Annotated in this window: 57 protein-coding genes, 3 tRNA genes, 1 other RNA gene and 1 other annotated feature (1 of these 62 running past the window's edge); of the genes, 12 read left to right on the top strand and 49 right to left on the bottom strand. The window is 52.6% G+C overall.

Annotated elements, in window-relative coordinates:
• Positions 1-92 precede the first annotated feature (92 nt).
• The 3 genes from ffs to FD30_RS05030 form a co-directional block, all read right to left on the bottom strand.
• Positions 93-179: signal recognition particle sRNA small type (ffs, locus tag FD30_RS11430), an RNA gene on the bottom strand.
• 22 nt (positions 180-201) lie between these two features.
• Positions 202-753, bottom strand: coding sequence for a tRNA adenosine(34) deaminase TadA (gene tadA, locus FD30_RS05025; RefSeq protein ID WP_056944141.1), 552 nt, complete (start codon positions 751-753; stop codon positions 202-204).
• Positions 754-768: 15 nt separating this feature from the next.
• Entirely contained in the window at positions 769-1,383 is a 615-nt protein-coding gene (locus FD30_RS05030; RefSeq protein WP_056944142.1) for a class I SAM-dependent methyltransferase, read from the bottom strand.
• 200 nt (positions 1,384-1,583) lie between these two features.
• Here FD30_RS05030 and nrdH point away from each other — a divergent pair, with 200 nt between their 5' ends.
• From nrdH to FD30_RS05055, 5 genes are all read left to right on the top strand, one after another.
• A complete protein-coding gene (gene nrdH, locus FD30_RS05035; protein ID WP_024747618.1) occupies positions 1,584-1,811 on the top strand; it encodes a glutaredoxin-like protein NrdH in 228 nt (75 codons plus the stop codon).
• A gap of 110 nt (positions 1,812-1,921) precedes the next feature.
• Positions 1,922-4,087 carry a class 1b ribonucleoside-diphosphate reductase subunit alpha gene (gene nrdE, locus FD30_RS05040; protein ID WP_056944174.1) on the top strand — a complete coding sequence of 722 codons (2,166 nt, stop codon included), beginning with the start codon at positions 1,922-1,924 and terminating at the stop codon, positions 4,085-4,087.
• Between the two features lie 33 nt (positions 4,088-4,120).
• Positions 4,121-5,131 (top strand): class 1b ribonucleoside-diphosphate reductase subunit beta, encoded by a 1,011-nt coding sequence (gene nrdF, locus FD30_RS05045; RefSeq protein ID WP_371862374.1) that lies wholly within the window; start codon positions 4,121-4,123, stop codon positions 5,129-5,131.
• A 170-nt stretch (positions 5,132-5,301) separates the two neighbouring features.
• On the top strand, positions 5,302-5,571 hold the full coding sequence (locus FD30_RS05050; protein ID WP_056944143.1) for a hypothetical protein: 270 nt from the start codon (positions 5,302-5,304) through the stop codon (positions 5,569-5,571).
• Positions 5,572-5,664: 93 nt separating this feature from the next.
• Positions 5,665-6,243: an LOG family protein gene (locus FD30_RS05055; RefSeq protein ID WP_056944144.1), complete on the top strand. Its 579-nt coding sequence runs from the start codon at positions 5,665-5,667 to the stop codon at positions 6,241-6,243.
• A gap of 440 nt (positions 6,244-6,683) precedes the next feature.
• Here the strand turns inward: FD30_RS05055 and mprF are convergent, their stop codons facing one another.
• From mprF to FD30_RS05150, 20 genes are all read right to left on the bottom strand, one after another.
• The gene (gene mprF / locus FD30_RS05060) at positions 6,684-9,332 is read right to left on the bottom strand and encodes a bifunctional lysylphosphatidylglycerol flippase/synthetase MprF (RefSeq protein ID WP_056944145.1); all 2,649 of its coding nucleotides are present in this window, start codon (positions 9,330-9,332) and stop codon (positions 6,684-6,686) included.
• Between the two features lie 270 nt (positions 9,333-9,602).
• Positions 9,603-9,968, bottom strand: coding sequence for a 50S ribosomal protein L7/L12 (rplL, locus tag FD30_RS05065; RefSeq protein WP_024747613.1), 366 nt, complete (start codon positions 9,966-9,968; stop codon positions 9,603-9,605).
• Between the two features lie 57 nt (positions 9,969-10,025).
• Positions 10,026-10,532, bottom strand: a complete 507-nt coding sequence (rplJ, locus tag FD30_RS05070; RefSeq protein ID WP_024747612.1) for a 50S ribosomal protein L10 — start codon at positions 10,530-10,532, stop codon at positions 10,026-10,028.
• A 24-nt stretch (positions 10,533-10,556) separates the two neighbouring features.
• Positions 10,557-10,682, bottom strand: a sequence feature (ribosomal protein L10 leader region).
• A 72-nt stretch (positions 10,683-10,754) separates the two neighbouring features.
• Complete coding sequence (gene rplA / locus FD30_RS05075) at positions 10,755-11,459, bottom strand: 50S ribosomal protein L1 (protein ID WP_024747611.1); 705 nt, start codon at positions 11,457-11,459, stop codon at positions 10,755-10,757.
• Between the two features lie 98 nt (positions 11,460-11,557).
• Positions 11,558-11,983 (bottom strand): 50S ribosomal protein L11, encoded by a 426-nt coding sequence (rplK, locus tag FD30_RS05080; RefSeq protein ID WP_011667358.1) that lies wholly within the window; start codon positions 11,981-11,983, stop codon positions 11,558-11,560.
• Positions 11,984-12,129: 146 nt separating this feature from the next.
• The gene (locus FD30_RS05085) at positions 12,130-12,564 is read right to left on the bottom strand and encodes a hypothetical protein (RefSeq protein WP_056944146.1); all 435 of its coding nucleotides are present in this window, start codon (positions 12,562-12,564) and stop codon (positions 12,130-12,132) included.
• A complete protein-coding gene (locus FD30_RS05090; protein WP_024747609.1) occupies positions 12,561-12,764 on the bottom strand; it encodes a helix-turn-helix transcriptional regulator in 204 nt (67 codons plus the stop codon). Before FD30_RS05090 ends, FD30_RS05085 begins: the two co-directional genes overlap by 4 nt.
• A gap of 166 nt (positions 12,765-12,930) precedes the next feature.
• On the bottom strand, positions 12,931-13,479 hold the full coding sequence (gene nusG / locus FD30_RS05095; RefSeq protein WP_024747608.1) for a transcription termination/antitermination protein NusG: 549 nt from the start codon (positions 13,477-13,479) through the stop codon (positions 12,931-12,933).
• Positions 13,480-13,601: 122 nt separating this feature from the next.
• Positions 13,602-13,778: a preprotein translocase subunit SecE gene (gene secE / locus FD30_RS05100; protein ID WP_024747607.1), complete on the bottom strand. Its 177-nt coding sequence runs from the start codon at positions 13,776-13,778 to the stop codon at positions 13,602-13,604.
• Between the two features lie 41 nt (positions 13,779-13,819).
• Entirely contained in the window at positions 13,820-13,969 is a 150-nt protein-coding gene (gene rpmG / locus FD30_RS11435; protein WP_081721520.1) for a 50S ribosomal protein L33, read from the bottom strand.
• Positions 13,970-14,042: 73 nt separating this feature from the next.
• Positions 14,043-14,606, bottom strand: a complete 564-nt coding sequence (locus FD30_RS05105) for a sigma-70 family RNA polymerase sigma factor (protein WP_056944147.1) — start codon at positions 14,604-14,606, stop codon at positions 14,043-14,045.
• 74 nt (positions 14,607-14,680) lie between these two features.
• Positions 14,681-15,247 (bottom strand): NYN domain-containing protein, encoded by a 567-nt coding sequence (locus tag FD30_RS05110; protein WP_056944148.1) that lies wholly within the window; start codon positions 15,245-15,247, stop codon positions 14,681-14,683.
• Between the two features lie 26 nt (positions 15,248-15,273).
• Positions 15,274-16,032, bottom strand: coding sequence for a 23S rRNA (guanosine(2251)-2'-O)-methyltransferase RlmB (gene rlmB / locus FD30_RS05115; protein WP_024747604.1), 759 nt, complete (start codon positions 16,030-16,032; stop codon positions 15,274-15,276).
• The gene (locus tag FD30_RS05120; protein ID WP_056944149.1) at positions 16,032-16,442 is read right to left on the bottom strand and encodes a Mini-ribonuclease 3; all 411 of its coding nucleotides are present in this window, start codon (positions 16,440-16,442) and stop codon (positions 16,032-16,034) included. Before FD30_RS05120 ends, rlmB begins: the two co-directional genes overlap by 1 nt.
• Positions 16,442-17,854, bottom strand: a complete 1,413-nt coding sequence (gene cysS / locus FD30_RS05125; protein WP_056944150.1) for a cysteine--tRNA ligase — start codon at positions 17,852-17,854, stop codon at positions 16,442-16,444. The genes FD30_RS05120 and cysS overlap by 1 nt, the downstream gene beginning before the upstream one ends.
• A 176-nt stretch (positions 17,855-18,030) precedes the next feature.
• A complete protein-coding gene (locus FD30_RS05130) occupies positions 18,031-18,249 on the bottom strand; it encodes a hypothetical protein (protein WP_056944151.1) in 219 nt (72 codons plus the stop codon).
• A gap of 200 nt (positions 18,250-18,449) precedes the next feature.
• Positions 18,450-19,940 carry a glutamate--tRNA ligase gene (gene gltX / locus FD30_RS05135; protein ID WP_056944152.1) on the bottom strand — a complete coding sequence of 497 codons (1,491 nt, stop codon included), beginning with the start codon at positions 19,938-19,940 and terminating at the stop codon, positions 18,450-18,452.
• A gap of 534 nt (positions 19,941-20,474) precedes the next feature.
• Entirely contained in the window at positions 20,475-21,623 is a 1,149-nt protein-coding gene (locus FD30_RS05140) for a PIN/TRAM domain-containing protein (RefSeq protein WP_024747599.1), read from the bottom strand.
• A gap of 35 nt (positions 21,624-21,658) precedes the next feature.
• Positions 21,659-23,032: a DNA repair protein RadA gene (gene radA / locus FD30_RS05145; protein WP_024747598.1), complete on the bottom strand. Its 1,374-nt coding sequence runs from the start codon at positions 23,030-23,032 to the stop codon at positions 21,659-21,661.
• Between the two features lie 93 nt (positions 23,033-23,125).
• A complete protein-coding gene (locus FD30_RS05150) occupies positions 23,126-23,668 on the bottom strand; it encodes a dCTP deaminase/dUTPase family protein (RefSeq protein ID WP_024747597.1) in 543 nt (180 codons plus the stop codon).
• A 169-nt stretch (positions 23,669-23,837) separates the two neighbouring features.
• Between FD30_RS05150 and FD30_RS05155 the strand changes: the two genes are divergently transcribed.
• Together FD30_RS05155 and rpiA are read left to right on the top strand one after the other, a co-directional pair.
• On the top strand, positions 23,838-24,170 hold the full coding sequence (locus FD30_RS05155) for a hypothetical protein (protein ID WP_056944153.1): 333 nt from the start codon (positions 23,838-23,840) through the stop codon (positions 24,168-24,170).
• Positions 24,171-24,370: 200 nt separating this feature from the next.
• Complete coding sequence (gene rpiA, locus FD30_RS05160; RefSeq protein WP_024747595.1) at positions 24,371-25,057, top strand: ribose-5-phosphate isomerase RpiA; 687 nt, start codon at positions 24,371-24,373, stop codon at positions 25,055-25,057.
• 370 nt (positions 25,058-25,427) lie between these two features.
• On the opposite strand, the gene FD30_RS05165 is transcribed toward rpiA, so the two are convergent.
• Positions 25,428-26,351 (bottom strand): hypothetical protein, encoded by a 924-nt coding sequence (locus FD30_RS05165; protein ID WP_056944154.1) that lies wholly within the window; start codon positions 26,349-26,351, stop codon positions 25,428-25,430.
• A 273-nt stretch (positions 26,352-26,624) separates the two neighbouring features.
• Between FD30_RS05165 and FD30_RS05170 the strand changes: the two genes are divergently transcribed.
• Positions 26,625-27,959, top strand: coding sequence for a C1 family peptidase (locus tag FD30_RS05170; RefSeq protein WP_056944155.1), 1,335 nt, complete (start codon positions 26,625-26,627; stop codon positions 27,957-27,959).
• Between the two features lie 62 nt (positions 27,960-28,021).
• On the opposite strand, the gene FD30_RS05175 is transcribed toward FD30_RS05170, so the two are convergent.
• The 3 genes from FD30_RS05175 to FD30_RS05185 form a co-directional block, all read right to left on the bottom strand.
• The gene (locus FD30_RS05175) at positions 28,022-29,251 is read right to left on the bottom strand and encodes a serine hydrolase domain-containing protein (RefSeq protein WP_056944175.1); all 1,230 of its coding nucleotides are present in this window, start codon (positions 29,249-29,251) and stop codon (positions 28,022-28,024) included.
• Between the two features lie 115 nt (positions 29,252-29,366).
• A complete protein-coding gene (locus tag FD30_RS05180) occupies positions 29,367-30,038 on the bottom strand; it encodes a 2,3-bisphosphoglycerate-dependent phosphoglycerate mutase (RefSeq protein ID WP_056944156.1) in 672 nt (223 codons plus the stop codon).
• A gap of 186 nt (positions 30,039-30,224) precedes the next feature.
• Positions 30,225-31,172: an AEC family transporter gene (locus tag FD30_RS05185; RefSeq protein ID WP_056944157.1), complete on the bottom strand. Its 948-nt coding sequence runs from the start codon at positions 31,170-31,172 to the stop codon at positions 30,225-30,227.
• A 368-nt stretch (positions 31,173-31,540) separates the two neighbouring features.
• Here FD30_RS05185 and FD30_RS05190 point away from each other — a divergent pair, with 368 nt between their 5' ends.
• The 3 genes from FD30_RS05190 to FD30_RS05200 all read left to right on the top strand — a co-directional run bounded on the left by FD30_RS05190 (position 31,541) and on the right by FD30_RS05200 (position 34,494).
• Complete coding sequence (locus tag FD30_RS05190) at positions 31,541-32,638, top strand: LCP family glycopolymer transferase (RefSeq protein WP_056944158.1); 1,098 nt, start codon at positions 31,541-31,543, stop codon at positions 32,636-32,638.
• Between the two features lie 187 nt (positions 32,639-32,825).
• Positions 32,826-33,749, top strand: a complete 924-nt coding sequence (locus FD30_RS05195; protein WP_056944159.1) for a metal ABC transporter solute-binding protein — start codon at positions 32,826-32,828, stop codon at positions 33,747-33,749.
• An 88-nt stretch (positions 33,750-33,837) separates the two neighbouring features.
• The gene (locus tag FD30_RS05200) at positions 33,838-34,494 is read left to right on the top strand and encodes an EAL domain-containing protein (RefSeq protein ID WP_024747586.1); all 657 of its coding nucleotides are present in this window, start codon (positions 33,838-33,840) and stop codon (positions 34,492-34,494) included.
• Positions 34,495-34,560: 66 nt separating this feature from the next.
• On the opposite strand, the gene FD30_RS05205 is transcribed toward FD30_RS05200, so the two are convergent.
• The 13 genes from FD30_RS05205 to FD30_RS05265 all read right to left on the bottom strand — a co-directional run bounded on the left by FD30_RS05205 (position 34,561) and on the right by FD30_RS05265 (position 47,095).
• Positions 34,561-37,221: a BspA family leucine-rich repeat surface protein gene (locus tag FD30_RS05205; RefSeq protein WP_056944160.1), complete on the bottom strand. Its 2,661-nt coding sequence runs from the start codon at positions 37,219-37,221 to the stop codon at positions 34,561-34,563.
• 293 nt (positions 37,222-37,514) lie between these two features.
• On the bottom strand, positions 37,515-38,336 hold the full coding sequence (locus FD30_RS05210) for a PTS system mannose/fructose/sorbose family transporter subunit IID (RefSeq protein WP_056944161.1): 822 nt from the start codon (positions 38,334-38,336) through the stop codon (positions 37,515-37,517).
• Between the two features lie 12 nt (positions 38,337-38,348).
• On the bottom strand, positions 38,349-39,155 hold the full coding sequence (locus FD30_RS05215; protein WP_225426487.1) for a mannose/fructose/sorbose family PTS transporter subunit IIC: 807 nt from the start codon (positions 39,153-39,155) through the stop codon (positions 38,349-38,351).
• 77 nt (positions 39,156-39,232) lie between these two features.
• Entirely contained in the window at positions 39,233-39,742 is a 510-nt protein-coding gene (locus FD30_RS05220) for a PTS sugar transporter subunit IIB (RefSeq protein ID WP_056944162.1), read from the bottom strand.
• Positions 39,739-40,158, bottom strand: a complete 420-nt coding sequence (locus tag FD30_RS05225) for a PTS sugar transporter subunit IIA (RefSeq protein WP_024747582.1) — start codon at positions 40,156-40,158, stop codon at positions 39,739-39,741. The genes FD30_RS05220 and FD30_RS05225 overlap by 4 nt, the downstream gene beginning before the upstream one ends.
• Positions 40,159-40,234: 76 nt before the next feature.
• Positions 40,235-40,855, bottom strand: coding sequence for an HAD family hydrolase (locus tag FD30_RS05230; RefSeq protein WP_056944163.1), 621 nt, complete (start codon positions 40,853-40,855; stop codon positions 40,235-40,237).
• 92 nt (positions 40,856-40,947) lie between these two features.
• A complete protein-coding gene (locus FD30_RS05235) occupies positions 40,948-42,372 on the bottom strand; it encodes an MATE family efflux transporter (protein ID WP_056944164.1) in 1,425 nt (474 codons plus the stop codon).
• 325 nt (positions 42,373-42,697) lie between these two features.
• Positions 42,698-42,782: transfer RNA gene (locus FD30_RS05240), tRNA-Leu, on the bottom strand.
• 79 nt (positions 42,783-42,861) lie between these two features.
• Positions 42,862-43,746 (bottom strand): homoserine kinase, encoded by an 885-nt coding sequence (gene thrB / locus FD30_RS05245; RefSeq protein ID WP_056944165.1) that lies wholly within the window; start codon positions 43,744-43,746, stop codon positions 42,862-42,864.
• A 16-nt stretch (positions 43,747-43,762) separates the two neighbouring features.
• Positions 43,763-44,245 carry a SprT family protein gene (locus FD30_RS05250; protein ID WP_024747578.1) on the bottom strand — a complete coding sequence of 161 codons (483 nt, stop codon included), beginning with the start codon at positions 44,243-44,245 and terminating at the stop codon, positions 43,763-43,765.
• Positions 44,246-44,313: 68 nt separating this feature from the next.
• On the bottom strand, positions 44,314-44,748 hold the full coding sequence (locus FD30_RS05255; protein WP_024747577.1) for a hypothetical protein: 435 nt from the start codon (positions 44,746-44,748) through the stop codon (positions 44,314-44,316).
• Positions 44,749-44,766: 18 nt separating this feature from the next.
• On the bottom strand, positions 44,767-45,600 hold the full coding sequence (gene nadE, locus FD30_RS05260; RefSeq protein ID WP_056944166.1) for an ammonia-dependent NAD(+) synthetase: 834 nt from the start codon (positions 45,598-45,600) through the stop codon (positions 44,767-44,769).
• A 28-nt stretch (positions 45,601-45,628) separates the two neighbouring features.
• The gene (locus FD30_RS05265) at positions 45,629-47,095 is read right to left on the bottom strand and encodes a nicotinate phosphoribosyltransferase (RefSeq protein WP_056944167.1); all 1,467 of its coding nucleotides are present in this window, start codon (positions 47,093-47,095) and stop codon (positions 45,629-45,631) included.
• A 159-nt stretch (positions 47,096-47,254) separates the two neighbouring features.
• Between FD30_RS05265 and FD30_RS05270 the strand changes: the two genes are divergently transcribed.
• Positions 47,255-47,983: a WecB/TagA/CpsF family glycosyltransferase gene (locus tag FD30_RS05270; protein ID WP_056944168.1), complete on the top strand. Its 729-nt coding sequence runs from the start codon at positions 47,255-47,257 to the stop codon at positions 47,981-47,983.
• 109 nt (positions 47,984-48,092) lie between these two features.
• Here the strand turns inward: FD30_RS05270 and FD30_RS05275 are convergent, their stop codons facing one another.
• The 9 genes from FD30_RS05275 to FD30_RS05315 all read right to left on the bottom strand — a co-directional run.
• On the bottom strand, positions 48,093-48,794 hold the full coding sequence (locus FD30_RS05275) for a GntR family transcriptional regulator (protein ID WP_024747573.1): 702 nt from the start codon (positions 48,792-48,794) through the stop codon (positions 48,093-48,095).
• 36 nt (positions 48,795-48,830) lie between these two features.
• The gene (nagA, locus tag FD30_RS05280; protein ID WP_056944169.1) at positions 48,831-49,973 is read right to left on the bottom strand and encodes an N-acetylglucosamine-6-phosphate deacetylase; all 1,143 of its coding nucleotides are present in this window, start codon (positions 49,971-49,973) and stop codon (positions 48,831-48,833) included.
• Positions 49,974-50,048: 75 nt separating this feature from the next.
• Complete coding sequence (gene proC / locus FD30_RS05285) at positions 50,049-50,849, bottom strand: pyrroline-5-carboxylate reductase (protein WP_056944170.1); 801 nt, start codon at positions 50,847-50,849, stop codon at positions 50,049-50,051.
• Position 50,850: 1 nt separating this feature from the next.
• Positions 50,851-52,815 (bottom strand): S9 family peptidase, encoded by a 1,965-nt coding sequence (locus FD30_RS05290; RefSeq protein WP_056944171.1) that lies wholly within the window; start codon positions 52,813-52,815, stop codon positions 50,851-50,853.
• A gap of 175 nt (positions 52,816-52,990) precedes the next feature.
• Positions 52,991-53,062 (bottom strand) — tRNA-Gln (locus FD30_RS05295).
• A 7-nt stretch (positions 53,063-53,069) separates the two neighbouring features.
• Positions 53,070-53,152, bottom strand: a tRNA-Tyr gene (locus tag FD30_RS05300).
• An 81-nt stretch (positions 53,153-53,233) separates the two neighbouring features.
• A complete protein-coding gene (locus FD30_RS05305; RefSeq protein WP_056944172.1) occupies positions 53,234-54,049 on the bottom strand; it encodes a metallophosphoesterase in 816 nt (271 codons plus the stop codon).
• Positions 54,050-54,126: 77 nt separating this feature from the next.
• On the bottom strand, positions 54,127-55,605 hold the full coding sequence (locus tag FD30_RS05310) for a peptide MFS transporter (RefSeq protein ID WP_056944173.1): 1,479 nt from the start codon (positions 55,603-55,605) through the stop codon (positions 54,127-54,129).
• 1,790 nt (positions 55,606-57,395) lie between these two features.
• Positions 57,396-57,671, bottom strand: partial view of a PTS sugar transporter subunit IIB gene (locus FD30_RS05315; RefSeq protein WP_024747567.1) — the 3' portion only. Its footprint extends 45 nt past the window's final position; 276 of the gene's 321 nt are visible here — the last part of the coding sequence; its start codon lies beyond the right edge, outside the window; it ends in the stop codon at positions 57,396-57,398.

Consider the following 57,671-nt stretch of genomic DNA (forward strand, 5'->3'; position numbering starts at 1 on the left):
GTTTTTGTTTCGCACGCTTTAGCGCGCTCAACTGGGCCTAAAGGCAATACTAAAAAAACTCCCGGTCAGCGACCAGGAGTGCTCATTATCTCATAAACTTGAAGCACAAAGCGAATCAGACTTAGTGCTGCTTCCTTCCGGACCTGACACGATTCGTAAGCCCGCCCTTGCTTCAAGGCCTTAACGGCAAGTACTAGTGTATCATGATTTTTCTGGACTGTCTAGCGTCTTATCAGTCGCGGCTTTCTGTGCCGCGCGCCGGGCCTTCTTGGCCGCCTTCGCGCGTTGCCGAGCCGCCTTGAAGAATGACACTAACCGTTCGCCGGACTCCTTCGCTAGCAAGCCCTCGTAGACCTTGACCTTGTGGTTCAGTCGATCATCCGTCAGCGTCTCATACAGACTATCGACGGCCCCCGCCTTGGGATCCCGGGCACCATAGTACACCACCGGAATCCGTGAATTAATGATGGCTCCACTGCACATCAAGCAGGGTTCAATCGTGACGTACATTTCACAGTCTTCCAGACGCCAACTCCGTAACGTGGCGCAGGCTTCTTCAATGGCCCGAATCTCGGCGTGTAACGTGGCGTCGTTGGCGTGTTCCCGGAGGTTATGCCCCCGCCCGATGATCTGCCCGTCGTGGACGATGACCGCCCCAATGGGAACTTCGCCAATCAGGCCGGCCTGGTCGGCTTCAAAGAGCGCCTCTTGCATATAGTGGCGTTGCGTATCCGAATAAGTTAACTGCCGCATTCAACCGCCCCTTTTCTATGATGATGCGTTCTGTCGGCTCTCCAGGATATAGTAGCCCTTGTCCTTCTTCAGGATCTGACAATTGCCGAACGTGGCCGTCATGGTCTTCTTAGCCGATGGCGCTCCCTGCTTCTTCTGCAAAACCACCGTCAGGGTCCCGCCAGGTAAGAGGTGCTGTGCTGCTTCGGTCAACATGCTGGTCACCACGGCCTTGCCCGCCCGAACGGGAGGATTGGTCAGGATGGCCGCGTACCGTTGGGTGCCCAACGCTGCGTAACGGTCAGATTCAACAATGGTCACGTTAGTAATCTGATTAGCCGTTGCATTTTGTTGCGCTAACGACAGCGCAAGTTCATTCACATCCGCCATGGTCACTTGCCGATCCGGCCACCGCTTAGCCAAGGCCAGGCCGATGGGACCGTATCCGCAGCCCAGGTCCAACCACGGGCCCGCCGGCGTTTGGTCCGCTTCAAACGCGTTCAATAACGCGCAGGAACCATAGTCGACCCGGCTCTTTGAAAAGACCCCGTTGTCGGTGGTAAACAACAATTCGTTACCTAAGAGGGTGAACGGCCAATGACGTTCTTCGTGTACAACATCTGGATTTTGTGTATAATAGTGATTAGTCATTTTCGAGACCACCTTTTAGGTTTATTTTACCGTAGAAGTTTGGTCCGTGCCAAATAAAATAATTAAGTCGCGTGAAGCACTATATTTAGTGGTTATTGTATATCCCAACCACCAAATATGGTGCTTTTTTCGATTGCGTTTTTTTAAATCTGGTGTACACTAAACACATTGATAACCAAATGTAAGAGGATGTGCGTAACATGAAAGTAACGGTTTATTCTAAAAATAACTGCATGCAATGCAAGATGACAAAGCGTTTCTTAACCGAACACAATGTGGCGTTTGAAGAACGCAATATTAACCAGAATCCGGAATATGTCACTTATCTAAAAGAACAAGGATTTCAGTCCCTTCCGGTCGTTGAAGCTGCTGGGCACAAGGCCTTTTTTGGGTTTCGTCCAGATCAATTGCAACAAATCGCGGGTTAACTGAAGTTCGACAAACCCGTCTTGGCGACGCCGTGTTTGTTCACGGGGCCGTTTTTTTAGTGGTCAGTTGACCGATCAGTCCATTCTAAGAGAAAGAAGCGAGTATGCGCATGAGCCTAAAAGATTTACAAGACGTCACGTATTATGATTTAAACAACGAGATCAACATCCCCGTTGATGGTCAGATTCCTTTGAATAAAGACCAAGAAGCCCTCGAAGCCTTCCTACGAGAAAACGTCCGGCCTAACACCAAGACCTTCGCGTCCTTACGGGAACGGTTCGACTACTTGATCCAAGAAGATTACGTCGAAGCTCAGGTCATCACCCAGTACCCGTTCTCCTTTATCGAAGACCTCTACGCCTACCTAAAGGCCCAAAACTTCCACTTCAAGTCCTTCATGGCTGCTTATAAGTTCTACGCGCAATACGCGATGAAGACCAACGACAACGCCTATTACCTGGAGAACTTCATCGACCGGGTCGCCATGAACGCCCTGGACTTTGCGGAAGGCGACCAGCAACTGGCCCACGATCTCGCCGATGAGATCATCCACCAACGCTACCAACCCGCAACCCCCAGCTTCCTTAGTGCCGGTCGGGCCCGGCGTGGTGAACTGGTCTCCTGCTTCTTGATCCAATCCACCGACGACATGAACACGATCGGCCGGACCATCAATTCCGCCTTGCAACTGTCCCGTATCGGTGGCGGGGTCGGCATCAACCTCTCGAACCTGCGTGAGGCCGGCGCACCCATCAAGCATATCGCGGGGGCCGCTTCCGGCGTTGTCCCCGTCATGAAGCTGCTAGAAGACAGCTTCTCCTACTCCAACCAACTGGGACAACGTCAAGGGGCCGGGGTAGTCTACCTCAGCGTCTTCCATCCCGATATCATCGCATTTCTAGGGGCTAAGAAGGAAAACGCCGACGAGAAGATTCGGTTGAAGACCCTGTCCCTAGGGGTCACCGTTCCGGATAAGTTCTACCAGCTCTGTGAAGCGGACGCGGACATGTACCTGTTTAGCCCTTACGACGTGGAACGCCTCTACGGCAAGCCTTTCTCCTACGTGGACATCACGGCGGAATACGACAAGTTGGTCGCCAACCCCGAGGTTCACAAAAAGCAGATCAAGGCTCGGGAACTGGAAACTGAGATTGGGAAACTGCAACAGGAGTCCGGCTACCCTTACATCGTAAACGTCGACACGGCCAACCGCGAGAACCCCATCCAGGGACGAATCGTGATGAGCAACCTGTGTTCCGAAATCATGCAGGTTCAGACGCCGACGACCTACAATAACCGACAAGAAGCCGAAAAATTAGGCACCGACATTTCTTGTAACCTAGGCTCGACCAACATCGTTAACCTAATGGCTTCCCCCGACTTCGGTCACTCCGTGGAGACCATGGTCCGGGCGTTGACCTTCGTGACCGATCACTCCGATATCGACGTGGTCCCCTCGATCCAACACGGTAACCACTTGGCCCACACCATTGGTCTAGGTGCCATGGGGTTGCACAGCTACTTTGCTAAGAACCACATGATGTACGGGTCTAAGGACAGTATCGCCTTCACCAGCGTCTACTTCATGCTGTTAAACTACTGGACGTTAAAGGCCTCTAACCAGATTGCCAAGGAACGCCACGAGACGTTCCACAACTTCGAGAACAGCAAGTACGCCGATGGGTCCTACTTCGACCGATACACCCAAAAGGACTGGCGGCCGACTTCCCAGAAGGTCCAAGCCCTCTTCGGCAACATCTGGTTACCATCCCCAGATGACTGGGCCCAACTCAAGGCCGACGTAATGCGTGACGGTCTGTACCACCAGAACCGGATGGCCGTTGCCCCCAACGGATCGATCTCCTACATCAACGACACCACGGCCAGCTTGCACCCAATCATCAACCGGATTGAGGAGCGCCAGGAAAAGAAGATTGGGAAGATCTACTACCCCGCACCTTACCTCAGCAACGACACCATGCCGTACTACAAGTCTGCTTACGACACCGACATGCGGCGGGTCATCGACGTCTACGCTGCGGCCCAACAGCACGTGGACCAAGGGATGAGCCTAACCTTATTCATGCGTTCGACGATTCCGGCGGGCCTCTACGAATGGAAGAACGGGCGCACGGATAAGATGACCACCCGGGATCTGAGTATCCTGCGGAATTACGCCCACCGTAAGAGCATCAAGTCCATCTACTACGTCCGGACCTTTACCGACGATAACAGCGAAGTGGGCGCCAACCAATGTGAAAGCTGTGTCATCTAGGACACTTTAACGCATGACAAGGGAGTGCTGAATATGGCAACAATGAACAGCGATGGCAATTACCAAGCCATCAACTGGAATCAAGTTTCTGACGAAATCGATAAGGCGACCTGGGAAAAGCTGACCGAGCAATTCTGGTTGGACACCCGGATTCCCGTTTCCAACGACTTAGACGATTGGCGGACCCTAGATACCGACCATAAATGGGTGGTCGGCCACGTCTTCGGGGGATTGACCCTACTGGACACCCTCCAGTCCCAAGACGGCATGGCCGCGTTACGGCGGGACGTCAAGACCCAACACGAAACGGCCGTCCTCAACAACATTCAATTCATGGAATCCGTCCACGCTAAGAGCTACTCGACCATCTTCTCGACGCTCAACACGCCGGACGAAATCGACGAGATCTTTAAGTGGAGTGACTCCGAAGAATTCTTACAGAACAAGACCAAGCGGATCTACACTCTGTACCACGATGACGAGCATCCCCTGAAGAAGAAGATCTCCAGTGTCTTTCTGGAAACCTTCCTGTTCTACAGTGGCTTCTTCACCCCACTGTATTACCTGGGGCACAACAAGCTCGCCAACGTGGCCGAAATCATCAAGCTGATTCTGCGGGATGAATCCGTCCACGGCACCTACATCGGCTACAAGTTCCAGCTGGGAATGAAGGAACTCGGTGAAAACGAGCAGCAGGAACTTAAAGACTGGATGTACGACTTCCTGTACAACCTCTACGACAACGAAGAGAAGTACACCCACTTGATGTACGACCAAGTGGGCTGGACCGATGAAGTCCTGACGTTCATCCGCTACAACGCCAACAAGGCTTTGATGAACTTGGGGCAGGACCCCCTGTTCCCCGACACCGCTGAGGACGTTAACCCCATCGTGATGAACGGGATCTCGACGTCAACGGCCAACCACGACTTCTTCTCACAGGTCGGTAACGGCTACCTGTTAGGAAACGTGGAAGCCATGAACGACAGTGATTACCAGATTGGCGAACCCGCTGACCCGGAAGATCCGAACCACGACAAGTAAATTCAAAGTGATTTTAAGACGACGCCTATTTTGGGATAGGCGTCGTTTTTTGTTCCCAATCTACGCTGTTTTTGCACCGGCCAAGTCCTTGATTCCCCATAACCGTTCAGGACCTGTTACGCTAACCTTAACTAAAAAGAGCACTCAATTTTCAGAAAGGAGATCATTCCATGCCAACCCTTCTATGGACCGGGGACACCGCCCTGTGGCTCTTAATGGTCACGTTACTCTGCGCGCCCCTCATTACCCGAATTTACCAAAATCGCCGCGTTGCTGGTATCCTGAATAACGTCTGGGTCAATCAAACCTGGATTATCGTTGGTACGCCATTATTGGTACACGTTGCCCTGGGGTGGCCCCTAGAATCCAGTGTGTTTTGGCTTCTCAGTATTCTGCTCATCAGTGGCCTATCCTCTTGGCTGTGGACCTCAACCCGCTGATTTTGTGACCCAGAATGGATGCCAAGTTCAGTGTTAGGGGGCTCTTGCTTGCGGTATAATGGGACCATCTTATGCTTTTCAGGGGGTTCTACTATGCCAACGATCAAAAATGTCTGTGTCTTCTGCGGGTCCAACCACGGCTTAGACCCGGCCTTTAAACAACAAACCGTGGCGCTAGGCCAGTACCTAGCGGCCCATCACCATCCCGTGGTCTACGGTGGCGGGAAGGAAGGGTTGATGGGCACTATCGCCGAATCGACCATGGACGCCGGCGGTGAAGTCATCGGCATCATCCCCACCTTCCTCCAAGAGATGGGCCTTGCTAAGATGGACGTCACACGTCTGATTCAAACCAGCACGATGGACGAACGTAAGGACGAAATGCTGCGTCAAGCCGACGCCTTTATCGTTCTTCCCGGGGGCTTCGGTACCTTCGAAGAGTTCACGACCATGCTGTCCTGGAGCCAACTCAACGTCCATCAGAAACCCATCGCGTTGTTCAATATCAACCACTACTTCGACGATCTGGTGGCCATGATGCAAAAATCCTGTGACGAAGGCTTCGCGCCTCAGGCCAATATGGACCTGTTCCTAGCCGCCGATAATATTCCGGACATGTTTGCGGGATTCGCAGCCTTCAAACACCAGTTGCCTTACAAGTACACCAACTAATTAAAGCCCTAGTTTAAGGAGAGTGGACCAAACGGCGATTAACCAAGGGACAGGCTGTGGCAATCCCCCGCCTTACCAGTTGGTCCTGAAGAGGCTGGAACGTGGTGGGCACGACCTGGAGCCCTGAAAGCCCCAGGTCTTCAAGCTCGGCCTTTGGGTAAGCCAGCTAAAAACGCTGACTAACCCAAACGACACCACTGAGCCTCTCCAGGCCCAACCTCACGGCTAAATTGAGTGTATTGAGTGTACCCAAGACAGTGTTTTCCACTGCCTGAAATTAGAAATATCGCGTGTGGGACCGTTAAAACCAAACGATACAACCAGCCTTATTGGGCCCCAGGACCTATGTTCAATCTTCAGTGCCAGATAGGCCACTGTCCTTCAAAAAAACTCTGTAAAACTGTCTTGGTTTTACAGAGCTTTTTGTTTTTCATGCTAATTTATTGTCGGTTCTGCCAGTTAACTTCGTCGACCAACAGCCGACTGAGCCATTTGGGTTCTAACTTGCCCTTGACCGCCGCCCCCGGCCGGTTGATGACCTGCATCAGTTGCAACATGGTGAAGATCAACGACTCACGCCGGCGGTAAGCCAGGTACTTCGGCTGCCATTCCGTGACGTACTTTTCCTTATACGCCCGGAGCCCCTGGAAGCTATAGAAGGTTGACCCGTACTGGTAGATCAAGTGGGCCAGCCGTTCTTCGATAAAGCTGAACTCCGAGACCCCTACGTTCGCTAAGGGTGCCATCCCTAGGTTAAAGCTAGTATACCCCTGTTGCTGGCAAGTCTGGAACAAGTAGACGAACAAGCCGTCCATCATCCCCGAAGGTGCCGCCTGACTACTTCGCATCAGATCGATCGACGTCATCTGGTGGTTTCCCGTCGGCATCAGGTTCGCGAAGGCCACCATCTGCCCTTCCGCGTCCGTCATCACCGCAATGGGCGCTTCGTCCAGGTACTCCCGGTCAAAGAAGCCCATCGAGAAGCTCTTTTCGGTCTCGTCTCCCAACCAGGAATCTGAGATTGCTTGTAAGTCGCGATACTGCTGGTCACTCAACGGCGGCTGAAGAATCTCGAAATGGTAGTTCTCCCGATTAAACTTATTGACCAGGGCCCGTTCACCACGCCGCGCCTTACCGGCCAGCGTGAACTGTGTGAGGTCCACGTGCCCTTCCTCACCGACTTTGATGAAGTCGAAGCCCATCTCATGTAGCCGGAGGGTCAACTCTTCACTAATCTCATAGAAGACCAGTCGTAATCCCGCCTGATCTGCGGTCCGCATAAACTCCTGCAAAGCCGGCAACAAGTCCGCCTGCTGGCCGATGGGTTCCCCCATGACTAAGAGCTTATCAGCCTTTTGGCGGAACAAGAAGAGTAGACGGTCTTCGCCATCGACCTGGTAGAAGTAGGTCTGCTTATCCCGCAAGAAGGCTAGATGACTAACTTCGTTACCCCCGAAGCGTTGGATCAACCGCCGTACCCGTTCGGCGTCAAACGGCTGTTGGAGCCACGGCGCCTGAGTTGCTGAGAGGAAACGGTTGATGGTCAACAGGATCACCAGGGCAATCAAGAGGCCTCCTAGGCCGTTTAACCAGACCTGCGTCGACGCTGGTAACCAAGCCTGTAACAGGTGGAAGAAGCGGTGTTTGCCCCCCTGAAACGCGTACAGCCCCAAAACGGTGTACAGCAGAAAGGTCCCGACATAGATACTGCCATCGACCAGTAAGCCGCCCCAAGAGTAGTGAAAACTCTGCCGGGACAGTTCGGGCTTGGCCAGAACCAAGCAGACCAGGACTAGGCCCAGAAGAACGGCTAGGCCAACCGGGAAATTCTCGCGCCATAGGGTATAGCCGATGGCGAGGACCAGCACCGCAAAAGTCGGCCAGAACGCCCGTGAAACTCGCGCCCCGATGCCTCGCGCCAACCCAATCAGTAAGAACGCCATGACCAGGTTAGAGACCTGACTTAAGAAGTAGAACATGTACGGCACTAAGCGCATGTATAACTGATTCGATAACACCACGTCCGGGATCGTCGCGTAAAGCAACATCATGACGCCCGAGAAGTACATGAACGTGGTCACGAAGAGCAACGCACCTCGGCGCAGAATCGCTACGGGCAGGCCGGCTAAGTACCGGTTCAACCGGTGACCTGCATCGTGAACGAACAAGCCGACCCCCACGCCGAACGGGAGAATGTAATAGAATAGCCGGTACAACAAAAGCCACCCGGCGGCGTCCGAACGACTAACACCCAGTAGGCCCAAGCCAAAGATCATGAACACGTCAAAGGAACCCAAGCCCCCGGGAATCATCGAGATGACCCCAGCAACCGACGCCACCACGAACATGGGAAAGACCGCCGCAAAGTCTAACGGTAACTCCAGCGTCCACCCAATCAGGAGGAAGAAGAGCGCACAGCTCCCCCACTCCAAGGTTGACCCCAAGATCAGTCGTAATTCCCGCGACCAAGTCAGGTCACTGAAGAAGGCACTATCATTGACCCGGGTGAAGATAAAGAGCCCCGGAAAGTACAGGCCGCCCCCTAAGAGCCAGAACCAGTACCCCTGATAGACCGTTCCCACTTGGAAGCCAAACATCATAATCAACGCGACCCAGCAGGCAATCGATAACCCGGCCAATAGAAACAACGCAATTTTCGAAATCGCATAAACTACTTGTTTTTTAGTTGCCGACTGGGCATAAAAGTTTGCCCGAAGACTCGCGCCCAGCAAGCCCCCCATGCCGGCTAAATTCGTGAACGTGTTGGTGACCCAACCGCTCCGAAAGATGTACCCCTTGGAAAAGTGTCCCGGTAAAAATTCCACAATCGTAAAGTCGTAGACCATCATAGGTAAGACCGCAATGAACCCGACCACAGCCAAGAGCACAATCATCATCGGGCTGAGCGCACTCAACGCTGAACGAACCTGTTCCCCACTAATCTCATGGCCAATCCGGCCAAGTTCACGAATCACCAACAAGAGCACCGACAATAAGAAGACACCCTTAATTAAGGTGAGGCGTTTTTGCACCCACGCCATTAGTCGTTGCCACACGTTTGCCACCCCCACAGCAATTTCCCCCTTCATTATGTCCAGTCGCGGGGAAAAAGACAACGGTCCTTCTCGATTGATCGACCGTTGGTTCCGCCACTTTCTAGACGTTGGTTTAAGTATACCAAAAACTGGCCGTAACCTTGGCCGGGAACGCGGGGATTAAGGGTTATTTTAAAGAACTACGCTGCGTGACGCGTTTTTGAAGGCTAAGCCGCTCCACTCTTGCGTTCCCAACGGAAAACTGGTCAAAAAAACAGCCCGACCACGAGGGTCGAGCTGTTTATCATTATAGGTTGAAGATGATTACTTAAGCGTAACCACACCACCAACGGCTTCAAGCTTTTCCTTGATGTCGTTAGCTTCGTCTTCAGAAACGCCTTCCTTGATGACAGATGGTACGTTGTCAACAAGACCCTTAGCGTCCTTCAAACCAAGGCCAGTGATTTCACGAACAGCCTTGATAGCCTTAACCTTAGCGTCACCGGATTCAGTCAATTCAACATCGAATGAGTCCTTGGCAGCAGCGTCGCCACCAGCAGCGCCGGCAGCTGCAACTGGAGCAGCAGCAGAAACGCCAAATTCGTCTTCGATAGCCTTAACAAGGTCGTTAAGGTCAGTAATGGATGCTTCTTTAAGAGAAGCAATGATAGCATCTTTATCAAAAGCCATGTTAGTTTCCTCCAAAATTGGGTTTATAGTTTTTATATCATGGATACGACAGGTCGCTTATGCAGCTTCCCCATCATCGCCCTTTTCAGCAACGGCCTTAATTGCGTAAGCCACGTTACGGATAGGAGCTTGAAGTTCGCTAGCCAGCATGGAGAGCAGGTCTTCACGACTAGGCAAGGTAGCGTAAACGTTGATCTCATCGACTGGCATAATCTTGCCTTCGATGTAACCACCCTTGATTTCCAAGGCATCGACACTATCAGCAAACTTCTTCAAAATCTTAGCTGGGGCAATTGGATCTTCGTTAGAAAAGGCAACGGCCGTAGGTCCAGCAAAGACATCGTTTAAGTCGGCGTAACCAGCCTTTTCAGCAGCCCGAGTCAGCACCTTGTTCTTGATGACGCTCATCTGAACGCCAGCATCCCGTAATTGCTTACGTAAGTCGGTAACTTGAGCAACCGTCAGACCACGGTAGTCGACTACGATTGCGCTGGTGGCGTTGTTGAATTGTTCAACGACGGCATCAACTTTTTTCGCTTTGATTGCAATAGCTTCTTCACTCACATTGTTCACCTCCCTGATTAGATTGGTGGGATAAAAAAATCCCTATGCCACCAAGACATAGAGAGTCAAAAGTTCATCATAAACTTCTTCCTCGGCAGGAAATTAAGACCAATAGGCCACCTGAGTCTTAGGTAGATCACTAATATAACTTTATTAGGATACCGTACTCACCGACAAAAGTCAATGGACGGCTAGGGATTTTTTTATTTAGTGGTTGGCTAATTACTTAGCAGCAACCAACGTTGACAAGTCAACATCGACGCTAGGGCCGAACGTTGAGGCGATGGAAACGTGTTGAACGTAAGTCCCACGTACAGACGCTGGACGTGCACGGACAATCGTTTCAGCAATAGCCTTCAAGTTGCCGGCTAACTTATCAGCATCGAAGGAAACCTTGCCGACAGGAACAGCCACGTTACCATCCCGGTCAGTCCGGTAAGTAACTTGCCCGTTCTTAGCGTCGGAAACGGCCTTGGTGACGTTCATGGTAACCGTCCCCGTCTTAGGGTTAGGCATTAAGCCCTTAGGACCTAAGACCCGACCTAAGCGTCCAACTTGGGCCATCATGTCTGGCGTTGCAATGGCAACGTCAAAGTCCATCCAGCCGTCTTGGATCCGTTCAACTAAGTCTTGTTCACCGACAACGTCAGCACCGGCAGCTTCTGCGGCCTTAGCTTGGTCACCCTTAGCGAACACGATAACCGTGGTTTCTTTACCAGTCCCATTAGGGAGCACTAAAGCGCCACGTAATTGTTGATCGGCTTGCTTCGTGTCAACGTTAAGCTTGAATGCAATTTCAACCGTTGCATCGAACTTAGCGAAATCAATCTTCTTTACTAAATCAACGGCGTCGTTTAAAGCGTAAACCTTACCGGCTTCCACTTGTTTAACAGCGTCTTGATACTTTTTACCTCGTTTGTGAGCCATGTTTGTGTATTCCTCCTTGCAAATGTGGTTGTAACGGATAAACCTCCCACTTGACACATTTCATTTTCGTGAAGTGTCCGACTATCCGAAAACTGAGCTTAACCTTCGACCGTGAAGCCCATGCTCCGGGCAGTACCTTCAATCATGCGCATAGCTGCTTCAACGTCAGCTGCGTTTAGATCTTGCATTTTAGTTTCAGCGATTTGCTTAACTTGATCCTTGGTTACAGTTGCAACCTTGTTCGTGTTAGGTTCGCCAGAACCATGTTCAACACCAGCGGCCTTCTTCAACAGCGTTGCTGCTGGTGGGGTCTTGGTGATGAAATCAAAGGAACGATCTTCATAGACGCTGATCACAACAGGAATGATCATACCAGCTTGGTCAGCGGTACGAGCGTTGAATTCCTTGGTGAAGCCCATGATGTTGATCCCTGCTTGACCCAGTGCTGGTCCAACTGGGGGAGCTGGGGTTGCTTTGCCTGCAGGAATCTGCAATTTAACTACGTTAGCTACTTTTTTAGCCACGAGACAATACCTCCTTAAGTCCGTGTGTGGTAAGTGAAGCATGCAATTTGCTTCTCCCACGTTTAACAGAATGTGCATCTTATGATACGCATACTTGAAGAGTTTACCACACTTCATACCTCCCGACAAGTTCTAATTTATCAAGGCTAGGCCTGATCGTACTTGCACCATAACCAGTAGTACTGCCCGTTGCCCGCGGCCAACCCCAACCATATCAAGAACTCAATCGTTCGGCCGAACGCATACACTGAAAGTTGTCGCGCCATCAGTACCGAAACCAATAGCAACAGAACCTCGACAAAGACGATACCACTGGTCAGCATGGCCGAATGGACCTTCAACGCGATCTCCTTTTCCCGCTCATCGGATACCCAGTACATTCCCCGAAACGTCTTGATGTTCAGCCGCTGGCGCGCATACCACAAGAACCACCCGATTCCCCCGAACAACCCTACCGCTAGTGCGGCCAGCAACGGCGTCTCAATGCCCGATTGGGGAACCCAAAACGCCCCCATCAACACCAACAATTCAACGTTGTTGGTCCAAAACGTGAACCGTAAAATACGCTTTGCCCGACTCATTTCGTATCCTCCCCCTGTGTGAACAATTCATCAACCGTGGTCCCCAAGACTGCCGCCAACTTAAAAGCCAACGACAGCGACGGATCATACTTATCGTTTTCGATCGCATTAATCGTTTGCCGTGTAACTGCTGTTAACTGCGCCAGTGCCGCTTGCGATAGCTGACGCTGCTTACGCCGAACTGCAATCTGATTCCGCAAGTCCCTCACTTCCTAGTGTCAAATATCTTTTACAAAATAAGTAAAACATGTTTGACACCAGCCTGCAAGACCGTCCACGAAATTTCGGCTAAAAACGTCCTGAAACGCAAAAAACGGAAAGTTCCTTTTCAAAAAATGAAAGGAACTTTCCGTTTAACCGTTAACTTTAAACCACTGGGTCGACTTGGTCGAAGTTCAGTTCGGTACTGGTTTCCCGACCGAACATATCGATGTTGACCTTGAGCTTCATCTTTTCGTTGTCCACTTCGGTAATCTTACCGACTAAGCCACTGAAGGCACCGTCGACAATCGTCACGGAGTCGCCTGGCGCTACGTCCAGGTCAGCGTGCCGTGCGGACATCCCGATGGTCCGCAGAATGGATTCAACTTCCTCTGGCAATAATGGCGTTGGCTTACTCCCTTGCCCGTGAGAGCCCAAGAAGCCCGTCACACCTGGCGTGTTCCGCACGATAAACCAAGCTTGGTCACTCATCACCATTTCGACCAAGACGTAGCCGGGGAAGGTCTTTTCCATCGTGACCTTTTCCTTACCGTTCTTGACTTCGTGTTCCTCTTCTTCAGGAACCACGATCCGGAAGATGTTGTCTTGCATACCCATGGATTCTTGCCGCGATTCCAAGTTCGCCTTAACCTTGTTTTCGTACCCCGCATAGGTGTGCAGAACGTACCATTGCTTTTCTGCTGATTCAACCATCGTTGGTGCCACTCCTTTTTGATTTGTCTAATTTCTGTGCAAAATAAAAAAACTTCGTCTACACGAAGTTCCCGTTAGCTACAATATAGCATATTTAGTCGGGTTTGACCACCGACAATTCCTTAGGCGACGAACTTTAAGCCAAATTGGACGATCCAGTCCACGATGGCGAAGAAAATTGCGAAGAGCACAGAAATGCCCACAACCGTCCCCGTATCGTGCCGGGTCTGCTTCGCGCCTGGCCAAGAAACTTGTTTCATTTCTTGAATGACCGCTTTAAAAAATCGGAATAACCGCATGGTGTTGCCTCCCTCAAAATGTGTGTCGATTCGAAGCGCTACTACCGGGTCTCCCGGTGCAGCGTGTATTTACCGCAATGCTTACAAAACTTTTTGACTTCAAGTCGTGTCGTGCGTGTCGCACTTGCTGCGATGGTGTAATTCCGGGACCCGCAAACTGAGCAGGCCAGAGCGATTTTACGTTGAGCCATCCTGCCACCACCTTTAATTAAATCCAGTTAACTCATACTGTAGTAGCTTACCATCATCTGCGCGGTGCGTCAATCATTCACCTAAGAGTCGACGGAGCTTCTGTCGGCCCCGGTGCATCGCTGCCGAGACCCGGGTCATCGATAACCCCTCCTGCTGGCTGATGGCTTGCGGTGTTAGACCGCCTAACAATCCCCGGAAGACCACCTGCTCCGTGGGTGATAGTCCCGGTAAGACGCGGCCCACGGCCTCCTGCGCCTCCAACTGGGTCCCCAACTGCACCCGGGTGTCGTGGAGGGTCTCCGCAAAGTAAGTGCGGTTGGCTTCCAGGGAGATGGTGGTCGCCCGCCGCTTCTGGGCCTGCGAATAACGGATCAGGTCAAAGACCCGGTGCGTCAGATTTAACCGGTAAAAGGCTCCAAAATTGCACGAGCGGTGTTGCCGAAACTTCTGGGCCGCTCCGTGTAAGACCAACAGCCCCTCCTGTTCCCAGTCATCACTGTCATGCCCCGGAATATAATAGACCCGCTGAAGCTTGGTGAGGACGGGACGGTACCGGTTGAACAAGAGCCGGAGCGCCGGTGAGTTGGGATCCCGTTGAATCGTGGCAATTAACTGGTCATCGCTAAACGTGGTCATGAAAAAGCCTCCTAGCTAAACTGAATATTCTCAGTTTAGCCAGGAGGCTCCGGGAAATGAAGCGAACGAACGTTTTACCGTCGTTTCTTCTTCGACTTTGATCGCCCAATCAATTCCGGTTGGTCCATCAATTGATCCCGTAATTTTTCCAGTTTATAGAGTTGTTGATCGTTCCAGGGGGACTTACGCACCAGACCGCGGTCCGCAAATTCGCGGGCCGTCTGGTTGACCTCGTTCTTGGCCCGTTCAATGTCCCGTAACAGTTCCCCCGCCGGAATCCGCAGCGCGCCTTCCGAGAAGATGGTCCATTGCTCGGCCTGGTCACTGGTCGCGACCGTGACTTGGGTGAAACGAGTCTGGAGTTCCTTGGCCAGCTTTTCGATATAGCTGTCGGCCGTCTCATCCCGGTTGGTCCAGATGACCTGTAAATCATACTGCTTATAACTCTTCGAGATGCCGGGCACGTACATGGCATCGAAGACCACGTAAATCTCCGCATCCCGTAACTTATGATAATTAGCCAGCATGTTGAGCAACTGGTCGCGCGCCTCCGGTAACCGATCATTTAGCTTTAGCCGGTTGAGTTCAGGCCAGTTGCCGATCATGTTGTATGCATCGACAATTAGAATATCTTTTTTAATTTCCCTCGCCCATTTCTGCTAAAAGCTTAGTGTTGTACCGGGTGCCGCGAGTTGAAGCCTTGGTACATCAAGAGTCCCGCCGCCACACTGGCGTTCAGGCTTTGGACCGTGCCGACCATCGGGATGGTCAACGTCTGGTCGACCGTTTCCTTCAGCAAGCGCGAAATACCCTTACCTTCGTTCCCGATGATCAGGCCCACGGCGCCCTTGGCGTTCCAGTCCCGGTAATCGGTCCCGGCCATGTCGGTCCCAAAGATCCACATGCCCCGCTTCTTCAAGTCATTGACCGTGTTGACCAGATTGGTCACCCGGGCTACGGGCACCGTTTCGATGGCGCCCGTCGAGGTCTTGGCAACCGTGGAGGTCAAGCCGACCGCGCGGCGTTTGGGGATAATCACACCGTGCACGCCACTGGCATCCGCCGTCCGTAAGATGGACCCCAGATTATGAGGATCCTCGACGTTATCCAGGATCAAGAAGAAGGGTTCCTCGCCCTTCTTCTGAGCGTTGGCGTAGAGGTCATCGATACTAGCGTAGTCAAAGGCTGCGACCCCTAAGGCGACCCCCTGGTGGTTCTGGTGGTCCGTTAACTGGTCCAGCTTCTGCTTCGGCACTTCGGAGATGACCAGGTGCCGCCGTTGCGCCAGTTGCCGAATCTCATCGATGGCTTCCGACTTCAACCCGCTCTGCAAGAAGACCTTGTTGATGGCCTGTTGACTGCGCAGAGCCGCTACGGCTGGGTGGCGCCCAATCACGAAATCAATCTGTTCGCGTTCTTCTGTCATTATTCCGTTCGCCCCGCTTCCACTTGTTGGATGCACCAGTTGCTGAGTTCATTGACCCGATCCTGCCGACCACTGAGGTCAAGGTAGCCCATCAAGGCTTCAAATCCGGTGGAGATCCGGTAGGTCACCACGTCAGTGTTCTTGGCGTGGGTGTAACTCTTCGCGTTCCGGCCCCGTTTGAAGATGGTCCATTCATCATCGCTTAGGATGCCGTCCTGTTCCATCAAGGCAATCAAGGCAGCTTGCGCCTTAGCCGAAACGTAGTGGGTCGCCGTGCGTTGTAAATGGTTGGGCTTCGCGAGTCCTTCCTTGATCAGGTGCCGCCGAATGATCACTTCGTAGGTGGCATCCCCGAGGTAGGCCAACGCCACCCCGTTAAGTTGCTGATAATCAGTTGCTGTATTTGTCATTAATTTACCTTTCGCCAACGCGTCCCTTGGGGCGTGTCTTCTAGAATAATTCCTTGATTCTTCAATTGTTCACGAATCTCATCACTGCGTTGGAAGTTCCGGTCTTGCCGTGCTTGGACCCGTTCCTGGATCAGCGCTTCGATGTGGTCGTCATCCAACGCCGTTGCGGCGGTTAATTTTACACCGAAGACCCCCAACAATTCAACCAATGTCTGGCGCATGAACTCAACGGTCCCCTTGAAGACTACCGGCCGTTCCGCGTAGACGTTGCCTAAGCGGGCCAGATCGTAGACCTTAGAAATCCCATTTTGCACGTTGAAATCGTCGTCCATGGCGTCGATGTAATCAGCGACTAATTGGCGTGTCTCCTGTTCCGTCTTGGGGTCGTTGCCGTCTTCGGCGTCCTTGAGCCGATAGCCCATGTTGTCGTACGCCGTCTGTAGCCGTTCCAAGTTCCGGGCCGCGGTGTCCATGTTGGTCTGCGTGTACTGAATCGGCCGCCGGTACTGGGTGGTCGCCATGAAGAAGCGCAACGTCTGCGGGTTGACCTTTTGGATCAGGTCGTGGACCGTCACAAAGTTCCCCAAGGACTTACTCATCTTCTGGTTCTCATCACCGACCGTGACGAACCCGTTATGCAGCCAGTAATGCACGAACGGCTTGCCCGTTTCCGCCTCACTCTGTGCAATCTCATTCTCATGATGCGGAAAGGCTAAATCCTCGCCCCCACCATGGATGTCGAAGGTGTCCCCCAAATAGTGGGTCGACATTACAGAGCACTCGATGTGCCAGCCCGGCCGACCAGCGCCCCAAGGCGAAGGCCAAGAGATTTCGCCCGGCTTAGCACCCTTCCACAGCGCAAAGTCGATTGGATCTTCCTTCCGCGCCGTTTCTTCGTCGTTGGTGTGTTGGGAAGCCCCTTCTTCGAGTTCCGCAATGTTCTGGTGCGACAACTTCCCGTAGTCCGCAAATTTGTGGGCCCGATAATAGACGTCACCAGCGACCGGGTAAGCGTATCCCTTAGTGATCAAGGTTTCAATGAAGCTAATAATCTCTGGAATAAAATTCGTGGCGCGTGGATTGGCCGTAGCGGGTTGAATGTTTAACGCCGCGGTATCTTCCTTGTACGCCTTGATGAACTTATCCCCCAATTGGGGCACGGTAATGCCTTCCTTGTGGGCCTCGTTGATCATCTTGTCATCGACGTCCGTAAAGTTGGAGACGTACTTGACTTGGTATCCCCGGTATTCAAAATACCGCCGAATAGTATCAAAGGCGATTGCACTGCGGGCGTTCCCAATGTGGATGTAATTGTAAACAGTCGGGCCACACACGTACATGTTGACCACCCCTGGTGTGATGGGTTCAAATGTTTCTTTCTGACGTGTCATGGTATTAAAAACTTTGAGCATCCCGAGGCTCCTTTCACGTTTCTCATCAATATTAGTTCCATTGTAGCATAACCACCCCGAAACCTAGAAACTGAAAGTGGCGGAACTCACCGCGCTGACGGTTTCTTTACAAAATCATTGAAAAGGTTGACCGTTACGCCCAACTGGAAACTGGTCTTCAATTGACCACCGTTCCGTTAAAACCCCAAGGGGCCCGGAAAACCACCGCGCTGAATCGACTTTAATTCCCGCTGAAACTGGTCCACGTAGGCGCGTAACGAGGCCGCGTCGACTTCCAGGTTCTCCGCCTGACGACTCGCCGTGACCCGACCATCCTCAATTAACCGCTGCAGACTAGCCGGCGTATGCTTCATCCCATTTTGCTGTAAAAACCGTAACGCTGCTTGCTGATTCATCTGCCATCCTCCTCTGAAATTCAAAACTCTGTTTAGCTGATACACTGATCGTACCATCCGCCTTACCGGGCGTCACGGCCCTAGCGGCTGCCGGGGCCGGACTGACAACGCGGCTATTCATTTTCCCAAATAGGTAAAAATCATACAAAAAATGTTACGGCCCGCCCGAAAGCTAGCCGTAACATTTTTAGATTGCTTCATTAAGCACCCAGTTGGTCCAAGGTTTCTTGGATGTGCTTCAAAGCCGTTTCCCGACCCACCAATTCGATGGATTCTGGTAATTCTGGCCCGTGCATTTCGTGGGTGACGGCGATTCGAATCGGCATCCATAGTTGCCGACCCTTGATGCCCGTCTGTGCTTGAACTTTCTTGATCACGTGGAAGATTTCTACGGAGTCAAACAGGTCCAACTTGGCAACTTCTTCAGCGAAGGCCTTCAAGACCACTGGCGCCGTTTCGTTGCTGATTTCAGCCAACGCATCGCCTTCGACCTTTTCTGGTTCTTCAAAGAAGACCGAAGCCATATCGTTGATTTGCGCCATGTAGCTCATTTGCCGCTTGTACAGGTTGATCAACTGACGCGCCCATTCAATTTCGGACGTGCTTGGGTTAGCTGGCAAGTTGCCGGCCTTGATCAACTGCTTCATGGCTAAGTCCGCGACCGTACTCTCATCAGCGTCCTTGACGTAACGGTTGTTCAACCATTCCAGCTTGTCCATATCGAAGGTGGCTGGTGACTTGCTCAAGCGCGTCTCATCGTACATCTTAATGAATTGCTTGCGCGTGAAGATTTCGTCTTCGCCGACCGGTGACCAGCCCAACAACAGAATGAAGTTGAACATGGCTTCTGGTAAGTAACCCAGGTCCCGGTATTGTTCGATAAATTGTAAGACGGATTCGTCCCGCTTGGACAACTTCTTACCCGTGTCCTTACTGATGATCAAGCTCATGTGGCCGAACTTAGGTGCTTCCCAACCAAAGGCTTGGTAGATCATCAATTGCTTAGGCGTGTTGGCCACGTGGTCATCGCCCCGGAAGACGTGACTGATGGCCATCTTGTGGTCATCGACCACCACGGCAAAGTTGTAAGTTGGCATCCCGTCACGCTTAGCGATGACGAAGTCCCCACCAATGGTATCGGAGTTGAAGGCCACGTGGCCCTTAACCATGTCGTCCCATTCGAAGACTTCATTCTTAGGAACGCGGAACCGGATAACTGGCTTCAAGCCCTTAGCCTTAGCGGCGTCGATAGCGGCTTGCCGTTCTTCGTCAGACATGCCGGCATATTCGTATTCGTAATGTGGCATTTCGTTCCGGGCCTTTTGAGCTTCCCGGTCAGCTTGCAGTTCTTCTTCAGTCCGGTAAGATTCGTAAGCCTTACCTTCGTCCATCAATTGTTGGATCAGGGGCGTGTAAATGTCACGCCGTTCGGATTGCCGGTAAGGACCGTAATCTCCACCAACATCGGGACCTTCGTCCCAATCCAGACCCAGCCACTTCAAGTTGTCCAACTGGCTCCGTTCACCGTCAGCGATGTTCCGCTTAGTATCCGTGTCTTCGATCCGAATAATAAACTTACCTTTGTTGTGGCGGGCAAACAGATAATTGAAAATTGCCGTCCGCGCGTTACCGATGTGCAGATGTCCAGTAGGGCTCGGAGCATAACGAACCCGAATCGCATTTTTAGCCAAATTGGTTGCGCCTCTTTCTCGTTTTTTTGGTTAGCGCCGGGTCTCTCCGGCGTCTAACGACATGTTTTAAGTGTACAATGCCTACCACTAAAAATAAAGGGGTAGACTGGGATTGTTCCGAACTAGCAACTTGCGCCTAATGAAATAGTGGTATTAATCCGGTCCCGCCAGCCGATTGGCAGGGCCGTGACGCCAGTGGGCACGACTTTGAGCTTCGCCAAGAACGCGAATCTCAAAGCTCGGCCTTAGCCTAAGGCCAGCAAACCACTGGCCTAACGCTAATGTCACCGGCTGGGCCCTATCGGCTAACGGGACCTCACGTTGGTCACGATACTGCGTGACGTAATTGATCATGCTAACGCTAACGTGAGCCGTGAGGGCTCAGCAGTGAAATTTGACTTGGACGACGTTTCTCAGTCGGCCTAGTCAAAGGCCCAGCTTCGAGACCGCTCTTTGGCTCGAAGTGGTGCCCACTGCGTTCCAGCCCTAGCTGGCCGCCCGGTAAGGCGGATGACCTTCACCAGTTCTGGGCCGTTAGTTCTTCCGGTTCTTCTTAGGCTTTTGATCTTCGATGCCCCGGTCGGAATGAACTGGTTTGGCAAAGATCATTCGGCCCGCGTCGGTCTGAATGGCACTGGTGACCACCACGTCAAGTTGCTTATTAATGAAGTACTTACCGTCTTCGACCACCACCATGGTACCGTCGTCGAGGTAAGCGACCCCCTGCTGCCGTTCCGTCCCGTTCTTAACCACCATCACGTGTAAGTTCTCCCCGGGAATGACCCGTGGCTTCAACGCGTTCGCTAACGAGTTGATGTTTAAGACCTGGACGTTTTGGAACTGGATGACCTTGTTCAAGTTGTAATCGTTGGTGACGATCACCCCACCGTTCTTCTTGGCCAGGGCAATCAACTTACTGTCTACTTCGGGAATATCCTCGAAGTCACCTTCGTACATCTCAATAGGCATCACGTGTTCATTTTGCAACTTGTTCAAGATGTCCAGGCCCCGCCGGCCCCGGACCCGCTTCACAGAATCACTGGAGTCCGCAATGTACTGTAATTCATACAGGACAAAATTGGGGACCAACAACGTTCCTTCCAAGAACCCCGTCTTCGCTAGATCATAGATACGACCATCGATTAAGATGTTTGTATCTAAAATCTTATAGTGGTGAAAATTCGGTTCAGGTTGCTTATCAATGACCTTCTCACTGGCTTCTTCGGCCGCCTTCTTGCTCCGTGACTGGAACAGCTTACGCCATTCTTCGCCCCGAATCTTGCTCAGACGCGTTCCCAACCGAAAGCCAAAGTACCCCAGCAGAATCATCAAGATCCACGGGATAATCGTACTGATCAGTAAGGATGGCACCCGGAACAGGAATTGCGAGATCAACAGCGCTAACGCCAGGCCCACAATCGTCAACAGACTCCCAAAGATAATCGTCATGGGGTCTTGCTTGTTCAGGTAGCCTTCCACCCGACTGATCAGCCGCAGGAAGCTCTTCGCAAAAATGGCCCCGAGAATGAGAAAAATAATAGCACCAAGCAAAATATTAACAATAACGTTATCAACGAGAAGACTCTTCACTCCAAAGAGGAGCCAAGTCCGTGGTAGGTAAGCTGCGCCTAGCACACCGCCAATGATTGCAAAGATCACTAATACGACTGTTCGTTTATGCATGTTTCTTCACCTCCCTTCAAAGGGGACTTGCACCCCTAGACGCCTAAGGCCAACTTCAACGTTTGGCGTAAAGTCGACACACCGACCACGTCGATCCCCGTTGGTGGCGTCCATCCCTGTAAATTATTCTTCGGCACAAAAATCCGCTGGAAGCCTAACTTCTTGGCTTCGGCGACCCGTTGTTCAATCCGGCTGACCCGCCGAATCTCACCGGTCAACCCCACTTCGCCCACGAAACAATCCGTTGGGGCGGTGGCCGTATCCCGGTAACTCGATGCGATACTAATAGCGATGGCCAAGTCGATGGCCGGCTCGTCCAGCTTAACGCCCCCGGCCGCCTTCAAGAAGGCGTCTTGGTTCTGGAGCATCAGGTTAGCCCGTTTCTCCAGAACCGCCATCAACAAGGAGACCCGGTTGCGGTCCAAGCCACTCGCTGTGCGTTGGGCATTCCCAAAGACCGACGGCGTAATCAGTGCTTGAACTTCGACCAGAATCGGCCGGGTCCCTTCCATCGAGACCACGATTGCCGAACCCGTCGCGTCTTTCAAGCGTTCCTCCAAGAAGATCTCCGAAGGGTTGGCCACTTCGTAAAGGCCCCCCTCGCGCATCTCAAAGATGCCTAGCTCGTTGGTCGAGCCAAACCGGTTCTTGACCGCCCGCAGAATTCGGTAGGTGTGATGCATGTCCCCTTCGAAGTATAGAACCGTATCCACCATGTGTTCCAGAATCTTCGGCCCAGCAATGGCACCACCCTTAGTCACGTGGCCCACCACAAAAATCGTGATGCCGTTGGTCTTGGCAATCTGCATCAATTCGCCGGTGACCGCTCGAATCTGGGAGACCGACCCGATCGCCGACTCGATACCGGGCGCCTGCATGGTCTGAACCGAATCAATCACCACGTAGTCCGGATGCATCTCTTCAATATTGGCTCGGATACTGGCCATGTCCGTCTCGGGATACAGGTAGAGGTTGTCGGCGTTGACCACCAACCGGTCCGCCCGCATTTTGATCTGGCTGGCACTTTCTTCTCCGGACACGTAGAGGACTTTTCCCCCGGTCGCGCTCAGTTGACCGGAGACCTGTAGCAACAGCGTTGACTTTCCAATTCCGGGATCTCCCCCGATAAGGATCAGGGAACCCGGAACGATGCCGCCCCCTAGTACCCGGTTAAGTTCCTCCATCTGAGTCTTGACCCGGGTTTCGGTCGTATGTTTAACTTCGCGCATCAATTGTGGCCGTGAATGTTCGCCAGTCACCGTGACCCGTGTCGACTGGGGCTTCGCCACCGGCGTCACGACTTCTTCGACCATGGTATTCCACTCGCCACAGTTGGGACAACGCCCCAAATACCGGGGTGAGCTGTAATCACAATTCTGACAAACATATTTGGTCTTCGCTTTAGCCACGTGCATCCCCCTAATCTCGTATTCTTTCTACTGTGTATTCTAGCATACCCAGCGGGTCTTCCCCCACTAGTCCGTTACGGCATTTGCAAAGTCTTAACGTTCGTCGCTCGACCCAAAGCCTCCCTGACGCTGGGCCTGAGGAACCTGTTCAGCATCGGCCAGTCGAAACGGCATGAAGATGCCCTGGGCAATCCGTTGCCCCTTGCGAATCGTGACGTCACTGAGACCCACGTTGACCAGTTGAACGAAGATTTCCCCTTCGTTTTTATCATTATTATAGTAGTCGGCATCAATCACCCCGACCCCGTTCGGCAAGATCAAGTTATGCTTCAGCGGATTACTGGACCGATTCGCCAGCAGCAAGACCTCATCCGGTTGCATGTACGCCTTGATCCCCGTCGGTACCAGGTACGGCTTTAAGTCGTGTTGTCCCGCCGTGAGTTCCGCCGTCGTCAGGGGGTCCCGGTGCCGTAGTCGCTTAAAGGCGTGTAAGACGTCGTGCCGCCAAATGGAGGGTAACGTAAAATCCTCGGCACATTCAAAATCATAGCCGGCCGATTGTTGGGTCGTCCGGTAAGGTAGGTGGAGCCCCTGGTCAGCGTACTTACTGACTACTTCAAATCCTCGTTGCTTCATCTTATTCTTCCTCTCTATCCACTGATTGAGAATCGACTCTCTTAACTAGGATAAGCATCCCGCCACCAGATTACCAGTAAAAGCTTTCCATCCGCGAAAAGCAGTTGACAAGCCGCCGGTGATAGACCAAAATCAAAGGGAGTCCTTAGACAAGAAGGGAGCCCTTACCATGGCATTACGGGAAGAACCTGGTCGCCTCACGATTCTGGACGACGACCGGTTAATGGCTAGTCTGCACTACCTGACCCTTTCGGCGGACAGCTGGGTCCTCGAACAGATCTTTGTCCGCCCCAACCAGCCCGTCAGCCTAGCTGTGGAGCTGATTAAACGTTTTACCCAGCTCGCCACAGCTGCTCAGGTCACCGTCAAGTTACTGGACCCATACGCCAAACGTTACTTTGCGGCGCATCCCGCGCCAACGTTGGTGGCCGCCCACCAGCTTCCCGTCCAGGGAGCTACTGCGGTCCGGCCAGTCGCCCTTACAGCGCACCCCACGGAATAGGCGTCACGGGGAGCGCCATCGTACCCAGACATTCTAGGCTAAAAAAACTAGAAAGAAGGCACGGCTGCTACTGAAGTTTCCCTAGCCCCCGTCCAGAATGTCTCCTTGACCATCACTCATCAGACCCGCGGCTAGGCGGGAGCGGTCCGACCACTATCAACGGCCACCGTCACTTAGTTATCAGTAGCAGTCACGCATCCATGGATCAAAACGCATTAAAGGCCCTCGTTGGCCAAGAAGCCGTTAAGTACGTCGAAGACGGCATGATTTTAGGCATCGGCACCGGCTCAACCGTTCGGTACATGATCGACGCCTTAGGAGAACGGGTCGCTAAGGAAGGCCTCCACATCGTTGGAGTGGCCACTTCCGACCGGTCCGCTAAGCAAGCCGAATCACTGGGCATCACCATCAAGCAGCTCGACCAAGTGGACCACATTGACCTCACAATCGATGGCGCCGATGAAATCGACGACAACTTCCAAGGCATCAAGGGTGGCGGGGCCGCCCACCTCTGGGAAAAGATTGTGGCCATCAACTCCACCAAGAACATGTGGATCGTAGACGAGAGCAAGTTGGTCCACCACTTGGGCAAGTTCCCGTTACCTCTGGAAGTCATTCCGTTCGGCTCCACGCACGTCTTGGAAAAATTAGACGGGATGGGCTTACACCCTGAATTCCGGATGACTGAAGACGGCCACCACGTACTGACCGATTCGAAGAACTACATTATCGATCTGCACCTGGGGCGCATTGACCACCCCCACGAACTGGCTAACACCTTGAACGGTATCGTGGGCGTCGTAGAACACGGCCTCTTCTTAGACCTGGTCAACACCGTTATCGTGGGTCGTCAGGACGGTCCCGAAGTTTTAAACGCTCGCGACTAAGCTTCTTACCGTCAGGTCACCCGCGTTTATCAATTTGTTAATCATAACGTCACTATCTCGAGCCTGGGCCAACCGCCTAGGCTCTTTTTGGGCATCCACGACTATCTGGCGGTGTCGCACATACGTTTAGTTAAGGTATAGATTGTGCGCCTTACCGGTTGGCTCTGAAGAGGCTGGCCGTCCGGTAAGGTGGATGACAGAGAGAATGTTCAATCTTCAACGTCACATTAATTTAAAAAGGAGTTTGGGACAAAACGCCCAAACTCCTGTTATTTTTGATGATAACACTACGATACTGAAACGTGGGACCAAAGGCAGCCAGCTCCGCTTAACCGCCCTTGGTCCCACTCTCAATCTTAGTTTATTTGGTTTAACGAACCTCTGAATTTTCGACAGCCGCGCGGGCGTCCCACCAGTCCCGCACCCGGTGAACGGATAGTAGTGACCCCAAGAAAAAGGCCGCGGCGAGTCCCGCCGATAGGGGCAGCACCCTAAACATATCTGCTGGCAGGACCAACGCCAATAACGGAAAGGCGTAGGCGGCCGGGAGCTTCAAGCGTAAGACCTGTAACCAGATGAACACTAGTGGCAACGTAACCAGCGCCGCGAGTGCCCAAGTGCCAATCAGGACGTGGACCGCAAAGCCCAGGGTCGCCGCACCGGTCAACGCCAGCCACTGCCGCCCCGCTAACTTAGCGGCGTACTGTGGTTTCTGCAAGACTTCAAAGAAGACCACCAATACCGGTGGAATTCCCGCCATCTGAGGGACCCCTGCTAACCAGACGCCCGCGACCCAGAGACTGACCAGTACCACGAATAGCCCCATATGCCGACCTTGAATGGGCTCTCCGGCCGCACTCTGTCGAAATTGTCCTTGGGCGTAGACTCCCAGCATCAGGCATAACGTGAAGATCAGAATGGCCGCGATAAAGGACCAGTGAGTCGCGTTGATAATGATGGGCAACAACCCAGTCGCAAATGACGGCGCTAAATTGGATTTCAGGCCCCACAACAGGACCAGCATCAGGAGCAACCCTAACCAAATCTTCGCCGGGTACGCCCAAGGAAGCTGGTTGATCAAGAACCCAATGATAGCCGTTCCCGAAGGCGCCAGGAAGATCTTACTGGGTTGATGAATCCAGCTTGGATTCTGGTAAATCCAGGTACCGGCGGTCAACGCCCCGATTTCCGGTAGAATCAATTCTTGATCGTGTAAGGCGGTGGCACTCACCACCATCAGCAGCACAAAGGCAAACCCCAATCCATAATGGCGTACTTCTACTCGATGACCCATAACTTCCTCCTAACGCCCGCAGGCTTTCATGATTTTTTGCAAACTGCCTAGCAGTGTACCATAGATGAAAGCTCGTTTCAAAAATGGCTTTCTAAATGTAAGCTGTTCCACCATTTTTCAAAATGAGAAGTGTCGCGTTTCCATTCACCGATACCGGCCGACTGCCACTCGATCGATGGTCAACCTTGCTTACCGGCCATGAGTTTTCCAGAACCCATTCAAAAGATGAGAAGATTGGAGTACAATGATAAAATAGTGAGGAGAGTGAAGATAGTGAGTAAAGAAATCACTGCAGCCCAAACCGCTGCGTACCAAAAAGAACTAGCGAACGATACCAACGCTCAAGTGTTGGAACGGGCCGTTAGCCATCAAGGGATTTTAGCAACTGCCGCCGACTTTGCGTCAGACCGGGATATGACCCCCGTCTTCTCCATTGACTTGGATACCGGTAAAGTTGCGAACCAAAAGCAAAGTGGCCGGTGCTGGATGTTCGCCGCATTAAACACCATGCGGCACCACCTTGCCGACCTCTTCAAGTTAAGCGACTTCGAATTATCCCAAAACTACACCAACTTCTGGGACAAGTTCGAAAAAGCTAACTACTTCTACGAAAACGTCTTGGCAACTGCCGACCAACCAACGTCTAGCCGGAAGGTCGCCTTCTTAATGGCGACCCCCCAACAAGACGGTGGTCAATGGGACATGCTGTGCGCCATCATCGAAAAGTATGGGATCGTGCCTAAGTCCGTTATGCCCGAAACTTACAACAGTTCTAAGTCCAGCGAGCTCAACAAGACGCTGAACTTGAAGCTGCGGAAGGACGCCGTGGTCTTACGGAAGTTAGTGGCTGATAACGCCAGTGCTGACGATATCGCCGCCGCTAAGGACAAGATGTTAAAGGAAGACTACCGCATCTTAAGCTTTGCCTTAGGCGAACCCGTCTCCGAATTCGACTTCGAATACCGCGACGATGACAAGAACTACCACATCGACAAGGGCTTGACGCCGAAGAGCTTCTTCGACAAGTACGTGGGCTGGAACTTATCCGACTACGTCTCCATCATCAACGCCCCTACTGCCGACAAGCCTTACAACCACACCTACACGGTGGAAATGTTAGGTAACGTTGTGGGTGGTCGTTCCGTTAAGCATTTGAACGTCTCCATGGCCGACTTCAAACAACTGGCCATCAAGCAACTTCAAGCGGGTCAATCCGTCTGGTTCGGTTGTGATGTGGGTCAAGAATCTGACCGGCAAAAAGGGATCATGGATCCTAACTACTACCACCAAGACGACCTCTTCAACGTGGACTTCGACCTTTCTAAGGCTGACAAGTTGGACTACGGCGAAAGCATGATGACGCACGCCATGGTTCTGACTGGTGTCGACCTGGTCGATGGTCAACCTACGAAGTGGAAGGTTGAAAACTCTTGGGGTGAAAAAGTCGGAACTAAGGGTTACTTCGTGATGAGTGACGCTTGGATGGACAAGTACTGCTACCAAGTCGTGGTCAACAAGCAATTCCTGCCTGATGACTTACGGAAGATTCAAGAGACGGAAGAACCAACCGTCTTAGCCCCTTGGGATCCAATGGGTGCGTTAGCTTAATTTAAGTATTAGAAAAGAGACGTTAGGACCGCAAAGTCCTAACGTCTCTTTTAGTTATCCAATTATTTAAGGTGCTTAGCGGCGTTGACCCGTTCAAAGAGGTCCATGGCCACTTGCTCCGTTGACCACTTGGGATACATGGTCTTCTTCTTAAAGTTATTCGAGAGGAGAACCACGCCCGTCCGGCCGTTCCGGCTCATCACAAACGTACTTTCATAATAGTCCCCCATCCCGTGACCGTAATACCCTAACTGGTCGAAATGGTACATGCCACCCGTGTAATGCAGATTCGTCGTGGCCTGGTGCAGGACTTGGGCCCCCGCCGGCGTCGGCAAGAGCGTGCCCTGAATGATGGCCCGTTCTGCGCGAAAGAGGTCCCCAGCACTCATGGTCGCATTCCCAGTCGCAATCTGGGCCGCCATATCCGTCGCGCTCGGCGTGTGCGGATGCGTGTACTGCCGCGGTGCTGTTCCACCGTATCCTAAAATCCGGTGCTTAGCGGACCGCCGTAGTTGCGCGAAACTGGTATGATTCAAGTCCAACGGCGTGACTATCTGCTGATAGAACAACCGATAATAGGATTGATGGGTCACCTGATGTAAGATCCCCGCCAATAACACGTAACTGATAGGTTGATAGTCAAACCGACCCAGCTTAGCCGGCACAACTTGCGCATTTTGAGCAGCGTATTGGTAGGCTTGATTTTCCGTTAAGGTCGTGGTGGGCGCCATGTTGCCCATGAGGCCCCCCGTCATATCCAGCATTTGCCGAATCGTCACTTGGTCACTGTGCTTGATTCGGGGATAATACTGGCTCAGCTTATCCGTCAACCGCAGCTGGCCGGCTTGAACCGCCCGCATCACCAGTTGCCCGGTCAACGATTTCTGAATCGAGTTGATCAAGTACTGGGACTTGACCGTATTTTTCCGGTTCTGGGCCCGGTCAGCGTATCCATAAGCCTTCTGGTACACGACCCGATCATTTTTCACCACTAACGCGGTCCCCACGAATTTTTTAGCCTTCAGTTGGCGCGTGATTTCCGCGGTCAAAAGCGGCGTTTGTTGGCCCTTATTCGCCCGGTCGAAGGCGGTGACTTGGTGGCGCCGCGCAGCCTTACTTTCCGCCGCATCCTTAGCCAAGGCTGTCCGGGTAGCTTTCGCATGTTGCCGGTTAGTTGCCGTTACTTGTTTTTGGTCATTGGCATCGAGTTGATGCATTCCATAAACCAGACCGCCGATCCCCAAAATCACGACGATCAAAATCACCCAATGCCCTAGATTTCGTTTATTCAATTTTTTCTCCCCCATTTGAAACCCAACTCTTACTTCCAGATTATACAAAAAAGTTGGGCAAAAACAATCATTTGTCCTGATTGTTTGTCCCAACTTAAGGTTATTATAAAAACCGTTATAAAAGCGTTTTTTTCAAGATTTTCAAATGGTCGTCAAACTCGTAGCGAATAGGTTCCCCGTTCGCGACCTCGACCTGACTAATGTCGGCATCGGGGACCCGATCCAAGTATTTGATCAGGGCCCGTAAGGTACTGCCATGGGCAACGATCAATTGGTTCTGCCCCGCCAACAACCGGGGAGCGACTTGGTCGACCCAGTACGGCATCAGCCGGTGGTAAGCCATCTCCAGACTTTCTCCTCGAGGCTCGATGTGCGGGCCGAAGCGGTCGTAACGCCGGTCTTGGTCCACCTGCTCCAAGAGGGGCGGAACCACGCCAAAACTCCGCCGCCAGATCTTCACTTGTCGGTCCCCGACCTGGTCGCGGACCTGGTCCTTATTGTGGCCCCGTAACGCACCGTAGTGACGTTCGTTCAGCCGCCAAGACTTGTACTCCGGAATATATAACTGGTCGATCTGCTCTAATACCAGGTTGGCCGTCACAATGGCGCGCTGAAGCATCGACGTGTGTAACGCCCCAAACTGCAGTCCGGTCCGGGCAATCGCTTGCCCCGCAATGCGAGCCTGTTCGCGACCCTTAGACGTCAGCGGGACGTCGCTCCATCCCGTAAAGACGTTATCTCGATTGGCGACACTTTCGCCGTGCCGTAAAATCACTAGCGTTGCCATCAATCCTCATCCTCTCTTACTGCTTACAAAGCCTATGATACCATAGCCGCCAGTCGAAACTAAGCCAACCTGTTCGTTTTTTCACGACAAGCACCGGTCGCCTCCAAAAAACGCTAGCGGCTCGAAAAACCGGCCCTTCCCATTAAGATTCCTGGGAAAAGCCGGTTAGACAGGGATTTTTAAGTCTTAAGCCACGTGCTGCACAATCACCATCAAGATTGGAATCACCACTAAGCTCAACAACGTGGTCTCCGTCACCATGATGGCCGCGTAATCCGAATCCGCATGGTACAGCTTGGAGACCACGGGCGCGTTAGTCATCACCGGCATCGCCGCCTGTAAGATGAAGACTTGCTTCATTAATAGCGGCATCCCCGTTGGCAGGACCAAGCAGCCCATCAACACGGGGGCGACGATGAAGCGCCCCAGCAAGATGCCTAGACTATCCCGGTTTACCCGAATATTCTGTAGGCCCGCACCCGCAATCGCCGTTCCAATGAAGATCATCGACAACGGAATCGTCAAACCGCCCACGTACTGGAAGTCTTGCATGATCCAGTGAGGTAACTGAATGTTTAACAGGACCAAGATGACCCCCACGATGAAACCTAACAGGGGCGGTGAGAAGATCTTCTGCAACGTGGTCTTCAGGTTAAATTGACTCACTCCCTGGCCATCGCGTTGAATCAGATAGACCCCAAGCGTCCAGAAGAACGTGGTGTTGGCCATATAGTAGACCAGCACAAACGGCAGACTTTTGGGCCCGAACAACGCTTCGTTGACCGGCAGCCCCACAAACACCGTGTTCGAATTCAAAAACATGGACTCAAATAATCCCCGGTGCTTAGGATTGATCCGAAACAGATGGAACGCAATGATCGATAGCCCGAACATGATCAGCATCGATAAGACCGGAAAGCGCAGGTCAGGCAAGGTCTCTTTCAACGTTGTCGCCGAAAACTTGGTCGTAATCGTACTAATCATATAAGCCGGTAACGCAATCTGGGTGACCAACCGGGCAATCAACTTAGGTGCTTGATCGTCAAACCACCCGCGCCGGGATAACACGTAGCCCAGCCCAATCATCACGAGAATAATCAAAACACCCGAAACACTTCGAATGAATACGGCCATATTTGGCCCCCCTCGCTAATCGTAAGAAAAAAATTAAACTTTCTTAAGTCGTCCCAATTATTATAGCATGCCACCCAATTCGTGAATTATCGTAACCGTTTACAAGTGTTGCCTTTACGCGTCTTCTTTTTTCTTGACAGTCCGTTAAAGTCCGGCCCCATCCCCTTTAGCGCTTGCGGGATGGCTAAGGTATCTTAACGGTCAAACCATTTACGAAAGGCGAAATCTATGGTCTAATAAGTGCATTAAGGCAATCGTTAGACTCAGGGGTTTGCTTAAATTCCCGTTAAGGACTGCCCCGCCCTTTCCAATCGGCCCGGTTCCGTTCTATAATGGGAAAAGATTTTGACAAAGATGAGGAAATTAAAATGCCCAAAAATAATGAAAGTAACCGGCAACGGTCACCGGAAGACTTCGAACAAGTCTATGATCGGCGTAGCGACTATAACTCACACTTCAAACATCCCCAGGTTCATCCCCACCGCCCACTCCTGTGGGTCATCGTGGCAATCCTGCTGGTCTTCCTAGGGGGCGGACTAGCTTATGGTTACCACGCTTGGACCTCGGCCAAAAAGACCTTTGACCAGACCTACCAGTCTTCTGGTGTGTCCAAGAGCCGTAACATCTCGGCCGTGTTAAAGGAAAACAAGCCGTTCTCGATTCTCCTCCTGGGAACCGACACGGGGGCCTTGGGACGGTCTGACGTGGGGCGGACCGATACCATGATGGTCGCCACCATCAACCCCACCACGGAAACGGCCTACCTGACCAGTATTCCCCGGGATACCCGGGTAACGGTGGGTTCCGGCGCGAACGCGTCCATCCAGAAGATCAACGCTGCCTACACGATTGGTGGACCCAGCGGTGCGGTGAAGACCGTGGAAGACCTGTTGGATGTGCCGATCGACTTCTACGCCATCGTCAACATGGGTGGGCTGGAAAAGATGGTCAACGCGGTAGGCGGTGTCGACGTAACGCCACCACTGACCTTCAAGTACGCCCAAGCCGACGTCAAGAAGGGCGTCAAGACCCACTTGAACGGGAAGCAGGCTCTGTCGTACTCCCGGATGCGTTACGATGATCCCCAAGGCGATTACGGCCGGCAAAAGCGGCAACGCCAAGTTCTCCAGAAACTAGTGGTCAAGGCGGCGGGATTATCCTCCATCACCCGGTACCAGCAGATCCTAACGTCCCTCAAGGGGAACCTGAAGACGGACCTGAGCTTTGACGATCTGATGCAGATTCGGGCTAAGTACGGTGACGCCTCGCACCACATCAAGTCAGAGACCTTACAGGGGGACGACGCCATGATCGATGGAATCGCCTTCCAGGTCGCGCCGAATAAGGAACTTAAGCGTGTTTCCAACCACATTCGGAAGACCCTAGACCTCGAACCAACAACCAAGTTCACCACGGATGCGTTAAATTCTTCGCAGGATACCACCGGGACGGGAACTGGTTACTAATTCAATCACGATTGATCAAGACTGAGATTTTTTCTCAGTCTTTTTTATTTGCCAAATCCCCCGTTTGCCACGGCTTAGCCCCACTAACGACTCATTCTTCGCAAAATTAGGGGTTGCCAGCGCGTAGCGAATCCCGTAATATCTAAATAGTAATTATTACCATTTAGAAATAAGGAGTGTTTTCAACATGTTCTCACGTTTTCCGCGCCTTACCCGCTTCTGGCAAGTGCTTCCCCTACTGGCTATCTTGCTGCTAGCCGGGTGCCAATCCACCCAGAAATCCGCTGCCTCACGAACTAGCACCACGAAACCGATCCACGTGGTCGCCAGCTTGGACTTCTACGGGGAAGTCGCTCAAGCCGTCCTGGGCCAACACGGGACCGTCGACACCATCATCAAGAGTGCCAGCGTGGACCCGCATGATTTCGAACCCACCCCGCAAAACGCCACGACCGTGAATCACGCGACCCTGGTCCTGGGTAACGGACTGGGCTACGACGCTTGGCTAGGTAAGCTGGTCGCCAGTGACCGGAACGCCCCCAAGTATCTACGGGTGGGCGAAGATGTCCTGGGCTTAAAGACCGGGGCGAACGAACACGTCTGGTACCGCCCAGAAACCATGCCCAAGCTTGCCACCGCGTTGGCCCAGCAATTCGGCAAACAGGCGCCCAAGTACCGGGCCTATTACCAAAAACGGGCTCGATCCTACCAGCAGCAGCTCAAGCCCCTCCAACGTCAAATCAAGCAATTACAACGTTCTCAGCAGGCTCAACCAGTCATTGCCAGCGAGCCCGTCTTCGATACTGCACTACAGGCCCTAGGGTACCAACGTATCAGTGACCGGTTCGAAAAGGCCATAGAGAACGGTACGGACCCCGCCCCCCGGGACTTACAACGCCTGCAAACGGCAATTCGTCACCGTAAAGTGGCCTTCTTAGTCAACAACCAACAAGCCAGTTCTCCCACGGTCAAGCAGCTGGTTCGCCTTGCCAAGCAATCACAAGTCCCCGTGCTGAACGTGACCGAGACCAAGCCTCAGGGCCAGACCTACGTAGAGTGGATGTCTCAGCAATACACTGACTTAGCCCGGATTCAAGCCGACCAGCGCTAACGCCGACTGAAGCCCCACTACTCGTAACCGTCGAAACTGTGCTAAAGTAGAGGTGAACGCATCTTCGTACAAAAGGAAGTGAACCACCATGCCGACCTATCGTTTTTTCGTCCAACCCCAAATCGATCAGGACGCGCAACGGGTGATTGGGTATGAGGCCCTCTTACGCCAACAGGTCAACCGAAACTGGGTGTTACCCGCCTCATTTACGGCGATTTCAGTGACCGACCAGATCAAGCTGTTAGCTGAGACGGCCACGGCGTTAAACGTCGCCGCCAGTCAGCAAACCCTGGCCTTCAACCTCAACAACGCCCAATTTCACGACCCCCGAACTCTGGGGGCCATCGTCCTCTTCAAAAAGCAATTCACTAACGTGGACTTGACCATTGAATTGACCGAAGCTCCCCAGCTGGACGAACTAACGCGCTTTAGCACGGTCCTGCACCAATACGGTATTCAATTGATCATCGACGATGTGGGCACCGGTTCCAACACGTACGCCAACATCCGGAACCTCCTCCCCTTCGTAGACGAAATCAAGTTTGCCATGCAGAACCTGCGGGCCACCCATCGTGACCAGCGGATTCCCTATGAACTGGCCTTCTGGTCCCAGATTGCCCGAACGTTCCGGTTACGGATGATCTTGGAGGGGGTCGAAAACGCCGCCGACCAAGCACTGGCCAAGCGGTTCGGAATCTCCATCCACCAAGGGTACCTATACGGTAAACCCAGCTTACCAGCTTAGATTTAGGATAATTAAAACGGCCTCAGGATTTTTCCTGAGACCGTTTTTTTAAAACTCACTCTGTTCTTACCGTACATACGTTGGGTTAGCTGTAATGTAACCGCCAGCCACACGATACCGTAACGTACCATTCTGCGTGTAGTTCCAACCCAAGACTTTTAGAACTCGACGCACTGGATAACGTCCATTCCGGTGTTTAAAATTAACGGTTGAATAACGATTAATGTGCCGACGAACCGTTACCCGTCGCGGAATCCACCGCTTCCCTACTTGAACCAGCTGCTTATTACCGGTAATGAATTGGCCATTGGTCAGCTGGAAACGCGTTGCTTGGCCCTGACGCGTCACCCGCTTAACGTTAAGTTGCTGACCTTGCCGGTAATGCTGTATCTTCCCGCTTAACATTACCCGCTGATAGCCATTGACACCCTTAGGATTGATGACCGTTACCACACCAGTCTGTCCTGGATGTGCGTAGTAAGCTGACTGGACATAGGCTGACCGGGTCGTGATGTAGCCCACTTGCCTATAAGTCGGCGAGTATCGGTTCACATCACGAACACGATACCGAGGATTCCCTTGTTTAGACGTTGCGTTTCCTAGAACTTTGAATTGCGGCTGCTTCATCTGCGGCTGTCGCTTGAACCAAGCCATTCGACTTTGCTTGGTAAAGGTTGGTGTTCGGTAAAAGCCAATTTTCTTAACCGCGATAACACGCTTTTGTGCAACGGGTTGGTCCTGTTGACTCACCACCACATTAAAATCTGGGGTAACCGGGAGAACTGGTTGCTGCGATATCCCCGGTGTGTCAGGAACTACTGGTGTGCCCGGATTAATAGGTTTTTCGGGATCCACTGGTTGATCAGGGTCAACGGGTTCTTCAGGATCAACGGGCTTCACTGGTTCTTCAGGATCCCCTACTGTCTGCCAGACATACGTGGTCACAGGCTGACCTGCCGTTGCATAGTTCTGAACCAGTGCCGAACTGGTGATACCTGGCCCGCCAGCGGTGGAACGCCATTTTCCAGTATAGTTTTCATTAGCTGTTAATTCTGCTAAGTCTGGATTTTGATGAGTGACAAATTGGACTTTAGGTCCCAACGTAAGCTTTTTCAGATTGCACAGATTACTAAGCATCTTCGTAGTATCCGCATTTCGCGTGTCTATTCCCGCAAGATTAAGATTCTCAATCTTCGTTGGCAACTGCTCTGGCGTTACCCCCATCTCCTCCAGCGTTGCATCATCAATGCTAAACATATTCGTCATATCAATGACTTTCTCAGTTTTAAAGTGCGATAGGTCTAAGGCCTTTACGCCTAAGACAGCAAACATCTGCGACATGTTCGTGACTTGACTGGTATCAAAGCTTGAAAGATCCAATTTCGCCAAGCTCCAACATCCCCAAAACATCCGTGCCATATTCGCGACTTGACTGGTATCAAAGTTCGAAAGGTTCAATTGGGACATGCTGGTTAGGCCCGCAAACATCTCTGACATGTCTGTAACCTGACCAGTGTCAAAATTCGAGAGGTCCAATTGGTCCATGCTAGTTAGTCCCTCAAACATCTGCGACATATCCTTAACATTTGCAGTCTCCAGGCCACTGACATCTAAATCAGCTAAGCTGCTATCTTCCTTAAATAGTCCAGCTAGCGTTATCGCATGAGAGGTATCCAATCCTTTCAGAGTTAATTGGGTCATATTCTCATTCAAGGCAAACATTTGCGACAAGTCAACACCACCGCTTGCCGCCCCAATTTTCGTTAGATAATCAACATTAAGCTGTTGCAAGTCATGATTATTCGCAAACATCCCTGCCATGGTGGTGACATGTGGAAATTGATGATTCGAAAAGTCTAACTGAGTTGAGCGTCCATCTGCAAACATTCCTTTAGTAGTGGTCACCTTTTCAGTATTGAAGTTAGAAAAATCGGTTCCCGTCACGTCAGTACTTCGAAACATATTGGCCATATTGGTCACATTTTGGGTATCAAAGTTTTTAAGATCCAGATGCCCGCCCAGACTACGTTCAAACATCCCCTCCATAGTTGTCACATTTTGCGTATTGAAACTGGTCAAATTCCAGGTATCATCAAAATGGCATGTATTAAACATGCCTTTCATGTTCGTGACCTTACGCGTATCAAAACTCGAAAGGTCAAGGTTGGGGCCTTCAGCAACATTGTCCCAAAACATGTAAGACATATCCGTGACGTTTTGGGTATTTAAAGACGTAAGATCCGGGTAAGTAAAATTCCATTCTTTAGCAAAAAAGTAAGACATATTCTCAACTTGACTAGTATCTAAATACGATAACCCATGAATATAATTTAAAAAACGAAATCCCGCAAACAGTGCTCGTGAATCCTTACCAGCCACTACGCTACCTGTAAATTCAATCTGCCGAATGCTTGATTCGACGACCCGAATGGACTGCCCTGTCGCCTGGGAAACGGCTGAGATCAATGGACTCGCTGGAACTTCAAAGTCCTGATTATAATCACCATTATAATTGGGTAAGGTCCCCCCTTCGAGGTACAAAATTCCCGCTTCAAAACGCCATCGACATCCCTCCCCCATGATTCCAGAAGCATCTTGAATACCATACGCATGAACCGTCATCGTCGGTTGCACCACTGGGGTTTTCTCCTCCAACGATACGTTCATAGGGACGGCCACCCCCAAACCTAAGCCGGTCAATAAGCAAATAGCGGTTTTCCAAAACATCTCAATTCCTCCTACCATCAGCTGGCCATGTAAGCGCTTTTACAGTTAATAGTATAGCACCTTCATCGTCCCCAAAACGTTTAATTAGTGAAGAAATCCACTTTTAACTGAAGGGTTAAAAAAACGCTGTCTCCTACCGCAAGTAGGCCAGCGTTCCATTGTTAGATGTCATTTAAATTCCGTCCCCCAACCCGTGAAGATTCACTGTTAGACGTGGTTGAGTCATAGTTCCTAAATCATTTCGGCATACGTATAACCCGTGAGGGCGGTCAGCACCAGCATTTAACTTTATCCTAGTTTAACAACCCCAGCGCATAGCCCACCAGACTGATGACCAGTACGCCGCCCAATAACCAGGACGGCTTCACGTGGTGGCGCAGTAGCCAGACGCAGCCTAGCGTCAAGACCAGGGGAATCAGACCCGGCATCAGTTGGTTGAGAACTTTCTGCAAGGTGTAATCCGTATGGGTGCTGGTGGTCCAGCTGAATTGCAACTGGACTCGGACCCACCGCGGAACTAAGGCGCCCATGACAAACATCCCCACGATGGAGGCGCCCAACGTCAGCTTCTGGAGAATCCCACTGCCCAGATAATCGATCACGTGCAGACCCTGCTGGTAACCCCAGCGCTGGGCCCACCAGCGAAAACCTAACCGGACTAAGTTCCACGCGATAAAGAAAACCAGCGGGCCCACGATACCAAAGCCGCTTAGCGCCAAACTGGCCGCAAAGGCACTCAAAATTGGGCGCCAAGTTCCCCACCACACGGGGTCCGCCACGCCAGCCAACGAGCCCATCATCCCCACTTTCATGGCGTTGATATCCGCTGCTGAGACGGCGTCGCCCCGGGCGTGTTGTTCCTCTAAGGATAGGGTCACCCCGGTAATCAACGACTGCATGTAGGGCATGGTGTTGAAGGACGCCAGATGCCGAGTCGCCGCGGCTTGTCGGTCCGCTTTATCCGCATATAACCGCTCGATAGCGGGAATCATGATATAGCAAAACCCCAAGTTCTGGAGACGCGGGTAGTTCCACGCGGCCTGTTCCAGACCAGAGCGGCCAAAAATCTTCAATTGATCTCCCAGCGTTAACGTCTGGGGTGTTTTGGTTGGCATCGTTGACCCTCCCTACAAGTCGTCTAATTCCCGGTCAAGCTCATCTTCCGTGGTGTCCCCAGATTGGCCTCCCGTCGGCGGTTGTGGTCCCCGCCCCGTGGGTTGAATCGAGACATAAATCAAGGCTAGTGCCACGCCAATCATACCTAACGCAATCAGACTGAGGTGCTGATCCGTGGCGAGCGCGAAGCCCAGGAAGAAGAACGGCCAGACCTGCTTGGTCGCCATCATGTTGATCACGATCGCAAAGCTGACCACCGCCAACATACTGGCGGCGACCCGTAGCCCCCCGTGAACGGAAGTGGGCAACCACTGGTACCCCTGCCGGAGAACGGACGCTGGAATCAACAGCAATACCGCCGTGGGCAACATGACCCGCAGGCCCTGCAACGCCGCGCTATACAGGTGTAACCGTGTGATGCGGTGTAAGTCCCCCACCGCCGCGGCCTGGTCCGCTTGGGCGACCAACGGGACAATCAGGTGGCGTAAGAGCCGGGTCAAGACCTGTCCGACCCAGGCTAGGGGTAACGCCAAAATCACGCCCGCAGCCACCGGTAAGTGCGCCGGGCCACTGACCCACCAAGCCGCAACTACAGCGGCTAACGCGGGGTCTGGGGCAACGGCCGCACCAATATTCATCCAGCCCAGTGTGACCAGCTGTAACGTGGCGCCTAACGTCACGCCGCTTAACGGCTGGCCCACCGCCAGGCCCACCAAGGTACAGGCCACGATGGGTTGCTGGAACTCCCACTCGTCAGTGACGCCCTCGATTCCCGCAAGAAAGGCAATGATTAAGATAGCAATGATAGCTCCGGTCACGATGACGCCTCCTAACTTCTGTCACAATGTTCTCACAAAAATACCCCGCCCGGAACGACCCGAGTGAGGTATGCCCTCTAATTCGCCGTTAACCCTTGCTTCGTAGCTAACGTTAAAAATGCCTGTTGCCGATCAGTCGGCACGGTCTGCGTATAGACGTTCACGCCTGCCGCAACCAACTGTTGGACGGCAGTCACGTCCGCCGTATCCGCCGCGACACTGGGGGTCAACATGGTCTTATGGACCGTGTAGGCCAAGTTCCCCACGTTCACGCCGGTCTCGGTCAGATCGATGCCCTGAGCCGCTAACTCGGCCATTTCTCCCAACGTTTCCGTTAGAACCAGCGGCCGAAATTGATCAAACCGGGCATCCCGGTAAATCTGAACCATCTTCGCCACCGTAATCACGTTGGCTTTGACCTCCGGCGGCGCGGCCTGCATAATCAATAATTTACGTAAGTGGTCTTGAGCCACGTTGTCGGAGACGACCAGGATTCGGTTGGGCCGAATCGCCTTGGTCCACACGGTCGCCACTTGACCGTGCAAAAGCCGGTCATCCACGCGTGCCAATTGAATCGCCATTGTCATAGTAAGTCGTCATCTCCCGTGTCCATCTGTAAATCTAAGTGCCGAATGCCCCCCTGCGCCGCGCGCTCAAGGTGCGGAATCACATCGGCTAGTGGCTGTTGTTGCAACGCTAGGGCTTCAATCAACATCGGTAAGTTCAAGCCAGCCAGTAGGCCGTACTGGTCCGGGTGCTCTGCTACGATGCGACTCGCCGCATTAAACGGCGACCCGCCCCACAGATCGACCAGGAACAACACGCCATCGTTCGGCTGCATTTCTTGAATCGCGAGTCGGTAGTGGCTAACCAGGTCTTCGACCCCTTCTTTAGCGGCCAACGGTACGGCAACGACTTTCTGGGTCTTACCAAAAATCATTTCGGCACTCTGTAGAATCCCCCGGGAAAACTCCCCGTGACTGGTTACGATTATGGCCAGCATCCTGCCACCCCTTCACTTTTTCCGTTATTTAGTCTGAATTCAATATAGCACAAAAGAGCGTTTCCAGCCACCACCCCTAAGAATTTTGTGCCAGTTGCACCATCGCTTGTGGCGTCAAGAAACTGACGTCGGGCGTTAAGTTCGTGGGTCGCGTTCCGTTCCACGCAGCAAAGCCGAATTGGACGTGGGCCGCGTGAGCCGCTTGTTGGTCGTATAAGGTATCCCCTACATAAACCGTGTCGGCCGGCTTCACGCCTAGCCGTTCCATCGCGAGTAAGATACCATCAGGTTCCGGCTTGCCGTGGGCCACATCTTCGGCCACCACCTTCACGGCAAAGTAGTCATCCAACCCTTCGCTCACCACGTCGCGATCGTATTCGAATTGCCGCTTCGAGGTCATCACGGCTAACCGAGAGCCTAACGTCATGAGCTGACCAAGCGCCGGCTTAACGCCGGCATAGACGGCCACCGTGTCCCGGTACTCCTGCGTTCGCGGCCCCCACAACTTCAAGACCGCTGGCCAATCCGGCACCTTCAATCGTAGCAACGCATCCTTACTGGGAATCCCGAACATGGTCGCCAGTTCCGCGTAGGGCTTCTCGATGCCCCGTTCGTGGAGAATCGCTTGTAGCGACTTCATGTACATGGCTTCCGTGTCGAGTAACGTTCCGTCAATATCAAAGATAAAATTTTTCATTTTACTTGCCTCGTTTCCGGTTTTTCCGTCATCCCACTAAAAAAGGATGCGACCCCGTGAGGTCTCATCCCTAGTGTAGCATGCTTTTTTGATTACGACTCAAACTTCGGTGCGGGAACCGTGCCGTCGGCTGGCACCGGCGTTCCCGATTGGTGATCGTCCTGGTCGTTAATGACCTCTTCAGAACGTTGCAGGTTCCGCAATTGCCGAACCGCCCGAATCCAAGAAGGCACCAGAATCGCACAGGAACCCAGCCAAGCCAGGGGTTCCGCAGAAACGGCCCCGGCATACCCGAAGGCCCCCACCATGAACAGTGCGGCGAAGACCCGCATGGTCAATTCTCCGACACCGGCCAACGTCGGTAAGACCCGCCGACCCAGGCCCTGCAGGGTGTTTCGAATAATGAACAGCACACTCAATAACAGGTAGGTGCTTCCGATGATGTTAAAGTAGGTCTGTGACAGTTGAATCACGTGTTCGTCGGCTGTCCCAATGATCAACGTGACGATAGGCCGTCCAAAGAAGATCACCAACGCACCGGCTGCCACGGCAAAGGTCCCGGACAGCCACAGGGTCTTTTTGACCCCTTCTAGGATTCGGCCGTACTTGGCCGCCCCGAAGTTTTGGGCTGCGAAGGTCGCCATGGTGACCCCGAACGAAGACATCGGCAACGAGCAGAGTTGGTCGACCTTAGAAGCCGCCGTCGAGGCCGCCACGGAATCCGTCCCTAAGGAGTTCAAGGCCGCTTGCATCACCATGGTCCCAATCGCGATGATGGAGAGCTGAAAGCCCATTGGCATCCCAGTTGAGAAGTGATCCCAGAGTTCCTTCACGTCGACCCGAAAATCGTCCCAGGTGATGTGTAAGAGCGGAATCGACCGGACAATGTAGGCGATACATAGCAGCGAAGCAACGACCTGCGAGATCACGGTCGCCCAACCAGCACCGGCCACTCCCATGTGGAAGACCAGAATGAACAGGAGCTCCAAGGCCACGTTGACCACGGTCCCGATGACCAAGAAGATCAACGGGGTCCGCGAGTCGCCCAAGGCCCGGATGATGTTCGACAGCAAGTTGAACGCCATCGACGCGAAGATTCCGGCAAAGATGGTCCGAATGAAGATCCGGGCGTTCACGTAAATGGACGCCGGCGTCTGCATTAATTTCAAGATGGGATCCACGAAGGTCAACGACAGAATCGTTAACAAGATGGTCATCAGAATCGAGATGACAATGCTCGCAGCAAACGACCGCCGCACACCGCGCAGATCCCCGGCACCGTATCGAGTAGCCGTGATGATGGCGAGGCCGGCGGTGAGTCCTTGCGCAAAACCAATGATCAAGAAGTTGATCGAGCCAGTTGCCCCAACGGCCGCTAAAGCCTTGACGCCCAGCGTCTGTCCGACGACCACGGTGTCCGAAACGTTATATAATTGCTGGAATAAATTCCCAATCAACAGTGGGATGGTAAAGAAGAAAATGAGTTTGAGGGGACTGCCCTTGGTTAAGTCGTTCATAAAAATGCCGACCTCCTTATTCAAATAATAGGTATCAGGTCAAAACCACAAGGCATTCACTATACCGCCATCGGCTAGCTTTGTCTGTAAATATGCTCACGCGATTTTCCTGACAATTTAATTCCCTATACTACGCGCCGAAAATACTTTTGGAAAGGTTAAATTAGCCTGAAAACGATTGCGTGCTGGAATTGTTACCTATTTGTCATAAATTCAGTGAGGGGTGGGTCTCACTTGCCAACTAATCACCCTATGCGGGTAAAAAAGACCGATAAAAAAAGTCCCCCAAGCATTCTGCTTGGGAAACTTTTCTGTAAACCTCTGATGCGGCCAAGAAGATTCGAACTTCCACCGGGATTACCCCGACAAGATCCTTAATCTTGCGCGTCTGCCAATTCCGCCATGGCCGCGTTAACTCACAAGAAATAGTATACCAAATGATTTTCACACTGACAATATTTTTTGCAAGTTATTTTAAATTAATTCATTCTAGGCATCGGTCAGGACCGTGGCCCCCTGCTGATCTACCGGGATAATCCGCAGACTTCCCGGTAAGTTCTTCTCCGCCAACTTATGGCGCAACAACGTCAGCTTTCCAGAATCGCCCAACGTGACCACGGTCGGCCCCGCCCCGCTAAGGTAGGTGCCCACGATGTCTAACTCGTGAGCCGCTTCGCGAATCTGGTCCAGCTCAGGAACCAGCTGTGAGCGGGCCTGCTCGTGGAACTCATCGCGCTCGATCATCCGGGCCGCTAATTCCCAATTCCCCGCTAGCAGCGCCGCAACCAACACGTTGGCCACACTGCTGGCGTGCACGGCCGTCTTAAAGTCGACCGTGGCGGGTAACGCCGCCCGGCTCTTCCGGGTCAATAACTTCTGTCCCGGAATAAAGACTAGAGCGGATAAGTTAGCCGGTAACGGTAACGACAGCGCGTCCGCCCACCCGTCGTTGACCGTGGCCACGGCGGCCTGCCCCATTAAGGCGGGTGCCACGTTATCCAAGTTACCGCCGACCTTGACCGCCCAGTTCAGCTGATCGGCGATGGAAAGGTCCATCTCCCCCAGCTCATTGGCAATCTTGATACCGGCAATAATGGCACTGGTAGAACTCCCCAGCCCCCGAGAAACGGGGATATCCGACATCACCGTCAACTGGTGGGGCTGCAACTTAGGGTTCACCTTTAAGGCCGCTTGGACCATCAGGTTATGCTCATCGCGAGGAATCTCCGTCCCCAACGCATGATTGACCCGCCATTCTTCCGTCCGTTCCTCGATAATGACCGTCAGATACAGGTGTAGGGCGGCCCCAATCGAGTCGATGCCGGGGCCCAGGTTCGCGGCCGTTGCCGGTACCCGAATAATTGTCTTACCCATTTATTTTTTGCCTCCTTCAATCTTTAGGTCGCGTTGCCGCCGTGACCACGCCCGTCCAGCGCAGTCGGCCGCGACACCGACCACAGACCATCCTAGTCACGTCCACCCGGCGTAACCGGTAGTACCGCTGCTGACAGGTCGTACAGACGTAGACCTGCCAATGCCGCAATCGCGGCGTCGCGGGAGCCGGGGCGGGCGCATACCGCAACCCGCCAACCTGCCGGAGGAGACGCTGAAAAGCCTTGGTTCGGTGCTGACCGGACTGTCCGGCTAGATGCAGATGGTAGTGACACAGTTCGTGCTTAATCACACCCTCTAAGGTCGCCTGGTCGTGCTCCGTTAACATCCGCGGGTTGATCTCGATATCGTGATCCCGCAGCCGATAACGGCCACCAGTCGTTCGTAGGCGGGCGTTAAAATACGCGTGATGCCGGAAGGGATGCCCAAAGAACTGCTGTGAGAGTTGCTCGACTAACCGCTGTAGCGCTTCATCGGTCATGCAACCATCCCCTTTCAACCTCACGATTGGCAAGCAGGCGCTCCACCATCGTGAAGCGCCCGTCGGCCTTACATTTGACTCGTCATAATCCGTTGGGTCATGGCGGTGACTTTACCCATAGCTTCCTCTTGTTGCTGCTCAGCAGCGTTAAAGGCGGCTTCATCGACCGTCTGGTCCGCAGGATGAATACTATCTGTCATGGCTTGGCATCCCTCAGTGTAATTCCGGAAAGCCGTCACCAAATTTTTGTGTTTCCCCAAAATTTTAATCGGGGCTTGGGCCTGTTCCAACTGAGCCAGCTTGGCTTGGTAGCCATCCGTTCCCTTTTGGAAGTGGTCCGCCACCGCCGTCAGATCTGCCACGGTCAATTGGTCGACCGTGTGCGCGTCTAAGGCCTGCCGAATCTTTTCAAAATCAGCGTTCATGTCGTTGGCTTCGTCTTCGGTTCCTTGTAGGACCTTCGACAATACCCCAAAGTACACGTTTGGATTTGTTTTTCGCATCTCGACCGCTCCTAAATTTTAGTTGTCTCGCCAGAACGTATCGTACACGTTGACGGGTAAGTGCCGCTTGTGGGCCGTCTTACGGTACCAGTTCTCAATCGTCGTAGCCGCTTGCTCACTGACCGGCTTCCCTTCCAGGTAGTCGTCAATGTCTTGGTAGCGGACCCCTAAGGCCACCTCATCCGGTAAAGCCGGACGGTCGTCTTCCAGATCGGCCGTTGGGACTTTTTGGTACAGGTGTTCCGGCGCACCCAGGAACCGCAGCATGGCCGCACCCTGACGCTTATCTAGCCGCCATAACGGGCAGATGTCCGTAGCGCCATCCCCGTACTTGGTGTAGAATCCGGTCACCGCTTCGGCCGCATGGTCGGTCCCCACGACGGCCCCGTTCCGGGCACCGGCGATCGCGTACTGGGCGATCATCCGCTGGCGGGCCTTGATGTTACCCTTGTTAAAGTCGCTGATGGTGTCGCCGTTAGCCGTCACAGCCGCTTCCATGGCGTCCGTGGCGGGTTGAATGTTGACCCGTTCCACCACGTCAGCGTTCATGAAGTCGATAGCCGCCATCGCGTCAGCTTCGTCGGCCTGTTCGCCGTACGGCAACCGTACCGCAATGAACTGGTAGTCCGACTGACCCGTCTCTCGACGTAACTCCGTGACCGCTTGTTCGGCCAAAGCCCCCGCTAACGTCGAGTCCTGACCACCGGAGATTCCTAAGACTAAAGTCTTCATGAATGAATAGTGGCGCAGGTAATCCTTTAAGAAGTCCACACTCCGCCGAATCTCCGTCTCCGGATCAATGGTCGGTTGGACCTTGAGCGCCTCAATGATTTCTCGTTGCATGTCGCGCATCGTTCTTACCCCCTCAAATAATCCCGCGTTATTCAGGCATCTTCTGTACGTAACTGTGAATCTGCTTGATGATTTCCATCTTCTGGTCCCAACAAGCTTGGGAGAGGTCAACCGGATACTTCTGCGGGTTCAAGTCCCGCTTGTATTCCGGCCACAGATTGGCCAAGGCGCCCCGAGCACGGTCCCGGACCGCGGACAGAGCGGGCAGCTTGTAGACCAGCTGGCCGTCCTCGAAGATTGACTGCAAGAGTGGCCGGGCGTTGAAGTCCGTGACCGTCTTGTTGATGTAGGTGTAACTTGGGTGGAACATGAAGAGGCTTTCGTAGTTCCGGGGGTCTTCACTCGACAGCGCCACGTAGTCCCCTTCCGTCTTTCCATCCGTCTTCTTGGTGATCCGCCAGACCTGCTTCTTTCCTGGCGTGGTCACCTTCTCGGCGTTGTTCGACAGCTTGATTGTCGGTTGCATCTGACCATGGTTGTCTTCGATGGACACCATCTTATAGACGGCACCCAAGGCTGGTTGGTCAAAGGCGGTAATCAGCTTAGTGCCGATCCCCCAGACGTCGATTTTGGCGTCCTGCATCTTCAGACTTTGAATCGTCTTTTCATCTAGGTCGTTGGAAGCAAAGATCTTCGCGTTCGGGAAGCCCGCTTCGTCCAGCTTTTGCCGGACCCGCTTCGACAGGTAGGCCATATCGCCAGAATCGATGCGAACACCCTGGAAGTTGATCTTATCGCCCATCTCCTGGGCCACCTTGATGGCGTTCGGCACCCCACTCCGTAAGGTGTCATACGTGTCCACTAAGAAGACGCAATCGCGATGGGTCTCCGCGTAAGCCTTGAAGGCGGAGTAGTCATCGCCATAGGTCTGCACCAGCGCGTGGGCGTGCGTACCGCTGATGGGAATCCCGAAGAGTTTACCGGCCCGGACGTTGGACGTCGCGTTAAAGCCCCCGATGTAGGCCGCCCGGGTCCCCCAGATGGCTGCATCGAATTCTTGAGCCCGACGCGTCCCGAATTCCATCAACGCATCGTCGCCGGCCACGGAACGAATCCGAGCGGCTTTAGTCGCCACCAGCGTTTGATAGTTCAGGATATTTAAAATGGCCGTTTCGACTAATTGACAGTCGGCTAATGGTCCTTCAACCTGTAGAATAGGTTCATGGGCGTAGACCAGTTCCCCTTCGACCGCTGAGCGAATCGACCCCGTAAACTTAAAGTTTGCCAGGTAATCCAAGAAGTCGTCGGAATAATCCTCCGCTTCCCGCAAATACGCAATGTCGGTTTGGGAAAAGTGCAGATTTTGGATATAATGAACAACGTGCTCTAACCCCGCGTACACGGCATACCCGTTGTGAAAGGGCATGTCGCGGAAGAAGACTTCAAAAACCGCCTTTTTGTCGGCGATGCCCTCTTCAAAGTACGTCTGAATCATGTTGATCTGGTAGGCATCCGTGTGCAGAGTGTAACTGTCATCAGGATACAAAGTTGTCATAATTCTTTACTCCCTTAGCTAGTTTTCAAGCTGAACGTGAGACAGATTTTCATGCAATAATCTCTTACATTTTAGCATGAAACCCGCAATTCAGCCCAATATTTCATATCAAACCTCAGAGTGACTTTATCCTCCGAACAATCGAAAGGAGTCCTTGCCATGCAAACGACATTTCCGACCGTTTCTGTGTTAAATGTTCCGTTCATTAAGGCCTCACGGGCCCAATTCCTGTCGACCCTCCAGGCCCGCATCGACCACCAGCAAAATACCTTCGTGGTGACCGCTAATCCAGAGATTGTGATGTACGCCCACCAACACGCGGACTACCTCCGGCTGCTGCAACACGCAGACTTCGTGACCCCCGACGGTGTGGGCATCCTAGACGGCGCCAAGATTCTAGGCGACCCGCTTCCCGAACGTATCACCGGCTTCGACACCATGACCGCCCTGTTGACTTGGGGCAGTGACCACCACAAGGCGGCTTACTTCGTGGGAGCCAAACCGGAAGTCATCGACTTTCTCCGCGACATTCTCCCCAGTCACTACCCGGGATTGAACATCGTGGGGCTCCGCGACGGATACTTTACGGACGAACAGGCCGTCGCCGACGACATCGCTGCCAAGCAACCGGACATGGTCTTCGCGGCCCTGGGCTTCCCCAAGCAAGAACACTTCATCGCGATTCACCGTCAAGCCGTAAACGGCCTGTGGATGGGGGTCGGCGGGAGCTTCGACGCGCTCGCGGGGACGGTTCCCCGGGCCCCTGAATTCTGGCAAAAACATCACTTAGAGTGGGCCTACCGGACGCTCAAGGAACCTAAGCGGCTCAAACGGATTGCCGTGATTCCCCGTTACCTGCGTCTGGTTCGCCAGCAAGCCAAGCACTAGATGATAACGTCCCTAATTTTTCCATAAACATCATAATACTGACTCGCTTACAAGAATACCTCCCCTAACGACCATGGGCCGCTAGTGGGAGGTATTCTTAGTTATTCGACTATTTTTCTAGGTAGAACTCAAAACGTTCACCCACGTACTGGGTCCGCACGTACTCAAACGGCGTTCCGTCTTGCAGGTAGGTCACTTGCCGCAACCGTAAGATGGCGTCGCCCCGCTTGATTTTCAGATATTCAGCAATCCGTTCGGACGCCGACATCGCAGAGACCGTCTGTTGCGCCTTACCGGGAATCAGCTTTTTCTTATCTTCCAGTGCCCGGTACAAGGAGCTGGTGACTTCCTTCTTATTCAAGCCCTTGACCAGCCGATCCGGGACCGTTGCGACTTCAAAACAGATGGGCACATCGTCTCCGTAACGAATTCGTTCCATCCGCAGGACCACGTCATCTTCACCCAGCTTCAGCTTTTCGGCTTCACTCAAGGAAGGGTTCATCACGTGGTACGAAATCGTCTTGCTGGAGGGTTGCTTGCCCTGTGCCAGCATCAGGTCCGTAAAACTCGTGACCCCGGACATCTTCTCTTGGACCTTCTGGTTGGCCACGTAGGTCCCAGACCCCACTTGCCGTTCCAGAATTCCTTCATCGACTAAGGTCTGAATCGCCTGCCGCAGTGTCATCCGACTCACATCAAAATCGCGTGAGAGCTCCCGTTCGGACGGGATTCGATCCCCCACTGCCCACTTACCGGCCTCAATCGCCCGCTTAATGTCATTATGAATTTGAATATAAATCGGTGAACTCACAGCAACCAACATCCCTTCTAAAACTTGTGTAATTGTTTAGTGTTTATCATGCGCAAATCTGCGACCTAAACTGTAGGTCGCCATCAGGTGCAGGTCCGCCGTCAACAGGTTGAGATCCGCATCCCGACCGACCGTTAATTTTCCTTTTTGGTCCAAACCAAATTCGGCCGCCTGGTTCACGGCACTCATTTGCACGGCATCGTTCACGTCGCATCCCGTAAAGGCAATCACATTGCGGAACGCTTCGTCGTACCGTAAGACGGACCCCGCTAGGTTACCGCTTTCGAGCCGTGCCTGCCGGTCCTTGACGATGACCTTCTGCCCACCGAGCTCGCTGACACCTTCCGGCATCCCCTTCGCCCGCATGGCGTCCGTCACCAGTTCCAGCCGGTGTGATCCCTTTTGCTGGTAGGCCAGCTTCACCATGTCCGGAACGATATGGAACCCATCACAGATCAACTCACAGTACAGGTTATCTTCCAACATCGCGTGACCGGTAACCCCCGGCTCACGGTGGTGGAGTCCCCGTTGTGCGTTGTACAAGTGGGTCACGTGGGTCGCCCGACTGGCTAACAATTGTGCCCGCGTCGCGTTCGAATGTCCCACGGACGGGACAATGCCGTGCGCCAAGCAGTAACTCTCGAACTTCTGCGCACCCGCGTCTTCGGGCGCATAGGTGATTAGTTTGACCCGGTTACCCGACAGCCGGTTCCAATGGTCTAACAACTCGACATCGGGATCCTTAATGTACTTTTCGGGTTGGGCGCCCTTGAAGACGGCCGCGATAAATGGGCCTTCCAGGTGCACCCCCTGAATGATCGGATTCCGTTCAGCAGCCACCGCGATTCCCCGCATCGCGTGATCGATGGCCTGATTCGACTGGGTCATGGTCGTCGGGAACAGTGACGTAATTCCTTCATAAACCATATGGTTAACCATCTCGTTGATTTGGTCGGGGTCCCCATCCATACTATCATAACCATAACCACCATGGCTATGCACATCAATAAATCCCGGGACAATCGTCCGTCCCGTCACCACGTGGACCTGGTCCGCGGGTAGCGGGCGAAAATCCGCCACGGGACCCACGGCTTCGATCTTTTGGTCGAAACGAATGTACCCGTCTGGAATCACAGTCTCACCGGTGTAAATCTTTGCGTGTTTTAAGACAATACTCAATGGCTCTTCCTCCTCAGGTTAGTCTTAGCCTACATGATGATTATAATCGGTATAGACCAGAGTTGCAAGAACCAGCTAAGCGTTTTCGTGATCCCGTTGAACGGTCGCGTCGATGCCCTTAACCACGGCGGTCATCAAGCCTGCCTCTTCCATAGCCAATAAGCCAGCCACGGTACTGCCACCGGGTGAGGCTACCTGGTCGATCAGGGCGAACGGAATCTTGTCGCTCTTAAGGACCATCTGTGCCGAACCCAACGTGGCCTGGGCGGCAATCTGGGTCGCCTGTTGCTTGGACAACCCATACTTCACTCCGGCCCGACTTAAGCTATCGATGAAGAAGTCGATGTACGCGGGGGAACTCCCAGCCAGGGCACTGAAGATGCCGAATTGATCTTCGTTCAACGTTGTGGTGCTTCCTAGTACATTGAAGACGTCCTCAGCGGTGGTCCGCGCGGCGCCCGTTAATTCAGTGTTAGCGGCCACGGCCGTCATCCCCGCGCCAATCTCGACGTTGACGTTGGGCAGGGTTCGTAGGATTGGTTGTTGGTCCCCCACCAGCGTGGCCATCTTAGCCAACGTTAGACCGGCCACAATGGAAATCAAGGTCTTCTGGGGCGTTAAGGCTGGCTTGATTTCCGTTAAGACGGTCGCCGCAACGTTGGGCGTCACTGCCAAGACCACTAGGTCGCTGGCAGCTACCAGGTCGGCGTTACTGGTGACCGCCGTCAGGCCTAGCCGTTGCGCGTACGGCTGGTAGTGGGCCGCCTGGTGACTATGCACCACGATATCGGCCGGCGCGAACGCCCGGGCCTTTAACAGACCGCCAATGATGGCCTGAGCCATCCCACCAACACCAATAAACCCAATTTTTGTCATCTTATTCGTCCTCCTTAGTGGCCGGTAGATGTTCCCGGAACCACTGATCAATTCGTTTTAACCGTTCAACGCGCAAATGCGGCAGCCCCGAACGGGAGAGCTCGTGATTCGACTGGGGGAATAGGACCAGCTGGGTCTCGACCCCCGCTTCCTTCAACCCCACGAAGAATTCCTCTCCCTGCCCCGTCGGACACCGCAAGTCTTCCATGCCATGCATCACCAGGATGGGCGTGTGTGCTTGCTTAACGTACGCTAACGGGGAAAACCGCCAGAGCGCTTGGATATTGCGCATATCCTGCTTCAGCTCCCACGGGGTAAAGTAGTACCCAATGTCACTGGTCCCGTAAAAGCTAATCCAGTTGGCAATCGACCGCTGGGTCACGGCCGCCGCAAATCGGTCGGTGTGAGTCTCAATCCAATTAGTCATGAAGCCGCCGTACGACCCGCCCGTCACACAGAGTTGGTGCGGGTCAATCGTCGGATCCAGGGCTAAGGCCGCATCGGTCCCACGCATTAGGTCCGTAAAGTCACCGTCACCGTAATGGCCTAAAACCGCCGTTTCAAAGTCCTGACCGTAACTATTTCCGCCCCGCGGATTAATGGCGATCACGCCATATCCCCGACCGGCCAAGTACTGCAGCTCATGATAGAACCCGTACCCGAAGTCGACCTGGGGGCCACCGTGGACGTACAGGACCGCGGGATGCTGTGGCTTACCCACGACTGGCGCGAAGTACCAGCCTTCGATGGGCCAGTCCTGAGCACCCTTAAAGGTAAAGCGTTGCCCCGTTACCAGGGTACGTTGGGCCTCGTAGGTCGCATTGGGATTGATCAACTCGCGTTCGGTCCCGGACGGTACATCGAGGACCTTTAACCGACTGACGCTGGTCATGGTACTTTCCGTAAAGGCGATGGTGTGCTGATCGACCACCGTGAAGTCGGTGATGGCCCGGTCACCGGTCAGTAGCGGCGTGACCCGGTCCGATTCAAGGTTCTGGGCTATCAGCTCTAACCGTCCGTGGGTGTTTTCCAACGTCAATACGGTCTGGTCATTCAACCACGCGACGTAGCGTCCCGATAACCGCTGTTGACTATCCATAGCCAGCATGTTGCCCACTTCCACGTCACGGGGCGCGGTCAGATCGCGAAGCTTAGGCTGTTGGACGTCCGTCACCCACGCATGGTACTGTGACACGTTGGGGACGTGGTTATCCTGGCCCCATAAAAGGACCCGGTGCCCATCGCTAGCCAATTGTCCTTGGCTAAACGCACCGGCAGTCAGTGCCGCCGTCAAGAGGTGATCTGGACCACCCGTGAACGGGTGCCAATAGACCCCTGCACTAAAGTCGTGTTCATCATGGGGCAACCGTTCGGCATCGTAGAGGAGCCCTTGGGTGGTCGCCGCCGTCACGGTAAAGTCCGTGGCCCGTTCAAGCACCACCGTCTGGTCCCCCGTGGCTAACTGGTAACGAATCGCCTGGTGAATCACGTGTTGGGGCAAGATTCCCCGACCATTTTGTTGATACCGCAGGCGATCGACCACCTGGACGGTCGGACGCGCGGGGGTCGCGGGACTATCCTGCGGAATCCGATCAACTTGAAAGTAGACGTTCCGCCCGTCCGCAGACCACAGCAGGTGGTGCACGTCAGCGTCACCATGGGTCACCTGGACAGCCGCCCCACCGGTCGTCGCCATCACAAAGAGCTGGGCGTGATCGTGAATCACCCCGCTAAACGCTAACTGCTGGCCATTCGGGCTCAACGTTAACTGGTGCACATCGACTCCCACGGGACTCCACTGCCGCCGGTCCTCGCCATCGCTTAAGCGGACGCTGGCAATCATGGTCTGCCGCGCGTTGGCCGACTGGTCTAGGCGTGTTTCCAAGTAGTAGACCCGCTGACCATCGCTGACTGGCTGGGCCAATGGACGCATGGCGAACAGGTCTTCTGGTTCAACGACTGTCATGACAAATAACCCCCTATTTTTGGCTCACTCAACAAACTGGTCCAGAGCAATTGTTAAGTTGACTGTAGCGAAAATTAGCTGACTTGTCAATTTTCCGGTGCCCGTCTGACGGCCCAAACGACAAAAAAAGACGATACCGTCAACCGGTATCGTCTATCCGAGGTGGTTCTCCTGATTGGGCTAGCTGGGTTCGAACCAGCGCATCACGGGATCAAAACCCGTTGCCTTACCACTTGGCTATAGCCCAATAAAAATGGAGGGGAGTGGATTCGAACCACCGAACCCGAAGGAGCGGATTTACAGTCCGCCGCGTTTAGCCAGACTTCGCTACCCCTCCAAAAAATGAATCGTCGTAACGAATCAACTTCACTATCATACAAAATTCTGCATAAACCGTCAAGCTTTTTTGGAAACTTTTTTAACTTAACGTCATAATTTTTAACCGGTGCCGCCATTCCGTCATGAAATCGGGGGAATCCCACTCGTTGAGTCGCCGGTTATGGTAGCCCAGCGCCTGATTCAAGTACGTGACGGCCCCCAAGTGTTGGGGCCAAAAATGCCGGTGGAGGTGGCCAAAGAGCACGTACGGGACCTGATAGGCTGCCGCCAGCTGCCCGAGTCGTGGGCTACCCATCAAGGCGTTGGCCATGTTCCAGAACCGGTCGTCTGCGGTGTAGCGGATAAACTCCCGCCGCGGCACAAAGTGCGTCATCAAAAGGACCCGCTTGTTGGCGCGCCGGGCCTGGGCCAGTTGCGCTTGAATCTGGATCAGGACCCGGTCCATCCGCTCGTCATCACTCATCGACTGGGTGATCGTACTGTCGATCCAAAAGGCCCGTTTCCAGGCCAAAAAGTTGCGACCCGGTAAGTTATCCGCGTACTGATAATCGTACCAGCCGTTGTTGCCGATAATTCGCCAATTAGTCCCCGGGAGATCGTAGAATTGATGATGCAGGTACAACGGTGATAACGGCGCCTCTAAGGCCGCATAACTCACATCGTGCAACATGTCATGGTTCCCGGCAATGAACCGCACCTGAGCCGGCGCTAAGAGCGTCTGGAGCTGCTGGACGATGGCTAACGACTGATTGAAGTGATTGGTCAGGTCACCGGCAATCAAGTACAACGCCACGTTTTGGGCCTTTAGATATGCGGCCTGCTGGGGAAGCACTGCGGCGGGGTCTACCTGGTTAACATCAAAATGCAGATCACTGATCAACGCGACTTGCGCCATTTTTTCACCTCCCTGAAACCAAAAAAAGTGCGCCACTAGTTTTACCTAGCGTAGCACTTTTGACGGATTATCGGGAATTATTTAATCCCCGCCATTAAATTCTTAATTGGTTTAACCAGCGCGAACATGATCAACCCAGCGACAATCGCCACGATGGCCACACCCATAAAGTACGCAACTTCATTTTCTGGCGTGTACAACTTAACGATTTGTGCGTTGACGGCTTGCCCGGCAGAGTCGGCCAGGAACCACATACTCATCATTTGCGACTGGAAGGCCCGTGGCGCTAACTTCGTCGTCACGGAAAGTCCGATTGGTGAAATCAGCAATTCAGCGATTTCCACCACGGCCCAGCTACCGACCAACCATAATGGGCTGACCAGTGAATTGGTGCCGAATAAGACCACTGGAATCACCATGATCAAGTAGGAAGCCCCGGCAAACAACATCCCGGTAGCGAACTTCGCTGGCGAACTTGGTTGCTTCTTCCCCCACTTGTTCCACAGCATCGCAAAGATTGGCGTGTAGATCAAGATAAACAATGGGTTCAGTGATTGATACCAAGATGGCGAGATGTGCAGGCCTAAGAAGTTGTTGTTGGTCTGGTTTGCAGCGAATAAGGCCAGCACTGACGAACCTTGCTCTTCGATGGCCCAGAAGATGGCTGCGGCGATAAACAGGCCCAGGTAAGCCCAGACGTGCTTCCGTTCTTGTGCCGTAACTTTCTTACTGGTCAAGAAGATCACGAAGTAGACCACTGGCGTTGCCAACGCGATGATTGACAGCAAGACCACGAAGTTGTTCAGGTTCAAGGCGTGCAACAGGTACATCAGAACTAAGACTAACGCGAAAGCTACTAGCCCTACAATGACCCGGCCGCTTAACTTCTTCATGTCACCTGGTTCCAACGGATCAGTTGGGTACAGGCTATCCTTGCTGAGGTACTTCTTGCCCCCGATCCAATATTGGATCAGGCCCAAGAACATCCCGATTGCGGCTAAGGAGAAGCCCAGGTGGAAGTTGTAATTCATTCCCAGCCAACCGACCAGCAATGGCGCTACTAATGACCCTAAGTTAATCCCGAACACGAAGATGGTGAACCCGGAGTCCCGCCGAGTGTCCCCAGCAGCGTACAGACTCCCGACCATTTCAGAAACGTTGGGCTTTAACAATCCAGTCCCTAAAACAATCAAGAGGATTGAGACGAATAGGGCCATTTTACCTGCGGGGAGGGATAAGGCGATGTGCCCGAACATGATCAGCACCCCACCGATGAAGACGGTCCGGCGACTTCCCCAGACCCGGTCACTTAAGTAGCCCCCGAGGACGGATGATAAGTAAACCATCGATCCGTAAATGGACATGATGGATGCGGCAGTTCCTTGATCGAACCCTAAACCACCCTTGGTTACTGAGTAGTACATGTAGTAGATCAGGATAGCCCGCATTCCGTAGTAACTAAATCGTTCCCACATTTCGGTGAAGAACAGCGTGGATAATCCACGTGGTTGGCCAAAGAACGACTTGTCTTGGCTAACGTCCGACTTGTTATTCAAATTAATAATACCTCCATTGCATTTCCTAAAACGTTTTTTTATGCTCCGTAAGGCATAACGGTTAGACCCGATTATGCACGGTGTCTCATAAGCCTTTAATAAAACATAGTGATAATTATAAGACATGAAACGTTATTACGCAACGGTTTTCCTAATAAAAGCGCCATCAAAGAGCCCGCAACAGCGGTGTGACAATGAATAAAAAATTAGGCATCTCATGCAATCCTCTTATTTTTTATTCATTTATCATTCACAAAGTTTAGGCTTATCCATCGTGAGGCTCACCAGTTATGTTCCCTAGCCACCAGCTAACTTGCTTTTTACCCCTTCTCGCTTCAATTAGAAAGGCTTGAGTCCTCCTCGACTTCTCTGGGACACCTGATGGACGACCAAGACCATTCTGCCCCATTGATGCCTGTCTCGTCGTGCCACTAGGTTATCTGGCTGATCCATGTTGGAATCGGCATCAGCGCTGATTGCTTTCCTATTATGATTAGGGCCCATCTCCTACCACCCTCCCATAGTAGTTTCTCTGGGAAGGTTACTCCGGGGAAAAAACGAATCCATGGTATTTGACGTCCAACCTTAGGGGTTCACTCTATTGTTGGATGAAATCCATCAACACCCTTTTTCTTTGAACAAAAAGGGCATACCGACCTATACTACAATCAAGTCAACCACAACCAATTGAAAGCGAGTGAACAGTATGTCCCAAGACCAATCTACTAGACTTTTACTTATCAAGCGAACGGCCTATGGTTGCAAAGCTGGTAATACTTCATCTACCGTATTCAAATTGAATTTAAGATTAGAGTCCAAAAAAACCAATTCAAAAGTGAATTGGTTTTTCACATTACTCTTCATCAATGCCGGTTGACAAAGAGCCATTTTTCTATGAGTATAGGCACTCCAAACTCAGTATAAAAAACAAATCTAATTAATATTTTTCTTTAATAAAACATTAATTAACGCAATTACTCCAACTATACCCAAAAATACATGCCAAAACCACATCAGGCCGAATAATGAATCGAAGGGTAATGATATTAAATTCAATATAAGTAATAAAGAAATCCAAAACGAATAGGACTTAAAAATGGTGACGCCCCCTCTTTATATAAATTATTATTCTGTGCCATTGTACAAAATCAATACGAGAATTTAATATTTATATTATACCATCATTAATAGTTTCAGTGATTCTTATCTCAAAAATTGATAAGTATTTTAATCATGAATTACGAAGCTCGTGAAAGCCGTAAAACACAATGGTTTTTGTACTCAAAAGATCAATTGACCTTAGAACAAGTCATACAAGAGGAATTGGAATTAAGCGAACAGTTTAACCACGCTTACTACTCGACTCATCGACTGGTTATATCAAGCCTTTATCGATACTTTAAGCGAAGCCACGAATATTAGTCCTCAATTTGCCACAACGTTTAAGACCTTTATTAAGAATATGGACGCAGGAAGATTCTCAAACGGCCCAGTCGAAGGGATTAAACGCAAGATCAAAATCAAAAAAGGGAATCCAATTCGAAAATGAATTGGATTCCCATATAAGTCCTCATCAGCACTGGTTGATAAAGAGCCAAAAGAAAACTGACGAAGCCCGTGTCCCTTACAGCACACAGTTTCGTCAGTTTTCTTTTCAGGACTAGCGTTGCGCGCTAGGTCCCAGAATTAAGGTTAAACTTTCGGCAGATTGATGACTTCCCTGATTTCCCCGTCGGTAGCGTGGCCACCGGTAATCAGCGACGTCCATAAAGCATTAAGAGAGGGCGACTCTAAGCGACCACTGGGGTTGCGGCAAGTTGATGCATCGCAAACTTAACCAAGGCTTCGCTATTCAGCCAACCATAAATATCATTCGGAATAACCGCCGTTTGAACGGCTCCCTGCTGGTCCAGGTCCGTTGCTGCCTGGTAGGCAGCTTGCGGTGTGTACAGCACAAGCGCTTGTTGGCTTAACAGTTCGGGCGTCAAGTCAGCCAGGCCCACTGCCGTAAACTTCAAGTTGGCGTGCCGGGTTTCTGCGACCCGCTTGGCCTCTCCTAAAAACAA

The organism is Levilactobacillus namurensis DSM 19117 (assembly GCF_001434785.1).
Lineage (GTDB): Bacteria > Bacillota > Bacilli > Lactobacillales > Lactobacillaceae > Levilactobacillus > Levilactobacillus namurensis.

Coding starts and splice junctions, on each gene's coding strand:
- FD30_RS05290 (WP_056944171.1), bottom strand. CDS start 52,815: ATGACAGTCGTTGAACCAGAAGACCTGTTCGCCATGCGTCCATTGGCC.
- rplA (WP_024747611.1), bottom strand. CDS start 11,459: ATGGCTCACAAACGAGGTAAAAAGTATCAAGACGCTGTTAAACAAGTG.
- nusG (WP_024747608.1), bottom strand. CDS start 13,479: ATGGTTGAATCAGCAGAAAAGCAATGGTACGTTCTGCACACCTATGCG.
- FD30_RS05210 (WP_056944161.1), bottom strand. CDS start 38,336: ATGCCAACCAAAACACCCCAGACGTTAACGCTGGGAGATCAATTGAAG.
- tadA (WP_056944141.1), bottom strand. CDS start 753: ATGCGGCAGTTAACTTATTCGGATACGCAACGCCACTATATGCAAGAG.
- FD30_RS05180 (WP_056944156.1), bottom strand. CDS start 30,038: ATGGCAACGCTAGTGATTTTACGGCACGGCGAAAGTGTCGCCAATCGA.
- FD30_RS05235 (WP_056944164.1), bottom strand. CDS start 42,372: ATGAACGACTTAACCAAGGGCAGTCCCCTCAAACTCATTTTCTTCTTT.
- FD30_RS05270 (WP_056944168.1), top strand. CDS start 47,255: ATGCAAACGACATTTCCGACCGTTTCTGTGTTAAATGTTCCGTTCATT.
- FD30_RS05150 (WP_024747597.1), bottom strand. CDS start 23,668: ATGAAGCAACGAGGATTTGAAGTAGTCAGTAAGTACGCTGACCAGGGG.
- mprF (WP_056944145.1), bottom strand. CDS start 9,332: ATGAAGGGGGAAATTGCTGTGGGGGTGGCAAACGTGTGGCAACGACTA.
- FD30_RS05120 (WP_056944149.1), bottom strand. CDS start 16,442: ATGACAAATACAGCAACTGATTATCAGCAACTTAACGGGGTGGCGTTG.
- FD30_RS05250 (WP_024747578.1), bottom strand. CDS start 44,245: ATGACCGATGAAGCGCTACAGCGGTTAGTCGAGCAACTCTCACAGCAG.
- nrdE (WP_056944174.1), top strand. CDS start 1,922: ATGAGCCTAAAAGATTTACAAGACGTCACGTATTATGATTTAAACAAC.
- FD30_RS05200 (WP_024747586.1), top strand. CDS start 33,838: ATGCCGACCTATCGTTTTTTCGTCCAACCCCAAATCGATCAGGACGCG.
- thrB (WP_056944165.1), bottom strand. CDS start 43,746: ATGGGTAAGACAATTATTCGGGTACCGGCAACGGCCGCGAACCTGGGC.
- FD30_RS05185 (WP_056944157.1), bottom strand. CDS start 31,172: ATGGCCGTATTCATTCGAAGTGTTTCGGGTGTTTTGATTATTCTCGTG.
- FD30_RS05220 (WP_056944162.1), bottom strand. CDS start 39,742: ATGACAATGGCGATTCAATTGGCACGCGTGGATGACCGGCTTTTGCAC.
- FD30_RS05190 (WP_056944158.1), top strand. CDS start 31,541: ATGCCCAAAAATAATGAAAGTAACCGGCAACGGTCACCGGAAGACTTC.
- FD30_RS05205 (WP_056944160.1), bottom strand. CDS start 37,221: ATGTTTTGGAAAACCGCTATTTGCTTATTGACCGGCTTAGGTTTGGGG.
- FD30_RS05305 (WP_056944172.1), bottom strand. CDS start 54,049: ATGGCGCAAGTCGCGTTGATCAGTGATCTGCATTTTGATGTTAACCAG.
- FD30_RS05130 (WP_056944151.1), bottom strand. CDS start 18,249: ATGAATCAGCAAGCAGCGTTACGGTTTTTACAGCAAAATGGGATGAAG.
- secE (WP_024747607.1), bottom strand. CDS start 13,778: ATGCGGTTATTCCGATTTTTTAAAGCGGTCATTCAAGAAATGAAACAA.
- proC (WP_056944170.1), bottom strand. CDS start 50,849: ATGACAAAAATTGGGTTTATTGGTGTTGGTGGGATGGCTCAGGCCATC.
- FD30_RS05085 (WP_056944146.1), bottom strand. CDS start 12,564: ATGAGTCGGGCAAAGCGTATTTTACGGTTCACGTTTTGGACCAACAAC.
- rpmG (WP_081721520.1), bottom strand. CDS start 13,969: ATGGCTCAACGTAAAATCGCTCTGGCCTGCTCAGTTTGCGGGTCCCGG.
- FD30_RS05055 (WP_056944144.1), top strand. CDS start 5,665: ATGCCAACGATCAAAAATGTCTGTGTCTTCTGCGGGTCCAACCACGGC.
- FD30_RS05255 (WP_024747577.1), bottom strand. CDS start 44,748: ATGCGAAAAACAAATCCAAACGTGTACTTTGGGGTATTGTCGAAGGTC.
- rpiA (WP_024747595.1), top strand. CDS start 24,371: ATGGATCAAAACGCATTAAAGGCCCTCGTTGGCCAAGAAGCCGTTAAG.
- FD30_RS05140 (WP_024747599.1), bottom strand. CDS start 21,623: ATGCATAAACGAACAGTCGTATTAGTGATCTTTGCAATCATTGGCGGT.
- nrdH (WP_024747618.1), top strand. CDS start 1,584: ATGAAAGTAACGGTTTATTCTAAAAATAACTGCATGCAATGCAAGATG.
- FD30_RS05195 (WP_056944159.1), top strand. CDS start 32,826: ATGTTCTCACGTTTTCCGCGCCTTACCCGCTTCTGGCAAGTGCTTCCC.
- rlmB (WP_024747604.1), bottom strand. CDS start 16,032: ATGACAGAAGAACGCGAACAGATTGATTTCGTGATTGGGCGCCACCCA.
- FD30_RS05050 (WP_056944143.1), top strand. CDS start 5,302: ATGCCAACCCTTCTATGGACCGGGGACACCGCCCTGTGGCTCTTAATG.
- FD30_RS05225 (WP_024747582.1), bottom strand. CDS start 40,158: ATGCTGGCCATAATCGTAACCAGTCACGGGGAGTTTTCCCGGGGGATT.
- rplL (WP_024747613.1), bottom strand. CDS start 9,968: ATGGCTTTTGATAAAGATGCTATCATTGCTTCTCTTAAAGAAGCATCC.
- FD30_RS05230 (WP_056944163.1), bottom strand. CDS start 40,855: ATGAAAAATTTTATCTTTGATATTGACGGAACGTTACTCGACACGGAA.
- nrdF (WP_371862374.1), top strand. CDS start 4,121: ATGGCAACAATGAACAGCGATGGCAATTACCAAGCCATCAACTGGAAT.
- FD30_RS05265 (WP_056944167.1), bottom strand. CDS start 47,095: ATGACAACTTTGTATCCTGATGACAGTTACACTCTGCACACGGATGCC.
- cysS (WP_056944150.1), bottom strand. CDS start 17,854: ATGCTCAAAGTTTTTAATACCATGACACGTCAGAAAGAAACATTTGAA.
- FD30_RS05165 (WP_056944154.1), bottom strand. CDS start 26,351: ATGGGTCATCGAGTAGAAGTACGCCATTATGGATTGGGGTTTGCCTTT.
- FD30_RS05030 (WP_056944142.1), bottom strand. CDS start 1,383: ATGACTAATCACTATTATACACAAAATCCAGATGTTGTACACGAAGAA.
- nadE (WP_056944166.1), bottom strand. CDS start 45,600: ATGCGCGACATGCAACGAGAAATCATTGAGGCGCTCAAGGTCCAACCG.
- FD30_RS05105 (WP_056944147.1), bottom strand. CDS start 14,606: ATGACCACGTTTAGCGATGACCAGTTAATTGCCACGATTCAACGGGAT.
- FD30_RS05155 (WP_056944153.1), top strand. CDS start 23,838: ATGGCATTACGGGAAGAACCTGGTCGCCTCACGATTCTGGACGACGAC.